The sequence below is a fragment of the Streptomyces sp. NPDC002838 genome (assembly GCF_040295365.1).
GTDB lineage: Bacteria > Actinomycetota > Actinomycetes > Streptomycetales > Streptomycetaceae > Streptomyces.
In genome coordinates, this window is sequence record NZ_JBEOVF010000017.1 from 111,027 (window position 1) to 166,950 (window position 55,924).

A 55,924-nucleotide genomic window follows, 5' to 3' on the forward strand; every position below is an offset into this window, starting at 1 on the left:
CGGTTCCGAACTTCACCCCATCGGAGTCAACGACAACCTCGCTCCCGTCTCCGCCCTGATGGTCGACGAGGCCCGCACGGACGACTCCGCCAGTGGCCCCGCGCCCCGGGTGACGGACCCGGCGGCGGACGCGGCCCGCGAGTTCGCCGCTCTCCTGAAGGACCGCGGCATCAAGACGACGTCCCCCGGCCCCTCCAAGGCGACCGGCCGCGCCCAGTCCCTCGCCACGGTCTCCTCGCCCCCGCTGTCCGCCCTCGTCGAACGCATGCTCACCAACAGCGACAACGACATCGCCGAGGCCCTCGCCCGCCAGACGGCCGTCGCCACCGGCGAACGCGCCGACTTCGACGGCGCGGGCCGGGCGATCGCCGCCCAGCTGGACAGCCTCGAAGTGCCCCTGTCGGGCACCGACTTCCAGGACGGCAGCGGCCTCGACCGGGCCGACCGACTCACCGCCGACCTGCTCACGGCACTGCTGGCCAAGGCGGGCGACCCGGCCCACCCCGAACTCCGCCCGATCCTCACCGGCCTCCCGGTGGCCGGCTTCACCGGCACCCTGACCAGCCGCTACACGGAGGGCGCGGCAGGCATCGTACGAGCGAAGACGGGGACGCTGACGGGCGTGAACACCCTGGCGGGAACGGTGGTCGACCAGGACGGCAGTCTGCTGGCCTTCGCGTTCCTGACGTCGAACACGACGGATCCGTGGGCAGCGCAGTCGGCACTGGACAAGACGGCAACGGCCCTGGCGGCCTGTGGCTGCCGTTGAACTGGCTGTGGGGCCTGGCTGTGGGACCTGGCTGTGGTCACAGCCGACAACGCCGGGTGTCGGCCCCGCAGACGTAACCCCCGCCAACCCCACGACCTGCCCCCAGGGGCAGCGCTCACGTACGGTTGACGCATGACGAGCATCGGTGGTGCTGCATCTTCCGGGATGGTCGACTGGAATCTCGCGGTGGCGACCGCGACCCGGCTCGTACGGCCGGGCCCCGACGTGAGCCGCGACGAGGCCCGGGCCGTCGTCGCGGAGTTGCGCCGGCACGCCAAGGCCTCGGAGGGACATGTCCGGGGCTTCACTCGTATGGGCACGGAGATCGTCCACGACACCCCGGTCCTCGTGGTCGACCGCCCCGGCTGGGTCCGCGCGAACGTCGCCGGGTTCCGGGAGATCCTCAAGCCGCTGCTCGACAAGATGCAGGAGCGGCGGAGCAACACCCCCGGCGGCGCGGTCCTCGGCGCGGTCGGCGGCAAGGTGACCGGTGTCGAACTGGGGATGCTGCTGTCCTTCCTGGCCTCCCGCGTCCTCGGCCAGTACGAGACCTTCGCCCCGCCCACCCGCGACCTCCCGGCGGGGGAGAACGGCGGCGGGCGGCTTCTGCTCGTCGCCCCCAACATCGTGCACGTCGAGCGCGAACTCGACGTGCACCCCCACGACTTCCGCCTGTGGGTGTGCCTGCACGAGGAGACGCACCGCACGCAGTTCACGGCGGTGCCCTGGCTGCGGGACCACCTGGAGGGCGAAATCCAGTCGTTCCTGGCAGAGACCGAGGTCGATCCCATGACCGTCCTGGAACGCATCCGGGAAGCCGCCCAGTCCCTCGCCGGGGGCCGCCCCGAGGGCGAGGAGGACGACGGCGGACGGTCCCTCGTGGAGATCGTGCAGACGCCCGCCCAGCGGGAGATCCTCGGCCGCCTCACCGCCGTGATGTCCCTCCTGGAGGGCCACGCCGACTTCGTGATGGACGGGGTGGGGCCGGACGTCGTGGCGACCGTCGCGGAGATCCGCGAGAAGTTCCAGCAGCGTCGCGCCAAGGGCGCCTCCCGACTGGACATGGCCCTGCGCAAACTGCTGGGTCTGGACGCCAAACTCAGGCAGTACCGCGACGGCGAACGCTTCGTACGGGCCGTCGTCGACCAGGTCGGCATGGACGGCTTCAACCGCGTGTGGACCTCCCCGAACACCCTCCCCACCAAGGCGGAGATCGCCAAACCGGCGGACTGGATCGCGCGGGTGCATCGCAAGGCCGAGTCGTGAACGGGGGTGCGGAGGTTGTGAAACGAATCCGGCCGACGGCAGGCGAACGCCCCTTCAATCACCCGTCCGAGGGACCGTGAGGCATGGGTAGGCGTGCAATGCTCGGGGAACGGCCCGGTTCTGTCACCATCTACACACTCTGAGTGACCGAGCTCGGGCTCACCCCCCGACAACTTCATGAAGGGAACCGGACATGGGTCCCCATCCTGCGGTCGCGGCGATACGCCTGGCGGTCCGCCGCGTCCTCCACGACATCCTCACCGAGCAGAACTCCCAGCCCACCCCGCCGTCCCCCGGGCAGACCCCGCACGAGCGCCCGTCGTCGCCGCTCGTGCTCGTGGCGTGCTCCGGCGGCGCCGACTCCATGGCCCTGGCCTCCGCACTCGCCTTCGAGGCCCCCAAGCTGGGCATCCGCGCCGGCGGTGTCACCGTCGACCACGGCCTGCAGCCCGGCTCCGACCTGCGCGCCGAGGAAGTCGTCCTGCGCCTGCGCGAACTCGGCCTCGACCCGGTCGAGTCCACCGCCGTGACCGTCGGCCGTGAAGGCGGGCCCGAGGCCGCCGCCCGCGACGCCCGGTACACCGCCCTCGACGCCGCGGCCGTCCGGCACGGCGCCATCGCCGTCCTGCTCGGCCACACCCGCGACGACCAGGCCGAAACCGTGCTGCTCGGCCTCGCCCGCGGCTCCGGCATCCGCTCCCTGTCCGGCATGGCCGCGGTCTCGGGGGCCGACGGCCGTTACCGGCGCCCCTTCCTAGGAGTCGACCGGCAGACCGCCCGCAAGGCCTGCATGGTCCAGTCCCTGCCCGTCTGGGACGACCCTCACAACGCCGACCCCGCGTACACGAGGTCGCGCCTGCGCCACGAGGGCCTGCCCGCCCTGGAGAAGGCGCTCGGCAAGGGTGTCGTAGAAGCCCTCGCCCGTACGGCCCAGCTTTCCCGCGACGACGCCGACGCCCTCGACGCCTGGGCCCGCCAGGCCGAGACCTCCGTACGCGACGCCGCCGGCCTCCTGGAGTGCGCCAAGCTCTACGCCCTGCCGCCCGCCGTACGCCGCCGCATCCTGCGCCGCGCCGCCATCGAGGCCGGCGCCCCCGCGGGCTCCCTCTTCGCCCGTCACATCGAGGAAGTCGACCGGCTGATCACCGGCTGGCGCGGTCAGGGGGCCATCAATCTCCCGGGCAAAGTCGTCGCCCAGCGGCAGGGTGGCAGACTGGTGATTCGGCAAGGCTGAATCGACACCCCCTTTCCGGGAGAGTTTCCGGGGGAGACCGGACCCCCCTTCGGGGAGGGCCGGAGCGCTCTTTCGGGGGAGCGGCGGGCCTGCCGAGGCCGTAAGTGCAGGGCCGAAAGTGCGGGACGACCGAAAGTGATGCGGGTGGACGCGAAAGACATGGGTGCCGACCTCAAGCAGGTGCTCATCACCAAGGAAGAGATCGACGCGAAGCTGGCCGAGCTGGCCGCGAAGATCGACGCGGAGTACGCGGGCAAGGACCTGCTGATCGTCGGCGTCCTCAAGGGCGCGGTGATGGTCATGGCGGACCTGGCCCGGGCGCTGTCCACCCCCGTCACCATGGACTGGATGGCCGTGTCCTCCTACGGCGCGGGCACCCAGTCCTCCGGCGTCGTGCGGATCCTCAAGGACCTCGACACCGACATCAAGGGCAAGCACGTCCTGATCGTCGAGGACATCATCGACTCCGGCCTGACCCTGTCCTGGCTGATCTCCAACCTCGGCTCCCGCGAGCCCGCCTCCCTGAAGGTGTGCACCCTGCTGCGCAAGCCCGAGGCCGCCAAGGTCGCCATCGACGTCGAGTGGGTCGGCTTCGACATCCCCAACGAGTTCGTCGTCGGTTACGGCCTCGACTACTCCGAGAAGTACCGCAACCTCCCGTTCGTCGGTACGCTCGCGCCCCACGTCTACGGCGGCTGACCCAAAAAGGGCCCAGGCGCTGTACGAAGATCGGGAACCCTTGCGGGTCCCGCGCCGTTGAAGCGTGCAGACGGGTTTGCCAGCCGTCCCGTGCGACTTGGCGCGCCAAAGCTGGGGTACCGTCAGAAGAACTGTCTTATCAAACTCACTATGGCAGGAGGGACGGGGCGGCACCGCTCCGTATGGATGGACGTGAAGCGATACTTCCGTGGGCCGGTCATGTGGATCGTGCTGGCCGTCCTTGCCGTGGTCGTGTTGATGCAGGTCGTCGGCTCGTCCGGCGGCTACAAGACGGTGGACACCGGCCAGGTCGTCCAGGCGATCAATGACAACAGGGTCGAATCGGCCAAGCTGACCACCGGCGACGAGAACACCATCAAGGTGCAGCTCAAGGACGGCCAAAAGGTCGAGGGCAGCTCGAAGATCCAGGCGAGCTACATCGGCGACCAAGGCGTGACCATCGCCAACACGCTGCAGGCCAAGTACCAGGACAAGCAGATCACCGACGGCTACACGGTTACGCCGACGAAGCAGAACGCCTTCGTCGGGATCCTGCTGTCCCTGCTCCCCTTCGTCCTCATCGTGGTCGTCTTCCTGTTCCTGATGAACCAGATGCAGGGCGGCGGCTCCCGGGTCATGAACTTCGGGAAGTCCAAGGCGAAGCTCATCACCAAGGACACCCCGAAGACGACGTTCTCGGACGTCGCAGGCTCGGACGAGGCCGTCGAGGAGCTGCACGAGATCAAGGAGTTCCTCCAGGAACCGGCGAAGTTCCAGGCCGTCGGGGCGAAGATCCCCAAGGGCGTACTCCTGTACGGCCCTCCCGGCACCGGCAAGACCCTGCTGGCGCGTGCCGTCGCGGGCGAGGCCGGCGTCCCCTTCTACTCGATCTCCGGTTCCGACTTCGTCGAGATGTTCGTCGGTGTCGGTGCCTCCCGAGTCCGTGACCTGTTCGAGCAGGCCAAGGCGAACGCCCCGGCGATCGTCTTCGTCGACGAGATCGACGCGGTCGGCCGCCATCGCGGCGCCGGCCTCGGCGGCGGTCACGACGAGCGCGAGCAGACCCTGAACCAGCTCCTCGTCGAGATGGACGGTTTCGACGTCAAGGGCGGTGTGATTCTCATCGCCGCGACGAACCGCCCGGACATCCTCGACCCGGCGCTGCTGCGTCCCGGCCGCTTCGACCGCCAGATCGCGGTCGACCGCCCGGACATGCAGGGCCGCCTGGAGATCCTCAAGGTTCACCAGAAGGGCAAGCCGGTCGCCCCGGACGTCGACCTGTCGGCGGTCGCCCGCCGTACGCCGGGCTTCACCGGCGCGGACTTGAGCAACGTCCTCAACGAGGCCGCGCTGCTCACCGCCCGCTCGGACAAGAAGCTCATCGACAACCACATGCTCGACGAGGCCATCGACCGCGTCGTGGCGGGCCCGCAGAAGCGGACCCGGATCATGTCGGACAAGGAGAAGAAGATCACCGCGTATCACGAGGGCGGTCACGCCCTGGTCGCGGCGGCCTCACCGAACTCCGATCCGGTCCACAAGATCACGATCCTGTCGAGAGGCCGGGCCCTCGGCTACACGATGGTCCTGCCGGACGAGGACAAGTACTCGACCACGCGCAACGAGATGCTCGACCAGCTCGCGTACATGCTGGGCGGCCGCGCGGCCGAGGAGCTCGTCTTCCATGACCCGACCACGGGCGCGGCGAACGACATCGAGAAGGCCACGACCACGGCCCGCGCGATGGTCACGCAGTACGGCATGACCGAGCGCCTGGGTGCCATCAAGTTCGGTGGCGACAACACCGAGCCGTTCCTCGGACGTGAGATGGCTCACCAGCGCGACTACTCGGAAGAGGTCGCCGCGCTGGTCGACGAAGAGGTCAAGAAGCTCATCGAGAACGCGCACAACGAGGCCTGGGAGATCCTGGTCGAGAACCGCGACGTCCTCGACAACCTGGTGCTTCAGCTGCTGGAGAAGGAGACGCTGGGCAAGGAGGAGATCGCCGAGATCTTCGCTCCCATCGTCAAGCGCCCGCCGCGACCTGCCTGGACCGGCTCGTCCCGTCGTACGCCGTCCACCCGTCCGCCGGTGCTCTCCCCCAAGGAGCTCGCACTGACGAACGGCGCCAACGGCGCCACGCCGGCGATCACCACCGCGAAGGCCACCGCGGCGGAGCCCGCCCCGGCGACGGAACCGGCCCCCGAGGAGCGCCCGGAGAGCTGATCTCCTGGCCTCGGAGGCCTCACCCCAGGCCCGGAATGGATGCCGCGCCCCCTGGATTAGCCTGGGGGGCGCGGCGCTTTCGTGTGCGCAGGCAACACACCAAGGAACAGAGGCACCAGATGACCGACCCCGTGACGCTGGACGGCGAGGGCTCCATCGGCGAATTCGACGAGAAGCGTGCCGAGAACGCCATCCGCGAACTGCTGATCGCGGTCGGCGAGGACCCGGACCGCGAGGGGCTCCGGGAGACGCCGGCACGGGTGGCGCGGGCGTACAAGGAGATATTCGCGGGGCTGTGGCAGCAGCCCGAGGACGTGCTGACGACGACGTTCGACCTCGGGCACGACGAGATGGTCCTCGTGAGGGACATCGAGGTGTACAGCACCTGTGAGCATCATCTGGTGCCGTTCCGGGGTGTCGCGCACGTCGGCTACATCCCGTCCACCAGCGGCAAGATCACCGGCCTGTCGAAGCTGGCCCGGCTCGTGGACGTCTACGCCCGGCGGCCGCAGGTGCAGGAACGACTTACCACGCAGATCGCGGACTCCCTGATGGACATCCTGGAGCCGCGCGGCGTGATCGTCGTCGTGGAGTGCGAGCACATGTGCATGTCGATGCGCGGCATCCGCAAGCCCGGCGCGAAGACCATAACGTCGGCGGTGCGCGGGCAGCTGCGGGACGCGGCGACGCGCAACGAGGCGATGAGCCTGATCATGGCCCGCTGACGCCGGCCGTCCGGCGCGAGATACGGCCTTACGCCGCCGGAGCCGCCCCCGCGCCGTTGTGTTCGTCGTCCTCCGGGAGCTTGCACACCCGCTCCAGGAAGATGGCCGCCGCTATGACGGCGATGCCGGCCAGGACCGAGAAGCCGGCGTAGATGGCCTGGTCGCGGCGGGCAGGGATGTCGAGGGACTCCAGGAGGAAGACGCCGGTGCCGCCGTACATGCCGGAGACCAGGGCGGCGACCAGGGCGCTGGCCTGGCCGAAGACGACCGCCCGGGCCGCCATCAGGGGGTCGACGCCCTTGGCCTCGGGGCGACGCTCGCGCTGGGCCTTGAGGCGGGCGCGGATCGACAGCGCCGTGGCCAGCAGGACCACCGCGATCAGGGCGAGGACGATGGGGGCGGCCAGGGGGACGCTGGGCAGGGTCCCGACCGAGTTCCACAGGCGGGCGCCCGCCCAGGACAGGATGCCGGCGACGATGAAGACGCCGGCCAGCACCCTGATGCGCAGCTCTCTCACGGTGTCCCTTCAGCTCCCCCGAGGATCCACGAAGTGTGGTCGTCTTGACCTTAACGGCTACTCGGGCAGCCGGAGTTCCAGGTCCTTGCGGGGCGCGATGCCGTCGCGGGTGACGGTGCCGAGGAGATCGGCGACCGCGCCGCGTCCGGGCAACTGCGCCTCGGGTTCCAGGTCGTGCCAGGGCACGAGGACGAAGGCGCGCTCGTGGGCGCGCGGGTGGGGGAGGGTGAGCTGCGGGTCGTCGGTGACGACGTCGGCGTACGCGACGATGTCGACGTCGAGGGTGCGCGCGCCCCAGCGCTCGTCCCGTACCCGGTGGAAGGCCTCCTCCACCGCGTGCGCCCGCTCCAGGAGCGAGGACGGGGGGAGGGTGGTCTTCAGCAGTACGACCGCGTTGAAGTACGACGGCTGGCTGCCGGGCTCGACGCCCCACGGCTCCGTCTCGTACACCGGGGAGACCGCCTTGATGCGGAGGCCCGGCGTGTCCTCCAGGGCGTCGATGGCTCCCTGCAGGGTCTCCAGGCGGTTGCCGAGGTTGGAACCGAGGGAGATCACGGCCCACTGCGGGTTGTGGAGCGTGGTGTCGGCGGCGTCGACCTTCTCGACGACGGAGGCGGGTACCGGCTGTACGGTCGGGTCGCTCTGACCCTCGGTGAAGAACGCGGTCATACTCGGCTCCGGGTGATGGTGACGGTCACGTCGTCGAAGGGCACCGTGATCGGCGCGTCGGGTTTGTGGACGCGGACCTCGACCTCCTGGACCCCTTCGTGCTTCAGACAGGCCTGGGCGATGCGCTCGGCGAGCGTCTCGATGAGGTTGACGGGCTCGCCCTCGACGACGGCCACGACCTCCTCCGCCACGATGCCGTAGTGCACGGTCTTCGCCAGGTCGTCGTCGGCGGCGGCCGGCCGGGTGTCCAGGCCCAGGACGAGGTCCACGATGAAGGTCTGGCCCTCCTCGCGCTCCTTGGGGAACACGCCGTGGTGCCCGCGGGCCTTCAGGCCGCGCAGCGCGACACGATCCACGCGAATCACTCCTGCAATCGTCGGTGACGGCCGGTTCGTACCGTGTGCGGGCGGCACACCGGCCTCGAACGAATCTACCTGCGGGCACTGACAGGGCCGGGCCACGGGGGCACGGGCCCGAGCCGGGGCCAGGAGGTTTCACCTTGCGTTTCCCCTGGGGAACCCGGCGGCTCACGGGCTGGTAGCCGCCCATACCCACGGGTTCGTGATTCCAACCACTTCTTGGTCCCTGCGGGCGGGTGGCCCATGGGGTCGCCTACCCACTCAGGCCGGGGACTCGTCGCCTTCCTCCTCGTCGTTTTCGGCCAGAACCGGGGAGGCGTGGTGGGACCAGAGCTTCCAGCCGGACGGTGTGCGCCGGAACACGTTCGTGGCGACCACCAGCTGGCCGACGAGCGGGCCGAGTTCCTCGCTGCCCTCGGGGGCGGGGCCGCCGCTGAGGATGTTCTCCGTGCAGGTCACCACAGCGGTGTCGCCGGTGACGGAGACGTGCACGTCGGTGAGGAAGAACTGGATGTAGTCGGTGTTCGCCATGATCAGGGCGTACGACCTGAGGACCTCGCCACGACCGGTCAGCACGGGCCAGCCGGGGTGCACGCAGGAGACCACTCCGACGTCGGCCGGGTCGTGGTACGTCTCGTCGACGCCCAGGTCGGAGGGGGTGAGCCAGAGCGAGGACACCTCCTCGAAGTCGCCCCGCTCCATCGCCTCGTAGAAGGCGGTGTTGGCGGCCTCGACCTGCTCGACGTCGGTATGGGGGGCGCTCACCGGGCTCCTTCTGCGCCGTTGCCTGCGACCCGCGCCTCTTCCACGGCGTGTGCGACCCGCACCGCGTCCGCCGTAGCGCGAACCTCGTGCACGCGCACCGCCCATGCGCCGGCGTGCGCCGCGAGCGCGGAGACGGCGGCCGTGGCGGCGTCTCGCTCGCGGGCGGGCGGCGGCGCGCCCTCGGGGCCCGCCAGCACGCGGCCGAGGAACCGCTTGCGGGAGGCCGCGACGAGCAGCGGGTGGCCGAGGCCGAGCAGGCGGTCGAGGTGGGCGAGGAGGAAGAGGTCGTGTTCGGCGTCCTTGGAGAAGCCGAGGCCGGGGTCGACAACGACACGGTCGGGGGTGATGCCGCCGTCCAGAACGGCCTGCACGCGCGCGTGCAGCTCATCGACGACTTCGGTGACGACGTCGTCGTACACGCCCTTGACGTTGCCGCCCTGCAGGAAGCCGCGCCAGTGCATGACGACGAAGGGGGCGTCGGCGGCCGCCACGACGGGGATCATCGCGGGGTCGGCGAGGCCGCCGCTGACGTCGTTGACGAGGGCGGCCCCGGCCGCGAGGGCCCGCTCGGCGACGCAGGCGCGCATCGTGTCGACGGAGACGGTGACGCCCTCGGAGGTCAGGCCGCGGACGACGGGTATGACGCGCTTGAGCTCCTCGGCCTCGTCGACCCGGGTGGCGCCGGGGCGGGTGGACTCGCCGCCGACGTCGACCAGATCGGCGCCCTCGGTGACCAGGTCGAGGCCGTGCTTGACGGCGGCCGTGGTGTCGAAGAAGCGGCCGCCGTCGGAGAAGGAATCGGGGGTGACGTTCACGACTCCCATGACCGCGCAGCGGTCCCACTCCGGAAGGCCCGCGACGCGTCCGCGTCCGCTCTGCTTGCTCATACGTTCAGCCTAGGCCCCGGGTGGGACGGCAGGACGCCGCGGCCCGAGCGGAAGCCCCCGGGACTGGAGGAGGGGGTGGGGCTTCCGCTCGGGCCAGTCAGGGTCACGCCGCGCGGACGTTGCGTTCCGCCGTTGCGTGGGCACACGCGCGTGCCGGGGTCGTGCGGGGGCGCAGGAAGCGCGGCAGCGGCAGGGCCAGGTTGACGAAGCCTTCCGCCTGCATGGCGGCGAAGCCGATGCGCGGCAGGTCGCCGGAGGCGCGGTAGACGACGAAGCGGGGCTCCCAGCGGGGCCGGAACTTCGCGTTGAACTTGTACAGGGACTCGATCTGGAACCAGCGGGAGAGGAAGACCAGCAGTCCGCGCCAGGCGCGCAACACCGGGCCGGCGCCGATCTTCTCGCCGCGTGCCAGGGCCGAGCGGAACATCGCGAAGTTGAGCGAGACGCGCGTGATGCCGAGGCGGGGGGCCGCCTGGAGGGCCGCCACGATGAGCAGTTCGTTCATGCCGGGGTCGGCCGAGCGGTCGCGGCGCATCAGGTCCAGGGAGGCGCCGTCGGTGCCCCACGGCACGAAGTGCAGGACCGCCTTGAGGTCGCCGTACGGACCCGGCTGGTCTTCCTGTTTGTGGGCGGTGGCGATGAGGCAGTCGCCGTCGGCGGGGTCGCCGATGCGGCCCAGGGCCATGGAGAAGCCACGCTCGGTGTCGGTGCCGCGCCAGTCCTCGGCGGCGCGGCGGATGCGGTCCAGTTCGGCCTCGCCGAGGTCACGGACACGTCGTACCCGGGTTTCGTAACCGGCGCGCTCGATGCGCTTGACCATCTGGCGCACATTGCGCATCGCGCGGCCGGCGAGCGAGAAATCCGCGACGTCCACCACCGCCTCGTCGCCCAGTTCGAGGGCGTCCAGGCCGGTCTCGCGGGTCCACACCTCGCCGCCGGTCTCGGAGCAGCCCATGACGGCGGGGGTCCAGGAGTGTGCCTTGGCCTCGTCCATGAAGCGCTCGATGGCGCCGGGCCAGGCCTCGACGTCGCCGATGGGGTCGCCGCTGGCGAGCATCACCCCGGAGACGACGCGGTAGGTCACCGCCGCCTTTCCGCTGGGGGAGAAGACGACGGCCTTGTCGCGGCGCAGTGCGAAGTGGCCGAGGGAGTCGCGGCCGCCGTGCTTGTCCAGGAGGGCGCGCAGACGGGCCTCGTCCTCCTCGGTGAGGCGTGCGGCGGGGTGTTCGGGGCGGAAGGCCAGGTAGATCGTGGTGATCGCGGTGAGCAGACCGAGGGCACCGAGGGAGAAGGCGACCGTCCAGGACGTGTTGCCGTGGTAGTCGACCGGGCCCTCGAAGCCGAACAGTCCGTACAGGACGTGCGCGATGCGATCGGCCAGGCTCGGGTCGCCGACCATGCGGTTCGGGTGGACGCTGACGATGACCAGCCCGAGGGTGAGCGAACCGGCGCCCATGAGGACGAAGTTGGCGAGCGCGCGCCACCGGCTGCGGGGGTCGGGCAGTGCCCTGAACTGGTCGCGGTGGTGCAACAGGGGCGCGAGGAGCGCGAGCGAGATGAGCACGCCCACCAGGGAGTGCCGGTAGGTGAACTGCGCCACCGCTCCGGCCGGGAGGAGCACCACGGCGGCGCGCCAGGCCCGGCGCTTGGCCCGCTTCAGCCCGTGGGCGAGCAGCAGCAACAGCACGCCGGCGCTGAGCGAGAGCGCGGCCGCGAACGGGCCGAGCGCGCCGGGCAGCACCTCGGCAATGGCGTGCATACGGCTGTGCCTGAAGCGTGGGAAGACGCCCGCGGCGATGTCCAGCAGGCCCACGAGGGCACAGGCTCTGCCGACGAGGACGGGGACGGCCTCGGGGCGCGGGCCACGGAGTACGCGCCGCACCCAGTGTGATCGGGCCGGAACCCCGCCCGACATTTCCTCATCTGTCCTGACAGACATCGCATCCCGTAGTTCTGCGAGAGACCTTGGATCCGGGCCCGATTCGGGCATCCGGCGACATTGCGCCCTCTAGGACGGTGTCTCGGGGGGAGAGGTTCACTCTCCTCGGCCAAGCCGTTTCAAAGACTAAGGAAAGCCCGGGGCAAGCCCTTGCGAAGGCAGTGAGGAGCCGGGCGGAAAGCGCAGGCAGGTAACCATCCATGGGTCTCACGAGCAACAAGACGCTGGTGCTGGCGGTCCTGTCCGCCGTGCTGCTGTTCGTCGGCACGGTGTGGCTGTGGCCACGGCTGGCCCGGCGGACCTGGCGGGCCGTCGGCGGACGCGTCGGCCTGCTCCTCGCCACCCAGCTGGCGCTTTTCGGGGCGGTGGGCCTGGCCGCCAACCAGGCCTTCGGCTTCTACGCCTCCTGGGCGGACCTGTTCGGGCAGGAGGACGACCAGGGCGTGGTCGTCGACCACACTCCGGACGGCGGCCCGCTTCGGGTGGTCGGCACGCGGCCGGTACCGGGAGTGGGTGGGGTACGGCCGCAGGCCGGCGGGCAGATCCAGGAGGTCGCCATGGTGGGCCGTACGACGCGCATCGCCACGCCCGCGTACGTGTACCTGCCGCCGGAGTACTTCCAGCCGGAGTACCGCACGCGCGCGTTTCCGGCGGCCGTCGTCCTCACCGGTTATCCGGGCACGGCGAAGGCGCTGGTGGAGAAACTCGAATACCCGCGTACGGCACTGCGGCTCGCCAAGGACGGCCGGATGCGGCCGATGATCCTGGTGATGCTGCGGCCGACGGTGGCGCCGCCCCGGGACACCGAGTGCGTGGACATCCCGGGCGGCCCGCAGACGGAGTCGTTCTTCGCCAAGGACCTGCCCGATGCCGTGGGCGCGCACTACAGAGTGGCCAAGAAGCCGGGCAGTTGGGGCGTCATCGGCAATTCCACGGGCGGCTACTGCGCATTGAAGCTCGCCATGCACCACCCGGACGTGTTCGCCGCCGGGGCAGGCCTGTCGCCGTACTACAAGGCGCCGATCGACGCCACCACGGGCGACCTCTTCCAGGGTGACAAGGGTCTGCGCGACCGCGCGAACCTGTGGTGGTACCTCAAGCACACGCCGGCGCCCGACACTTCGCTGCTCGTTTCCAGCAGCAAGGTCGGCGAATCCAACTACAAGGACACGCTGAAGTTCATAGAGGGGGTGAGGGACACGAAGCTGACGCGCATCTCGTCGATCATCCTGGATAGCGGCGGGCACAACTTCAACACCTGGCGGCGGGAGATTCCGGCGACGCTGCAGTGGGTCAGTGGGCGGCTGAGCGGTTGAGCGGCAGCTGAAATGATCTTGTTCTTTGCCGGTTCGGTCGAATTCGGCGACCGAACCGATTCCTGATGACGTGTGAAAGCCGTGGGATGGCCGTGTTTTTACGGGGCGGGGCACCATGAATCGCCTACGCGCGGTAAGTTTCTGGCCATGCCACGTGGACGTCACCGCCATTCCCCGCCCTTGCACAGGCTGCTGCCCCCGTCGGCGATCGCAGGCGTCTCGGTCGTCTGTGCCCTAGGCCCCTGGGTGTTCACGGAGCAGACGGTGCTCCGTGGGCTGGCCGCGGCCGCCGCGGCGACGGCGGTCGTCGGCGCGGTCGTCATGCGCCGCTGGGACACGCAGGCCGGCAAACAGGTCGCCGACCTCACGCGCGCGCGGGCGAGCGACGAGTGGCGGTTCGAGGAGCGGGTCGCCGAACTGGAGACCGACCTCGAGGAGTCGCGCGAGCTGCGCGTCAAGCTGGAGCAGCGGCTGCGGGCGAAGCGCACGGAGCTGGCGGGCCTGCGCAACGAACACGCCGCGCTGCTGCGGCGGTACGCCACGGCGGAGACCGAGCGGGCGAGCGCCCTGGAGGGCCGTCGGCTGCTGGAGATAGAGGCGTCGGGCCCGGCGGCGCGCGAGCTGCTGCCGGCGCCGGCCGCGTCCGCGGAGGGTGACGCCGCTGTGGAAGCCGCGGAGACTGCGGAGGAAGCCTCGGAAGCCGCGGCGGACGAACCGGCGGCTCCCGCGATCTTCTCGCCGGAGGGTTCGAAGCTGTTCCTGCGGGCGAAGGCGGCGCTGAAGAAGTTCGACGAGGAGAGCGAGAGTTCGCCCAGGGGCGACGGCTCCCCGGAGGACGACGGCTCGCCGAAGGGCGGCGGATCCCCCAAGGGCGACGAGGCCATGCCCGCGGACGGCGCCACGAAGGGGGAGCCGGTGAAGGCCGGTTCCGCCGCGGCCGAGGCCGCGTCCGCGGGTACGGCGCCCACGCAGGAGGACGAGGCCGAGGGGCAGCCCGTGGCGGTCGACGGGCATGAGCGCGCGGCGGCCGCCACCACCACGGCCAAGGGCGCCCAGCCCGCACAGCAGCTCTCCGGACACTTCGTCGCGCCGACCGCGGTGGCCGTCGTACCGCCGACTCCCGTGCGGCGTCCGGCCGTCGAGGGCGGCTTCGACTTCTTCGGTGCGAAGCAGGGGGCCGCGCCGGCGGCGCTGGAGGCCGTACAGAACGAGGACCTCGCCGACGTCGTGGGGCAGGAGGCGCTCGCCCTCCACAAGGCCGAGTCCGAGGCGGAGTTCAAGCCCGCGGACGAGGAGTCGAAGGGCGTCGGCCAGGTGATCGACCTGACGGCTCACGACGAGACGGAGCAGATCGACGTACAAGGGCTGCGGAGCGCGGTCTCCTGAAGGCCGAGCGGCTAGGGCCCTTCTGATGGATCTCCGCGGCGTCGCGACTCCCGGCACGCACTCTCGCCGCACCGCGCGCACCGGACGCCGCTCCTTCTCCCACGGAGATCCATCAGAAGGGCCCTAGGCCATCCACCGGTCCGGCCGCGCATCCCTGCGCCCCGTCCGCGACCGTTCCGCCTGCCCCCGCAGCAGCTCCGCCGCCTCCTGGGCGTCCCGTAGCCGCGCTGTCACCGTCTTGTTGGCCCCGGTGTCCACATGCACGTCGGCGACCCGCCAGACGCGCTCCCAGGGCCCTTGCGCGAGCCGTACGCTCTGCACCTTCGCGTGCGGTACGAGGGCCAGGCTGCGCCGCAGCAGCCCGTGCCGCGCGGCGAACACCGCGTCGGTGACGGCGAGGCCGTAGCCGCGCCACCACACCGGCACGCACCACCGGGCCCGGCGCTGCGGCCGGGACAGCGCCGACAGGGGCGGCACGGTCACACCGGGCAGCACGCGCGCGACGACCGACTCGGCGACCTCCCGCGGAGCGACCGGCACCAGCACGGAGTTGGACGACCCGGCCACGTCCAGCTCCACCCGTACCCAGCCGCGCCGCCGCCACAGCAGCGGTTCCACGATCCGTACGGTCTGCACGCGGCCCGGCGGCACCGTCTCGTGCGTGCGGTCGAGCAGCCCGTGGTCGATCCGCAGCCCGTCCGGGGACTCGCCCACCGTCCAGTCGTACTCGCCGACGAACCGCCCCACACTGCTCGCGCCCGCCGCGCCCAGCAGCGGCAGCGCGGTCGCGAGGACCGTCCACACGCTGTCGGTGGCCAGCCACAGCACGGGCGGTACGACGAGTGCGGCGGCCAGCGTGCCCCAGGTCGCGCCGGTCAGCACCAGCGAGACGGCGAGGACGCCCGGCGGCACGCGCAGCAGCTCGCGGGACGGCGCCTCCCCGACCTCGTGCGCCGTCTCGGGCGCGAAACCGGCGGCGCGCGCCAGGAGTTCCGCGCGCAGGGCGCGCGCCTCGCCCTCGCCCAGGAAGGCGAGTTCGTCCTTCTTGTCGGTGCCTATGACGTCGAGTTTGAGTTTGGCCACGCCCGCGACCCGCGCGAGCAGCGGCTGGGTGACGTCGACGGCCTGGATCCGTTCCAGCCGGATGTGCGCGGTGCGCCGGAACAGCAGGCCGGTGCGTATGCGCAGTTCGCTCTCGGTCACCGCGAAGTGGGTGAACCACCAGGTCAGAAAGCCGTAGAGAGCGGCGGCCGGGACGAGTACGGCGAGGGCGATCAGCAGCGTGGTGGTGGTCAGCCGGGTCAGCTGGCGCTGCGCCTGGTCGGGGTCGTGCACGGCCCATCCGATGACCACGGCGATCGGCGCCCACGCCCGCCTGAGCGGCGTTATGGGATGCAACCGCCGCTCGGTCACGGGCGGCTTCTCGCGTACGGCGCCGTTGACGCCCGGCGTCGTCACAGGCCCGCCGATCGGGCCTCGCCGAGCTCGGTGAGCCGGTCGCGCAGCCGTTCCGCCTCGGCCGGGTCGAGGCCCGGGATGGTCGCGTCGGTGGCCGCGGCCGCCGTGTGCAGCTGCACGCTGGCCAGCCCGAAGTGCCGTTCGACGGGCCCGGAGGTCACCTCCACCAGCTGCATCCGCCCGTACGGCACGACGGTCTCCTCCTGCCACAGCACGCCCCGGCTGATCAGCAGGTCGTCGGCCCGTTCGGCGTACCGCCAGGAAGCCCAGTTGCGGCCGAGCATCACCCAGCCCCACGCCATCAGCGCCAGCGGCAGCACGACGAAGGCCGCCCAGGCGGGCCCGGCGAGCAGCGCGAGCAGCAGCCCCAGCCCCACGGCCAGCAGCCCCAGCCACACCACCAGCAACAACCGTCGCATCCGCAGCAACCCCGGCGGCAGCCCGATCCACACCGTTTCGGCCTCCACCGGCTCGGTCCCCACCTGCCCGCCGGCCGTCGGCTCTTCCCCCGCTGTCCCCGCGTTCTCCGGGCTCCCCGTCTCCATAGGGCCAGCGTACGTAGGAGAGACTGTGTCCATGACTCCTACGACGGAGACCATGGTCGGTATCGGCGGCGCCGCGGAGAGCACCGACATGGTGCTCAACATCGGCCCGCAGCACCCGTCCACGCACGGTGTGCTGCGCCTCAGGCTTCTCCTGGACGGCGAGCGCATCACGCACGCGGAGCCGGTGATCGGCTATATGCACCGGGGCGCGGAGAAGCTGTTCGAGGCGCGCGACTACCGCCAGATCATCATGCTCGCCAACCGGCACGACTGGCTGTCGGCGTTCTCCAACGAGCTGGGCGTGGTTCTCGGCGTGGAGCGCATGCTCGGCATGGAGGTCCCCCCGCGCGCGGTGTGGACCCGCACGCTGCTCGCGGAGCTCAACCGGGTGCTGAACCACCTGATGTTCCTGGGCTCGTACCCGCTGGAGCTGGGCGGGATCACGCCGATCTTCTACGCCTTCACGGAGCGCGAGGAACTGCAGCACGTCATGGAGGAGATCTCCGGCGGGCGCATGCACTACATGTTCAACCGTGTCGGCGGACTCAAGGAGGACCTGCCCGCCGGATGGACGTCACGCGCGCGTGCCTCCGTCGCGGCCCTGCGCTCCCGCATGGACCGGTTCGACGACCTGGTGCTCGGCAACGAGATCTTCCGGGGGCGCACGCGAGGCGTGGGCGTCCTCGCGCCGGAGACCGTGCACGCGTACGGCGTGAGCGGGCCGATCGCGCGCGCCTCGGGCGTCGACTTCGACCTGCGCCGCGACGAGCCCTATCTGGCGTACGGCGAGCTGCAGGACACCCTGAAGGTGGTGACCCGGCAGGAGGGTGACTGCCTCGCCCGCTTCGAGTGCCTCCTCGAGCAGACCCACAACTCCCTCGACCTCGCCGACGCCTGCCTCGACCGCATCGCGGAGCTGCCGCCCGGCCCGATCAACCAGCGGCTGCCGAAGGTCCTCAAGGCCCCTGAGGGCCACACGTACGCGTGGACCGAGAATCCGCTCGGCATCAACGGCTACTACCTGGTCAGCAAGGGCGAGAAGACGCCGTACCGGCTGAAGCTGCGCTCCGCCTCGTACAACAACATCCAGGCCCTGGTGGAACTGCTGCCGGGCACCCTGGTGGCGGACATGGTGGCGATCCTGGGGTCACTGTTCTTCGTGGTCGGGGACATCGACAAATAGGCCCGCGCCGGGTGGCTCCGCGAGGAGTGAGTCAGGAATTCCCACCGGCTGGAGCAGCCAACCGAAGTCGCCGAGCCCGCCCACCGCGGTGAGCTCGGCGGCCTCTCCGGCGCTCGCGAGGGCGCGCACATAGGCCGCGGGGTGGGTGGAGGCGAGCTCGAGTGGGGGGCGTGCGCCCGTGATGCCCAAGGCGCGCAAGGCCTCGCGTTGGGTCAGTACGCGCCCTCCGGGGAGCGTGCACGCGTCCAGTGCGACGTGCGCGGTGATGTCGCACGACCCGTCCGGCACGGGCGCCGTCTCACGCCCCTGGCGGAAGCCGGTGAGCGTCCCGAAGGGCGGGCGCGCGTCCGCGATGTGCGCGTAGTCGACGGCGACGGCCAGCCCCCGGTCGACCGTCGCGACCGCCGACGCCCACGCCTCGTCCCTGGGCAGGCCGATCTCGGCCCGCAAGCCCTCCTCCGTCGGCAGCGGCCACCAGCGCGTGAGCCACTCCGCCTCCGCACCGGAGACCGGCTCCCCGAGCCGCTCGCGCCCGTCCCGCCGGACGAGCACCAGCCGCGGTACGCCCGCGGAGTCCACCTCGGCGACCTCCACGGGCACGTTGTCCAGCCATTCGTTGGCGAACAGCAGCCCCGTGACGCCCTTCGGTGGTTCGGCGAGCCACTCGATCCGGTGATCGAGGGTTTCCGGGCGGTCGGCGATCTCGACGGCGTACCCACGCGCGCGTGCGGCCACGTCGGCCGGCAGGGCGGCGAGCACCCCCGCGGCCAGCTCGCCGCGCCCGGCGGCCATGTCGACGAAGTCCAGCGCGGCGGGCCGCCCCAGCGCCTCGTCGACCCGGCACAGCAGCCGGGCCACGGCCCGGGCGAACAGCGGCGACGCGTGCACGGACGTACGGAAGTGCGCGGCCGGCCCCTCGGCCCCGCGATAGAAGCCGTCCGCCCCGTACAGCGCGGCCTCCGCCGCCGCCCGCCAGCCGCTCCACTCGCCCTTCGCATCCTCCGTCACGGGCTCAGGCTAAGCGCACAGAAGAACGCAGCCTCCACCTTGCGGAGTATGCGCGGGCGGTACGGATCGGCCCTCCGGTTGACCCCTGCACGCATCTCGCTTCCCTACGCTGGGTTACGTGCAGCGCCTCTACGACTTTCTCCGCAGGTACCCGACATGGGTCGACAGCTTCTGGGCCGTCTCCCTGTTCGGGATCTCGGTGATGTCCGAGGCGGTCCGTCAGGAGGCCCGGGGCACCGACTCCCCGGCGGCGATCGTCCCGGTCATTGTCCTGCTGTGCCTGGTGATCGCGCTGCGCCGGCGCATGCCGGAGAAGATGCTGCTGCTGGCCGCCGCGGTCGGCGTGGCGCAGCTCGTGCTGGACGTCCAGACGACGTCCGCCGACTTCGCCCTGCTGGTGATCGTCTACACCGTGGCCGCGACGGGCGCCCGCTGGGCCTCCCGGCTCGCGCTGGTCGGGGGACTGTGCGCGGCTCCCCTGGCGCAGCTGCGCTGGTCGAACGAGCAGACGAGCGTCGCGGGCAACATCGCGCTGATGGTCTTGCAGACGGTGCCGTTCGCCCTCGCCTGGGTGCTCGGCGACTCGATCCGCACCCGCCGCGCCTACTTCGCACAGCTGGAGGAGCGCGCCGCGCGCCTGGAGAAGGAGCGCGAGGCGCAGGCCAAGGTCGCGGTCGCCGCCGAACGCGCCCGGATCGCGCGCGAGCTGCACGACGTCGTCGCGCACAACGTGTCGGTGATGGTGGTGCAGGCCGACGGCGCCGCCTACGTCCTCGACGCGGCCCCCGACCAGGCGAAGAAGGCCCTGGAGACGATCTCCTCCACGGGCCGCCAGGCACTCGCCGAGATGCGCCGCCTGCTGGGCGTGCTGCGCACCGGCGAGCACCAGGAAGGCGGCGAGTACGTCCCGCAGCCCGACGTCGAGCAGATCGAGGACCTCGTCGAGCAGTGCCGCGGCTCCGGGCTGCCCGTCGACTTCAAGGTCGAGGGCACCCCGCGTCCCCTGCCCAGCGGCGTCGAGCTCACCGCGTACCGCATCGTGCAGGAGGCGCTGACCAACACCCGCAAGCACGGCGGGCCGAACGCGGGCGCGAGCGTGCGCCTGGTGTACTTCGACGACGGGCTCGGCCTGCTCGTCGAGGACGACGGCAAGGGTGCCCCGCACGAGCTGTACGAAGAGGGCGGCGCCGACGGCCGGGGCCACGGCCTGATCGGCATGCGTGAGCGGGTCGGCATGGTCGGCGGCACCCTGGACGCGGGCCCGCGCCCCGGCGGAGGATTCCGCATCAGTGCCCTGCTCCCGCTCAAACCAGCGCACTGACGCGCCTTCGCACGCCGAGTATTGACACCTGTAACGATTCTGCTGACGGACACGGAAGAGGCTCCGATGACGATCCGCGTGATGCTCGTCGACGACCAGGTGCTGCTGCGCACCGGGTTCCGGATGGTGCTCGCCGCCCAGCCGGACATGGAGGTCGTGGCGGAAGCGGGCGACGGCGTCGAGGCCCTCCAGGTGCTGCGCTCCACCGCCGTCGACGTCGTCCTGATGGACGTCCGCATGCCGAAGCTCGACGGCGTGGAGACCACCCGCCGCATCTGCTCGGAGCCCGACCCGCCGAAGGTGCTGATCCTGACCACCTTCGACCTCGACGAGTACGCCTTCTCCGGGCTGAAGGCGGGCGCCTCCGGCTTCATGCTCAAGGACGTGCCGCCCGGCGAGCTCCTGACCGCCATCCGCTCCGTGCACAGCGGCGACGCCGTCGTGGCGCCGTCGACCACCCGGCGCCTCCTGGACCGGTTCGCGCCGATGCTGCCCAGCGCCGGCAAGGAGCCCCGGCACACGGAGCTGGCGCGGCTCACCGACCGCGAGCGCGAGGTCATGATGCTGGTCGCCCAGGGGCTGTCCAACGGGGAGATCGCGGCCCGACTGGTGCTGTCCGAGGCGACCGTCAAGACCCACGTGGGCCGCATCCTGACCAAGCTGGGGCTGCGGGACCGGGTGCAGGTGGTCGTCCTGGCGTACGAGACGGGGCTGGTCCGGGCGGGCGGAAACGGCTGAGGGGCAGGAGCGCGACGGCTACCGGAGTATTCCTTCCAGGAAGTCGCTGCCCAGCCGGGCCACCACGGTCACGTCCAGCTGGTGCAGGACATACCGGCCGCGGCGGCGCGTGGTGATCAGGCCCGCCTTCTTCAGCACCCCCAGGTGCCGGGAGATCTCGGGGGCCGTCATGCCGTGCACCTGCGCCAGCTCGCTCGTGGTGTACGCGCTGCGGGCCAGATGGCGGCACATCCGCATCCGGACGGGGTGGGACAGCGCGGTCATGCGCAGGGCCAGCTGCTCGACCGAGGGCGGGGACGCGAGCTCGGGTGCGCCGACCGGGTAGTGCAGCGCCGGCTGCCAGCCGTACCGGTGCAGGACGCTCAGGTGCGGCCAGCCCAGGCTCGTCGGGACGAGGAGGAGGCCGCCGTCCGCCGTGGCGGAGTGCCCGCCGCCCAGCTTGTCGACCGTGATCCGCGCGGCGGCCTCGTCGAGCGTCACGGCCGGGGAGACCGCGGTCAGCGCCGCGGCCAGGCCCTTGCGCCGCAGCAGGTTTGTCTTGTGGCGGGCGTCCGCCGCGAGCTGGTGCCCCAGCCGGGACCAGGCCTCCGCGAAGAACGCCTCGTCGCAGTCCTCCACGAACTGCCGCAGCCAGGCCCGGATGCGCGGCGGGTCGGCCAGCAGCCGCTCGCTGAAGCGCACCTGCCTCGGCCCGCGGGACGCGGCCAGCTCCAGCGCCCGGCGGCGCATCTCGGCGTCGGAGAGCACGGCGGGTCCTCGTGAGCAGTACGGCAGCGCGCACGTGAACTCCAGCGCCGCGTCCACGAACTGTTCGTCCGTCAGCTTGTCCAGCAGATCCAGGTCCTCCGCGAGCGTGGCGCCCGGCAGCGTGCTGCGGCCCGGGATGCCGGCGAAGGGCATGAAGAGGTCCGAGAACGTCGTCCGCCACAGGAAGTCGGCCTCGCACATCCGGTCGGCCAGATGCGAGTCGAGCCGGGCCGTCACGCCCGTCACCCAGCCCTGCAGGCCCGGATGGTGTCCCGGCTCGGACAGCGCGTGCAGCGCCATGCCGAGCTCGGCCAGGGGTGAGGGCACGACGGCGACCCTCTCCGGCCGCAGCCCCGCGATGTCGATGTGCACGCTCATGCCCTCATGGTGCATCCCGCCACTGACAACGCTGCCGCCGATTGACGGCCGCCGTCAATCGGCGGCCGGGTTGTCATCGGCCAGCCGGGAGACGAAGTCCGCGACCGCCGCCTTCACGTCGTCGGCCGTCCACTCCAGGCCGTCGGCCTGCACGGTGACCTCCGTGACGCCCATCCCCGGCCCGCACCGAGCCCAGGGCACTCCGAAGAGCAGCGTCTTCGTCTCCTCGGCCTGTCGCACCGCGGCCTCTGCGAGAACATCCGCGTCGTACGGCAGCCAGACCTGGAACTGGTGGGTGTGCGGTTCCTCGGGGTGCACGCGCGCCCACGGCACGCCGGCCTCGGCGAAGCCCTCGCGCAGCGCGGCGGCGACCACGCGCGCGTGGGACACGTACTCCGGCAGCCGGGGCAGTTCCCGTTCCAGGCCGACGAGCGCCGACAGCACCGTGGGGAACTGCTGGAAGATCGCGCCGCCGTACCGGTGCCGCCAGGTCTTCGCCTCCTCCACCAGCGTCCGCGGCCCGGCGAGCGCGGCGCCGCCGAAGCCGTCGAGGGACTTGTAGAACGACACGTAGACGCTGTCCGCAAGGCCTGCGATCTCGTCCAGTGGGCGGCCGAAGTGGACCGTGGTCTCCCACAGGCGCGCCCCGTCGAAGTGCACCACCGCGTCGCGCTCGCGCGCCGCCTCCACGACCCCGGTCAGCTCCTCCCAGGAGGGCAGCACGAAACCGGCGTCCCTGAGGGGCAGCTCCAGCATCAGCGCCCCGAAGGGTTCCTCGAAGTCGAGTACCTCCTCGGCCGTCGGCAGCCGGGGCTCGCTCGTGACGCGGACCGGGCGCAGTCCGCCGACCTCGCTGAGCGCGCCTCGTTCGTGCACCTCGGGGTGGGCCAGCGCGTGCAGCGCCACCGTGCGGTTGCCGGTGCGCCCCGCCCAGCAGCGCAGGGCGATCTGCTGGGCCATCGTGCCGGTCGGGAAGAACGCGGCGGCCTCCGTCCCCAGCAGCGCGGCGACGCGCTCCTCCAGGGCTTCCACGATCCGGTTGCCGTACATGTCCCCGGGCTCGTCCAGGTCGTACACCTGCGGTGCCGCGTCCTGAAGCAGCGCGAGTCGTTCCCGGAGTGTGCTGCGGAAGCCCGCGCGCGCCAGGACGCGCTCCGCTCCCTGGTAGGCGGCCGTCCGCCGCTCCCGCAGCCGCTCCTGCGCCGACTGCTGCCCGCTCTCTTCCGCCGTGTCCGTCATGCCTTGGATCATGCCGTGCGGCGGTCCGCGCGGGCGCCGCATTCCGTACGACCGCCGGTGCCCGCCCTGTGTGCAGAAACCCACAGCCTGTGGACAACCGAACGCCCCTCGAACCAATCGCGTTAACATGACGAGAAATCGTCCGGTACCCAGAGCGGACTGGAACGGGAAGGCCGCCGTCGCGTGAGTACAGTCCACCAGCCAGACCCCAAGGACCGCCCCGCGCGGCTCACCGTCGGCGTCGTCGGCGCCGGCCGCGTGGGCCCCGCACTCGCCGCGTCCCTGCAACTCGCCGGGCACCGCCCGGTGGCCGCGTCCGGGGTCTCCCAGGCCTCCAGAAGGCGCGCCGCGGAGCTGCTGCCCGACGTACCGATCGTCCCGCCCGCCGAGGTCATGGAGCGCGCGGACCTGGTGCTGCTCACCGTCCCCGACGACGCCCTGCCCGGTCTCGTCGAGGGCCTCGCCGAGACCGGGGCCGTGCGGCCGGGGCAGCTGCTGGTGCACAGCTCCGGGCGGTACGGCGCGAAGGTCCTGGACCCCGCCCTGCGCGCGGGCGCGCTGCCGCTGGCCCTGCATCCGGCGATGACGTTCACCGGCACCCCGGTGGACGTCCAGCGCCTGGCCGGATGCTCCTTCGGCGTCACCGCGCCCGACGAACTGCGGCTGGCCGCCGAGGCCCTCGTCATCGAGATGGGCGGCGAACCCGAGTGGATCGCCGAGGAGAACCGCCCGCTCTACCACGCGGCGCTCGCCCTGGGCGCCAACCACCTGGTGACGCTGGTCGCCCAGTCCCTGGAACTGCTGCGCACGGCCGGTGTCGCGGCCCCCGACCGGATGCTCGGCCCGCTGCTCGGCGCCGCCCTCGACAACGCCCTGCGCTCCGGCGACGCGGCCCTCACCGGCCCCGTCGCGCGCGGGGACGCCGGCACGGTCGCCGCCCACGTCGAACAGCTGCGTGAGCATGCCCCGCAGGCCGTCGCCGGCTATCTGGCGATGGCGCGCGCGACCGCGGACCGGGCGCTCGCCCACGGACTGCTGAAGCCGGAACTCGCGGAGGACCTCCTCGGGGTACTCGCCGACGGGACCAACGGCACCGAAGGGGACGCCCCATGACCACAGCCCTGCTGCGCACCGCCGGCGAACTGTGCGCACGCGCGCGCGTGGGCCGCCGTGCCGTCGTCATGACCATGGGCGCCCTGCACGAGGGCCACGCCACCCTGATCCGCACCGCGCGCGAGATCGCCGGCCCGGACGGCGAGGTCGTGGTCACCGTCTTCGTGAACCCGCTGCAGTTCGGCAAGGGCGAGGACCTCGACCGCTACCCGCGCACCCTGGACGCCGACGTCAAGATCGCCGAACAGTCCGGCGCGGACGTCGCGTTCGCCCCGGCCGTCGAGGAGGTCTACCCGGGCGGCGAGCCCCAGGTCCGCATCAGCGCGGGTCCCATGGGGGAGCTCCTGGAGGGCGCCTCGCGCCCCGGTCACTTCGACGGCATGCTCACCGTCGTCGCCAAGCTGCTGCACCTCACCCGCCCCGACGTGGCGGTGTACGGCCAGAAGGACGCCCAGCAACTCGCCCTGATCCGCCGCATGGTGCGGGACCTGAACTTCGGCGTCGAGATCGTCGGAGTCCCGACCGTGCGCGAGGAGGACGGCCTGGCCCTGTCCAGCCGCAACCGCTACCTCTCGCCCGCCGAGCGGCGCACCGCCCTCGCGCTGTCCCAGGCGCTGTTCGCGGGCCGTGACCGGCACGCCGCACAGGAGGCGCTGCGCGCGCGGGCGCGTGAAGTGCCCGCCACGCACGCGCGTGCGGAGGCTCTCAGCGCCCTGGGGGAGTCCCGCGCGGCGGCCGACGCGCACGCCGTCGCCAAGGCGCTCCCGGGCGCCCCGTCGGCCGTCCGCGCGGCCGCCCGTCTGGTCCTCGACGAGGCCGCCCGCCTGGACCCGCCGCTCGCCCTGGACTATCTGGCCCTGGTCGACCCGTCCGACTTCACCGAGATCGAGGACGACTTCACCGGCGAGGCCGTTCTCGCCGTCGCCGCCCGGGTCGGGACGACCCGGTTGATCGACAACATCCCCCTCACCTTCGGAGCCGCCTCGTGACCAGCACAGGCATACGACTGCACGCGCCCGCGCCCGGTTGGAACATCGACGCGGACGTGGTCGTCGTCGGCTCCGGAGTCGCCGGCCTGACCGCCGCCCTGCGCTGCGAGGCCGCCGGCCTGAGGACGGTCGTCGTCACCAAGGCCCGCCTCGACGACGGCTCCACCCGCTGGGCGCAGGGCGGCATCGCCGCGGCCCTGGGCGAGGGCGACACGCCCGAACAGCACCAGGACGACACGCTGGTGGCGGGCGCGGGCCTGTGCGACGAGGAGGCCGTACGGATCCTCGTCACCGAGGGCCCCGACGCCGTGCGCCGTCTCATCGAGACCGGCGCCCACTTCGACGAGTCCTCCGAAGGCGGACTGGAACTCACGCGTGAGGGCGGCCACCACCGCCGCCGCATCGCGCACGCCGGCGGCGACGCGACGGGCGCGGAGATCTCCCGGGCGCTGGTCGAGGCCGTACGCGCGGTCAGGAGGGGCGAGCGCGAAGCGCTCTCGGGCAAGGGTGGTGGTGGGCGACGGGCGGGACTTCGTACGGTCGAGAACGCGCTGGTCCTGGACCTGCTCACGGACGCCGACGGCCGCACCGCGGGCGTCACCCTGCACGTCATGGGCGAGGGCCAGCACGACGGCGTGGGCGCGGTACACGCCCCCGCGGTCGTCCTCGCCACCGGCGGCATGGGCCAGGTCTTCTCGGCGACCACCAACCCGTCCGTGTCCACCGGCGACGGCGTGGCCCTCGCGCTCCGCGCGGGCGCTGAGGTCTCCGACCTGGAATTCGTCCAGTTCCACCCCACCGTGCTCTTCCTCGGCCCGGACGCGGAGGGCCAGCAGCCCCTGGTCTCCGAGGCGGTACGCGGCGAGGGCGCCCACCTCGTCGACGCCGACGGCGTGCGCTTCATGGTCGGGCAGCACGAACTCGCCGAACTCGCCCCCCGGGACATCGTCGCCAAGGGCATCATGCGCCGTATGCAGGAACAGGGCGCCGAGCACATGTTCCTCGACGCCCGGCACTTCGGCGCCGCCATGTGGGAGCACCGCTTCCCGACGATCCTCGCCGCCTGCCGCGCCCACGGCATCGACCCGGTCCACGAGCCCATCCCGATCGCCCCGGCCGCTCACTACGCCTCCGGCGGCGTCCGCACCGACTCCCACGGCCGGACGACCGTCCCCGGCCTGTACGCGTGCGGCGAGGTCGCCTGCACCGGCGTGCACGGCGCGAACCGGCTGGCGTCGAACTCTCTCCTGGAGGGCCTGGTCTACGCCGAGCGCATCGTCGCCGACATCGCCGGCAGCCGCGCGGAGAACGGCCTCCACGCGCGCGTGCCCGCACCGGTCGTGCACCCCGAGAAGCCCGCGCACCCCCTGCTCGAGCCCGAGGCCCGGTTCGCGATCCAGCGGATCATGACCGAGGGCGCGGGCGTCCTGCGCTCGGCCGGGTCCCTGGAGACCGCGGCGGACGCCCTCCAGCGACTGCACACCGACGCCCGTGACGCCCTCGAGGAGAACGGCAAGACGGCCGAGCCCGGCGTCGACACCTGGGAGGCCACCAACCTCCTGTGCGTGGCCCGCGTCCTGGTCGCCGCCGCGTGTCTGCGCGAGGAGACCCGCGGCTGCCACTGGCGTGAGGACCACGCCGACCGCGACGACACGACGTGGCGCCGCCACATCGTCGTACGGCTGAATCCGGACCGGACGCTGGCCCTACACACCACGGACACCCCAGACTTCCCCCCGACCCGGCAGCAGCACCGTCCCCAGGAGCAGTGACAGAAGTGAGCACCCCCGACCTCCCCCTCGCGCCGACCGGAGGCTGCGGCGACGGCTGTGCCTGTGGCGCTGCCTCCGACGTCGGAGACACCGGATCCATCGGAGACATCGGATCCATCGAAGACGACGCATACCTGGAGTGCGGGCTCGACCCCGCGCTCGCCCAGCTCCTGGCGGACGCCGGACTCGACCCCGTGGAGGTCGAGGACATCGCCAACGTCGCCATCCAGGAGGACCTCGACCACGGCGTGGACGTGACGACCGTCGCGACCATCCCCGAGGACGCCGTCGCCACCGCCGACTTCACCGCGCGTGAGGCGGGCGTCGTGGCCGGCCTGAGGATCGCCGAGGCGGTCGTCTCGATCGTCTGCACGGACGAGTTCGAGGTCGAGCGCCATGCGGAGGACGGCGACCGCGTGGAGGCCGGGCAGAAGCTCCTGTCGGTCACCACGCGCACGCGTGACCTCCTGACGGCCGAACGCAGCGCCCTGAACCTCCTGTGCCGCCTGTCGGGCATCGCGACCGCCACGCGCGCGTGGGCGGACGTACTGGAAGGCACCAAGGCCCGGGTACGGGACACCCGCAAGACGACGCCGGGACTGCGGTCCCTGGAGAAGTACGCGGTGCGGTGCGGCGGCGGCATCAACCACCGCATGTCGTTGTCCGACGCGGCCCTGGTCAAGGACAACCACGTGGTCGCCGCGGGCGGTGTCGCGCAGGCCTTCAAGGCCGTACGGGAGGCCTTCCCGGACGTGCCGATCGAGGTCGAGGTCGACACCCTGCACCAGCTGCGCGAGGTCGTCGACGCGGGCGCCGACCTGATCCTTCTGGACAACTTCACGCCGGGCGACTGCGAGGAGGCGGTGGCCATCGTCCACGGCCGTGCGGCGCTGGAGGCCTCCGGCCGCCTGACGCTGGACAACGCGCGCGCGTACGCCGACACGGGCGTCGACTACCTCGCCGTAGGGGCCCTGACCCACTCCTCGCCGATCCTGGACATCGGCCTGGACCTGCGCGAGGCGGAGTAGTCGCCATGCTCCTGACGATCGACGTGGGCAACACGCACACGGTTCTGGGCCTGTTCGACGGCGAGGACATCGTCGAGCACTGGCGGATCTCGACGGACGCGCGCCGTACGGCGGACGAGCTGGCGGTGCTGTTGCAGGGCCTCATGGGCATGCACCCGCTCCTGGGGGACGAGCTGGGTGACGGCATCGACGGCATCGCGATCTGCGCGACGGTTCCTTCGGTGCTGCACGAGCTGCGCGAGGTGACCCGGCGCTACTACGGCGACGTGCCCGCCGTCCTGGTGGAGCCGGGTGTGAAGACGGGCGTGCCGATCCTGACGGACAACCCGAAGGAGGTCGGCGCGGACCGGATCATCAACGCGGTGGCGGCGGTCGAGCTCTACGGCGGGCCCGCGATCGTCGTCGACTTCGGAACGGCGACGACGTTCGACGCGGTGTCCGCGCGCGGGGAGTACGTCGGTGGTGTCATCGCGCCCGGTATCGAGATCTCGGTCGAGGCGCTGGGTGTCAAGGGCGCTCAGTTGCGGAAGATCGAGGTGGCGCGGCCACGGAGTGTGATCGGCAAGAACACGGTCGAGGCGATGCAGGCCGGGATCATCTACGGGTTCGCGGGGCAGGTCGACGGGGTCGTGAACCGGATGGCGCGGGAGCTGGCGGAGGATCCGGAGGATGTGACGGTCATCGCCACGGGTGGGCTCGCGCCCATGGTGCTGGGGGAGTCCTCGGTGATCGACGAGCATGAGCCGTGGCTGACGTTGGTCGGGTTGCGGTTGGTGTACGAGCGGAACGTGGCGCGTATGTGACTCGGGGCGAGGCCGAGGGCAGGGTGGGTGTCGCTGAGAGATGCCGACCGGCGCTCGAAGGAATCGCACCTCCGCCCGGGTGGCTCCGTGCGCCACACCCGGCTGCCCTATGTCGAGTTTGTCTGATTAGCGCGTATCGTCGCCGCATGCCCACGCCATACGGATCCCGGGGCGGCATGGCGTTCGGCGTGGAGGAGCTGCGTGTGCTCCGCCGCGCTCTCGCCCTCGCCCTCCAGCCCACGCCCGCCTCGGCCGAGGACGTCCAGGACTGCCTCCGCCTCGCGGATTCCCTCGACGAGGCGATGCGTGAAGGTGCCCGGTTGCGTGCCTTCCTGGTGGCCGACCTCGCCCGGTACCGCGCCGCGCTGCCCGGTACCGCCGCCGGCTACCTCGCGCTCCTGGAGGAGGCGCTGAGCGCCGGATACCGCCCGGATCCCGACGACCTGGCCGCCCTGAGGGCGCTGCGCGGCAATCCCCTCGCGGCGGCCCTCCTCAACCGCTGCCAGGCGCTGGCCGAGCAGGACGTACGCGCCCGTCTGGCCCGCGGGGCGACCCGCCCGGCCACTCGAGCCACCCCGACCGTCCCCGCCTCCCGTACGCCCCTCCTGGCGCTCCCTGGGGGCCGCTGCGCCACAGCCGAGGGCCCCGCCGGGCGGAGCGCACCCCGGCAGCGCGGCACAGGAGCCCCAACCCCGGACCTCGTCAAGGATCCGGCCGGGGAGCCGTCCAGGAAACCCGCGCAGAAGCCCGCCGAGCGGCCCGAGCGGCCCGCCACCCCCAAGCCCGCACCCACCCCCAAACCGTCGCGGCCCATCCCCACCCCGGGCGAGGTCTTCCCGCGCCGCAAGCCGACCCCGCCGCCCGCCGACCCGCCGCAGCGCCGGGCCGCCGGCTGAGTGGGGCGGCCCGTTTCGCCCCACCCCGCCCCGCCCGTTCCCCGGCCCGTGGCTACCCTGGACGCATGGACTACGTCTCCGCGCTCCTGCCCCCGGCCGTCATGGCCGTGTTCTTCATCGGCTTGATCCGGGTGATCGTGAAGACCCAGGGCGGGGCCAACAAGGCCAAGGAGGACGCGGCCGTCGACGCCGTCCTCGCGCGCGCGGAGGGCGTCCGGCAGAGCTCCGTGGACGACTCCTCGCGCACCACCGACGCCTGAGCGGCGCCGGGCCACGCCGCGGCCGCGGCAGGCGACGCCTCCACCGGCGTACGACTCCCACGCTTTCCGAGTCGTGCGCCCTTTTTGTGTCGTTTGCCAGGGAAGTGCACGTCCGCCAGGCCAATGTCGAGAAGTCCCACTATTGTGCTGAGCTGTGCCTCGCCCATTGGGAGAACTCGAAGACGCGGTCATGACGCGGGTGTGGAAGTGGAACCGCCCGGTGACCGTTCGAGAAGTCCTGGAAGATCTTCAGCAGGAACGGTCCATCGCGTACACCACGGTGATGACGGTTTTGGACAATCTCCATCAGAAGGGCTGGGTGCGCCGTGAGGCGGAAGGCCGGGCCTATCGATATGAGGCGGTCTCCACACGGGCCGCCTACGCCGCCGCGCTGATGAACGACGCCTGGTCGCAGAGTGACAACCCCGCCGCCGCTCTCGTCGCGTTCTTCGGCATGATGAGCGACGAACAGCGGCGGGCCCTGCGGGACGCCGTCCGCATCGTCCAGGGACCGGAAACATCCGAACCGGCCCCGGAGACCTCGGCCGATTCCACCGCCTCCGATACCTCCACCCCTGATACCACCGCTGCCGATACCACTGAGGAGAACCCCGGCTCGGCACCGGGAGGCCCCGGGCGATAGCGTCCGCTCATGTCAGCAGAGAGCCCCTCATCGGAGAGCCCCGAAGTCACCGCAAAAGCCATCACCGTCCGGCGGGCCCGCACCAGCGATGTCCCGGCCGTGCGTCGTCTCCTTGACGAGTACGTCCGCGCCCGCATCCTGCTGGACAAAGCCACGGTGACGCTTTACGAGGACATCCAGGAGTTCTGGGTCGCCGAACACGACGACAACGGCGAGGTGGTCGGCTGCGGCGCCCTGCACGTGATGTGGGAAGACCTCGCGGAAGTCCGCACTCTCGCGGTGAAGCCCGGCCTGAAGGGCGCCGGCGTCGGCCATCAGTTGCTGGAGAAGTTGCTGCACACCGCGCGCTGGCTCGGCGTTCGCCGCGTTTTCTGTCTGACCTTCGAAGTGGACTTCTTCGGCAAGCACGGCTTCGTCGAGATCGGCGAGACGCCCGTCGACACCGATGTCTACGCGGAGCTGCTGCGCTCCTATGACGAAGGCGTCGCAGAGTTCCTCGGTCTCGAACGAGTGAAACCGAACACCTTGGGCAACAGTCGCATGCTTCTGCATCTGTGATCGCCGAGGGGAGCCGTGCGGAGCGGTATGGAGCGGTATGGAGCCGTATTCAGCCCCGCCGAGCCATGCCCGGGTTCCCTATGTCCGAAACGCGCATGTTTTCGGACCAGGGTGGGCCCCTCAGTCTCTCCCGGGGGTTTGTGTTTTTCCGGCAAAAGCGGTTTGCTTTCCGACGTACTGCAGTACTGCATATAACAGGGGACGGCGAAACGGCGGACGCCGCAGACTCCCGGCCCACAAGTTATGGATGAAAGGAAATCCGGTGGCACAGAAGGTTCAGGTCCTTCTTGTCGACGACCTCGACGGCGGCGAGGCGGACGAGACTGTTACGTTCGCGTTGGACGGCAAGACGTACGAGATCGATCTCACGACCGCCAATGCGGACAAGCTGCGTGGCCTTCTCGATCCTTACGTGAAGGGCGGTCGTCGTACTGGAGGCCGTGCTTCGGGTGGGCGTGGAAAGGCGCGCGCCGCTTCCGGTGGCAGCCAGGACACCGCGCAGATCCGCGCGTGGGCGAAGGAGAACGGTTACGAGGTCAATGACCGCGGCCGTGTTCCGGCGTCCATTCGCGAGGCATACGAGAAGGCCAACGCCTGATCCCGGCAGTTACGAGCCGGCCAAGGGCTGGGCGCATGCGCGCCGCAGCCACAAGCGGTGGCACTGGGTTGCCACCGTGTCCACCACTCGTACGAGATCGGGGGCGCCCCCACCGCCCCCCATGGCCGACAGCGTCGGCAGCGAGGCCTCGACCTCGCCTCCAGGCTCGGGGGGCCGCAGCCACACGGCGGCCCCCTGCAGGGCGCCGGCCCACGCCTCCTGAGGGGGCGGTGGCGCGTCGATGAGGCCGCCCTCGCCGATCACCGCGAGATCGAGCGGCAGCGTGCCCCACTCCAGCCAGTCCAGCACTCCGGGCAACTCCTCCGCGCTGCCCGCGGCCACCAGCAGCCGCATCCGGTCCCCCCGCAGCGCCACCGGAGAGCCCGGCCCCAGGTGGCGCAGCGCCGCGCGGCCCGCCTCGGCCGGCACATCGAGAACGTCGAAACGCAGGCCCACGACCAGCCGTACCGGAGCGCCCAAGGGGCTTCCCGGACGCGCGGGCACCGTCGGCCACCCCAGTTCGTTCTCGTACCACCGGCGGACCTGATCGCCCGGATCGAGCGGCCGACGGGGAAGCGGAATCGTGGTGACCGAAGGGAGGGTGCCAACCATGCCAAGCGCAACCGTCGAAGAGGCGCGCGAGTTACGCTGAGTGCCCTCGCGAGTGCGCACAGTGTCGAAAGAGGGGGCGTGCGGGGGTGCGGAGAGGCGCAAGGTTGTTCGCCCATAGCGGAGGGAACCGGTGCGCGCGGCATGGACTGTCGGTCCGAGCGGGTAAGACATCCCTAGTGGGAGGGGGCGACACGCAGGGAAAGGCCGTCTCACGTTCGCCATCGGCGTACTGATGGTGGGGGTAACTGCCTGGCCTGCGGGAACATCGTCTCGCACCATCGGGTTGGAGCATATGTCGGCGTTCGGGGTCAGGAGGCCAAGGACGGTGTCGGCAGTAGGAATGAGCGGTCCCCGCTTGCGGGACTAAGCTGCGGAAGGACAGGGAGGGGAAGTTCCCCCCACTGCCTGACCGCTCTGAGGAGCGATTAACGATGTTCGAGAGGTTCACCGACCGCGCGCGGCGGGTTGTCGTCCTGGCTCAGGAAGAAGCCCGGATGCTCAACCACAACTACATCGGCACCGAGCACATCCTCCTGGGCCTGATCCACGAGGGTGAGGGTGTCGCCGCCAAGGCCCTTGAGAGCCTCGGGATTTCGCTCGAGGCGGTCCGCCAGCAGGTGGAGGAGATCATCGGGCAGGGGCAGCAGGCCCCGTCCGGGCACATCCCCTTCACCCCCCGTGCCAAGAAGGTCCTGGAGCTGTCGCTCCGCGAGGCCCTTCAGCTGGGCCACAACTACATCGGCACGGAGCACATCCTGCTCGGCCTGATCCGCGAGGGCGAGGGCGTCGCCGCCCAGGTCCTGGTCAAGCTGGGCGCAGATCTCAACCGGGTGCGGCAGCAGGTCATCCAGCTGCTCTCCGGTTACCAGGGCAAGGAGACCGCCACCGCCGGCGGGCCTGCCGAGGGCACCCCCTCGACGTCCCTGGTCCTCGACCAGTTCGGCCGGAACCTCACCCAGGCCGCTCGTGAGTCCAAGCTCGACCCGGTCATCGGGCGCGAGAAGGAGATCGAGCGGGTCATGCAGGTGCTGTCCCGCCGTACGAAGAACAACCCGGTCCTGATCGGTGAGCCCGGCGTCGGCAAGACCGCCGTCGTGGAGGGCCTCGCCCAGGCCATCGTCAAGGGCGAGGTGCCCGAGACCCTCAAGGACAAGCACCTCTACACCCTGGACCTCGGCGCGCTGGTCGCCGGCTCCCGCTACCGCGGTGACTTCGAGGAGCGCCTGAAGAAGGTGCTCAAGGAGATCCGCACCCGCGGCGACATCATCCTGTTCATCGACGAGCTCCACACGCTGGTCGGTGCGGGTGCCGCCGAGGGCGCCATCGACGCGGCCTCCATCCTGAAGCCGATGCTGGCCCGCGGCGAGCTGCAGACCATCGGTGCGACCACGCTGGACGAGTACCGCAAGCACCTGGAGAAGGACGCGGCCCTCGAGCGCCGCTTCCAGCCCATCCAGGTCGCCGAGCCGTCCCTGCCGCACACGATCGAGATCCTCAAGGGCCTGCGCGACCGGTACGAGGCGCACCACCGCGTCTCCATCACGGACGAGGCGCTGGTGCAGGCCGCCACCCTGGCCGACCGGTACATCTCGGACCGCTTCCTGCCGGACAAGGCGATCGACCTGATCGACGAGGCCGGTTCCCGGATGCGCATCCGCCGGATGACCGCGCCGCCGGACCTGCGCGAGTTCGACGAGAAGATCGCCGGTGTCCGCCGCGACAAGGAGTCCGCGATCGACTCGCAGGACTTCGAGAAGGCCGCCTCTCTCCGCGACAAGGAGAAGCAGCTCCTGGCCGCCAAGGCCAAGCGGGAGAAGGAGTGGAAGGCCGGCGACATGGACGTCGTCGCCGAGGTCGACGGCGAGCTGATCGCCGAGGTCCTCGCGACCGCCACCGGCATCCCGGTCTTCAAGCTGACCGAGGAGGAGTCCAGCCGACTGCTCCGCATGGAGGACGAGCTCCACAAGCGGGTCATCGGTCAGAAGGACGCCGTCAAGGCGCTGTCGAAGGCGATCCGTCGTACGCGTGCCGGTCTGAAGGACCCGAAGCGTCCCGGTGGTTCGTTCATCTTCGCCGGCCCGTCCGGTGTCGGTAAGACCGAACTGTCCAAGGCGCTCGCCGAGTTCCTCTTCGGCGACGAGGACGCGCTGATCTCCCTCGACATGTCGGAGTTCAGCGAGAAGCACACGGTGTCGCGTCTCTTCGGTTCCCCGCCCGGATACGTGGGTTACGAAGAGGGCGGCCAGCTGACCGAGAAGGTCCGCCGCAAGCCGTTCTCCGTCGTCCTCTTCGACGAGGTCGAGAAGGCCCACCCGGACATCTTCAACTCGCTGCTGCAGATCCTGGAGGACGGTCGCCTGACCGACTCCCAGGGCCGGGTCGTGGACTTCAAGAACACGGTCATCATCATGACGACCAACCTCGGCACCCGGGACATCTCCAAGGGCTTCAACCTCGGCTTCGCCGCCGCGGGTGACACGAAGACCAACTACGAGCGCATGAAGAACAAGGTGTCGGACGAGCTCAAGCAGCACTTCCGCCCCGAGTTCCTCAACCGCGTCGACGACGTGGTCGTCTTCCCGCAGTTGACCCAGGCCGACATCCTCGCGATCGTCGATCTGATGATCGGCAAGGTGGACGAGCGCCTGAAGGACCGGGACATGGGCATCGAGCTCTCCCAGTCCGCCAAGGAGCTGCTGTCCAAGAAGGGTTACGACCCGGTGCTGGGTGCGCGTCCGCTGCGTCGCACCATCCAGCGCGAGATCGAGGACTCGCTGTCGGAGAAGATCCTCTTCGGCGAGCTGCGTCCCGGTCACATCGTGGTCGTGGACACCGAGGGCGAGGGCGAGGCCAAGACCTTCACCTTCCGGGGTGAGGAGAAGTCGGCGCTGCCGGACGTCCCGCCGATCGAGCAGGCGGCCGGTGGGGCTGGGCCGAACCTGAGCAAGGAGGCGTAAGCCTTCGGGCAACGCCAGAAAGGGGCCGGTGCTTTCGAGCACCGGCCCCTTCCGCATGCCTGCTGCGACTTACGACAACTGGCCGTCGTAGTCCGGCAGTTTGTACGTCTTCTCGGCGTGGCCGCCCGACAGGTCGGTGGCGCTGTTGCCGATGTTCGCGATGATCGTGTAGCCCTTCGACTCGATGTCGACGCGCTGGGCGGTCTTGTACTGAGCGACGTCCCTGAAGAGGTCGGTGAAGCTGCGGACGTAGAGCCCGGAGACCTTGTATCCGACGTTCTTCAGGTTGTAGTCGGTGACCGAGTAGATGATCCCCGGACGGGCCGTCACGAAGAACAGGGAGACGCCGTGTTCCTGGGCGTACTCGGCGACCTCCAGAACCGGCGCGTTGGCCGGCTGCGGGTAGCTGAAGCCGAAGTCGGTCTCCAGGGTGGTGTTGTCGATGTCGAAGACGATCGCCTGCTTCTCGCCCGGCTTCGTGTTCGCGATCCGCTGCTTCAGGTAGGGCAGGGCCTGGTCCATCACGGCCTGGCAGTCCTTCTGCCAGGTCGCGTAGTCGACGTCCTCGGCTGCGGCGGCCGTGGCGGTCGTGGAGGTGCTCGTGGTCGTCGTCGCGGCCTCGGCGGGGACGGCCAGCGCCACGAGGGCGGCTGCGGTGACGGCGGTGACGGCTGCGCGGCGCGCCCAGGGGCGTCGTCTGCTCATGTGGGGGTTCCTCTCACGTCCGTAAACGCTGAAGTTGTCGAGTGCATGCTCGTCGGAGATGGTGGCGCGAGGGGAACCGTAGGGTTACTGGACGGTAAGTGGCCAGAGATGTAGCTCACATGACGGGTATGAGCCGAAGATCAAAGCTTCCCCGGCCGGTGACATGCCGCACAGGCGATTTGTCCGTTACTAGGGGGAATAGTGGAAACGGCAAGGCGGACAAAAGAGACATTCGGCTGTGAATTCTGGGTGGATTTCGCCATTCTTGGCCAATTTCTGCCGGATGGACGGTCTGTCAAGAAGTAGAGATTTTATGGGGTAAGTACTAACTTTCGTCGTAGATCACGATTTTGGGGGTTTGTGGGGACCCGGGTTACCAAGGGATGGCCATCCGGCGAATGACCAACGCGTCGGGTGGTTTTCCCTGTCGCCGTCCCCATGAGGTTTTCGATGTTCCAGCGTGCCCTGTCCCGTTCTTCCCGTACGTCCCCGCTCCGCACTCGCGCCGCCGTGCTGGCCGCCGGCCTGGGAGCCTCGGTCGTGCTGGGGGCCGGGGTCGCGGTCGCCGCCGATACGAACGCGGCCGCAAGCACCGCAAGTGCCGTCCAGGCTCAGGCCGCCGCGCAGGCCAAGGCCGCCAAGGCCGCCGCTGACGCGAAGGCGAAGGCCGCGGCCGTGAAGAAGGCCGCCGCGAAGAAGAAGCCCTCCTGGGTCGACCCGGTGCAGAACTACAAGCTGTCCGCCAGCTTCGCCCAGGCCGGCGGTATGTGGCAGTCCACCCACAGCGGGCAGGACTTCGCCGTGGCGAGCGGCACCAAGGTCGTGGCCGCGCACGGCGGAACCGTCGTCAAGGCGGGCGGCAACGGCGCCGGTGACGGGCCCGCGTACGGCAACGCCGTCGTCATCAAGCATGGCAACGGGACCTACTCCCAGTACGCCCACCTGTCCCGGATCGACGTGAAGGCCGGCCAGATCGTCAAGACCGGCCAGCGCATAGCCCTGTCCGGCAACACCGGCAACTCCAGCGGCCCGCACCTGCACTTCGAGATCCGTACGAAGGCGAGCTACGGGTCGGCCATCGACCCGGTCGCCTTCCTGCGCTCCAAGGGCGTGACGGTCTAAGGACCTTGGCCGCCGCGGTGCGCCTGCGTCACCAGGTCGATCGCGACCTCGAGGACCGCCTTGCGCTTCTCCTCGGGGTCGCCCTCCAGGTCCTTCAGGACGAACATCCCGGCGTGCATCGTGAACAGAGCGCTGATGCAGCGGACCTGGTCGACCAGGTCCGCGTCCGGGTCGATGATGATGTCGCGCATGGAGAGCATGCGGCTCTTGAACATCTCGCCGATGCTCAGTTCCCGCACCGTCGCCTGGTTCTCCTGCATGAAGCGGAACAGGGGTGCCGCGTCGGTCAGGGCCTGGCCGTAGCGGCGTACGATCTCCTGCTTCGTCTCGAGGGTGTGCGGCTGCTGCCTGCCCCACTCGATCAGGTTCTCGATCGGTTTCGTCAGGTCCTCGAAGAGGCTGACGATGATCTCTTCCTTGGTCTTGAAGTGGTAGTAGAGCGCCGCCTTCGTGACCTCCAGGCGCTCGGCGATCTCGCGCAGGGAGGTCTTCTCGTAGCCCTGCTCGGCGAAGAGTTCGAGCGCCACGTCCTGGATGCGCTGGCGGGTGTTCCCGCGGCGCCGCTGCTTGGTGCCGTCCATGGTGCCGCCCATCCTCGTACTCCTCGCGCTTTCCGAAAAACTTACTTGACGCCCGGCTAGTTTCGCGTCTACCTTCCGAGTGTAGTCAACTAGCCGGTCGGCAAGTAAGTAGCCGCCCGGGGGCGGGGTCCAGGGGAGTGGGAACGATGGCGGACACAGCGGCGGTCGACACGGTCGACCCAGAGGCGGGAAAGCAGCCCAGGAGCGTGCGGGTCGTCCTGCTCGCGCTGATGATCACGATGATGCTCGCGATGCTCGACAACATGATCGTGGGCACCGCGATGCCGACGATCGTGGGCGAGCTGGGTGGGCTCGAGCACCTGTCGTGGGTGGTCACCGCCTACACGTTGGCGACCGCCGCCTCCACCCCGCTGTGGGGCAAGCTCGGCGACATGTACGGGCGCAAGGGCGTCTTCATGAGCTCGATCGTGCTCTTCCTGATCGGGTCCGCGCTGAGCGGCATGGCCCAGGACATGGGACAGCTGATCGGCTTCCGTGCTGTCCAGGGTCTCGGCGCCGGCGGTCTGATGGTCGGCGTCATGGCGATCATCGGCGACCTGATACCGCCCCGCGAGCGCGGCAGGTACCAGGGCATGATGGCCGGTGTCATGGCGCTCGCGATGATCGGCGGGCCGCTGGTCGGCGGCACCATCACCGACCACTGGGGCTGGCGCTGGGCCTTCTACATCAACCTGCCGCTCGGCGTGGTGGCGCTCACTGCGATCAGCGTCGTCCTGCACCTGCCGAAGAAGCGGGCGCAGGCGCGGATCGACTACCTGGGCGCCGGCCTGCTGACCGTGGGCATCACCGCCATCGTGCTCGTCACCACCTGGGGCGGCACGGAGTACGCCTGGACCTCCGCGCGGATCATGGAGCTCATCGGGATCGGTGTCGCCGCGCTCATCGGGTTCCTGTTCTGGCAGACGAAGGCCGCCGAGCCGGTCGTGCCGCTGCACATCTTCCGCAGCCGCAACTTCACGCTGATGTCGATCATCGGCTTCATCACCGGGTTCGTGATGTTCGGCGCGACCCTCTTCCTGCCGCTGTACCAGCAGTCGGTGCAGGGTGCCTCCGCGACCAACTCCGGGCTGCTGCTCCTGCCGATGCTCGGGGCGATGCTCGTCACCTCGATGATCGCGGGGCGGGTGACCACGAACACCGGCAAGTACAAGGTCTTCCCGGTCGTCGGCAGCGTGCTGATGGTCGTCGGGCTGTACCTGCTGTCGCTGATGGACGCGGACACCTCGCGCCTCACGTCCGGTGTGTACATGGCCGTCGTCGGTCTCGGTATGGGCTGCCTGATGCAGATCACCATGCTGGTCGCGCAGAACAGCGTGGAGATGAAGGACATGGGCGTGGCGTCCTCGTCCACCACCCTCTTCCGTACGCTCGGTTCCTCCTTCGGCGTCGCGATCATGGGCGCGCTGTTCAACCACCGCGTCCAGGACGTCATGACCGAGCGGGCCGGTGCGCTGGGCTCGAAGGTGACCGAGCAGTCCGCGCAGCTGGACGCGGCGAGTCTGGCGAAGCTTCCGGTCGCGGCTCGCGAGGCGTACCAGCACGCGGTGTCGGCCGGCACGCACTCGGCGTTCCTGCTGGGGGCCGCCGTGGCGGTGGTCGCGCTGGCGGCGGCGGTGTTCGTGAAGGAGGTCCCGCTGAAGGGCGCGGGGCCGCAGAAGGCGGGCGAGGAATCGGCGGACGGTACGGGCGTGTCGGCGCCGGTGGCTGAGGCGGTCTGACGCTCGACCTGTGCGAAGGCCTCCGGCGGTTCGTGCCGGGGGTCTTCTTCATGCCGGGGGTCTTCTTCATGGGGGTGCGTGTGGCTGGGGGCTGCCCCCAGGCCCGGCGGGGCCCCGGTGGGGCTCCGCCCCCTGCACTCCCGCTGGAGCTAAGGCCCCTGTACCCCGCCGGGCTCCGCCGGCCGGACTCCTTCGGCCTGAACGGACTCGTTCTCGAACGCCGGACGGGCGGAATGCAGCCGACCCTCGATTGTCGGTGCCCCGTGCCACCATCGCCGTATGGACAAGATGCGGCAGTTGCGGTTGGCAAAGGACGCCATGGACCGTGACTGGGCCGACTCGGAGCTCGACCTGGACGCGGTGGCCGCACACGCGGGGTACTCGCGCTACCACTTCATTCGGGCCTTCAAAGAGGTGTACGGCGAGACCCCCGGCCAGTACCTGACGCACCGCCGCATCGAGCGCGCCGAGGACCTGCTGCGTACCGCGAACCTGTCGGTGACGGAGATCTGCAACCTCGTCGGCTTCAGCAGCTTGGGCACGTTCTCGACCCGGTTCAAGGCGCTGACAGGGCTGACGCCCAGCGAATACCGGGCGAAGCACGTGGGGCGCGGGACCGCCCTCATACCGGGGTGCTACGTCATGCACTGGGCCGGAGGCTTCAGACCGGCGCCCGCCGCTCCCGCCCCAGCGCAGCGCAATTCTGGAGAAGCGGACTGACGGCGCCGCTGCCTACGGTGACATGGCAAGCGCGAACGGCAGCCGACAGGAGCACGCCATGATCAAGGGTCTCGCCATCTCCACCGTCTGGGTCCTGGACCAGGACCGGGCCAAGAGGTTCTACACCGAGAAGCTCGGCCTCGAAGTCCGTACGGACATGACGATGGGCGAGGGCGGCATGCGCTGGCTCACCGTCGGTTCCCCGAACCAGCCCGACGTCGAGCTCACGCTGATGGTGCCGAACGGGCCGGGGATGGACCCCGAGTCCGCCGAGATGATCAAGAAGCTGGTGGCCAAGGGGGCGCTCGGCGCGGGGGTGCTGACCACCGACGACATCCACGGCGACTACAAGAAGCTCAAGGACCGAGGCGTGGAGTTCCTGCAGGAGCCGCAGGAGCGTCCGTACGGCACGGAGGCGCTGTTCCGCGACGACTCCGGAAACTGGTTCTCCTTCACCCAGCCGCGCGAGGGCGGCGTCGACACGTCGCAGGACTGGGCGTGCTGAACGCCCGGGCGCTCGCTTCCTACTACGGCAGCATCGGATAGCTCCCCGTGTTCGTCGGCGCGTGCTCCGGCAGCCACAGCACGGCGACCGCACCCTCCGCGGGTACGTCCTCCGGTGCGCCGGCCGGCCGTACGTTGCGGAAGGTCAGCCGGGCGCCCAGTACCCGGGCCTGCCCGGCCGCGATGGTCAGGCCCAGGCCGTGGCCGCGGCCGGCCCGGTCGGTGCTGCCCGTGCGGAAGCGGCTCGGGCCCTCGGCGAGCAGGTTCTCGGGGAAACCGGGCCCGTGGTCGCGAACCCGGATGACCCGGCCCTCGACGGTGACCTGGATCGGCGGCTTGCCGTGCCGGGCGGCGTTGGCGAGCAGGTTGAACAGCACGCGCTCCAGTCGGCGCGGGTCGGTCGTGACCTCCGACTCGTGCACCACCCGTACCTCGATGTCCGGGTCCTTCGCAGCCACCCGCCGGCTGACGAACTCACCCAGCATGATGTCCTGCAGCTCGGCCCGCTCGGAGGCGCCGTCGAGGCGGGCCACCTCCAACACGTCCTCGACGAGCGTGCGCATGGCCTTCGCCCGGTCCAGCACCAGTTCCGTCGGGCGGCCCGGCGGCAGCAGCTCGGCCGCCGTCAGCAGCCCGGTCACCGGGGTACGCAGCTCGTGCGCGATGTCGGCGGTGACCCGGCGTTCCGCCTCCAGGCGCTGCTGCAACGCGTCCGCCATCGCGTCCACCGCCCGCGCCAGGTCGTCGGTCTCGTCCCGTACCACCCCGCCGATGGCGTCCCGCACCCGTACGTCCGGCTCGCCCTTGGCGACCTGGTTCGCCGCGGCCGCCGCCTTGCGCAGCCGGCGTGAGAGCTGGCCGCCGATGAGCACCCCGAGCGCGCTACCGCCGAGGACGACCGCGATGGACCCGATCACCAGGGCCTGGTCGAGGTCGTTGAGGATGTCCGTGCTGCGGTCGGTGAACCCCGTGTGCAGGGACAGTACTTTCCCGCCCTTGACCGGTACGGCGGCCCATATGTCCGGTACGCCGTTCGGCCGGTCGGAGACGTAGGTCGCCCGGCGCCCCTGCTCGACCTTCGCGCGCAGTTCCGCCGGCAGCTGAGGGTCGTCGATCTTGATGTTGGGGAAGTTCGGCCGCTCGGCGAGCTCGTAGTTGCGCTGCGCGATCTGGACCCGCTCGTCGGCGAGGTCTCGCGCGTTGTCCAGCATCGAGACCCGGGCCGCGTTGTGCACGACGAGACTGAGCGCGATCGCCACGAGCGCGCCGACCAGCGCGATGGCGGCGCTGAGCTTCCATCTCAGCCCCGTACGCAGGCCCGGACTCTCGGTGGTCGGGCGTCGAAGATTCCCCCTCATACCCCTGATACCCCTGCTCAGGCCTTGAGCTTGTAGCCGAAGCCGCGGACCGTCTCGATCCGGTCCTGGCCGATCTTCGTACGCAACCGCTGCACATGGACGTCGACGACGCGCGTGTCCCCGCCCCAGCCGTAGTCCCACACGCGCTCCAGCAGCTTGTCCCGCGACAGGACCGTGCCCGGCGCGGAGGAGAACTCCAGGAGCAGCCGCATCTCGGTCGGCGTCAGCGCCACCGGCTGTCCGGCCCGGCGCACCTCCATGCCCTCGGTGTCGATCTCCAGTTCGCCGAAGGTCAGCAGGCCGCCGTCGGCTCCCGGGGCGGCGGACTCGTCCGTACGGTCGCCGCCGCTCGCGTGCCCGAAGCGCCGCAGCACCGCGCGGATCCGGGCGACCAGGACCGCGCCGTCGAACGGCTTGGTCACGTAATCGTCGGCGCCCGCCTCCAGGCCCAGCACGACGTCGATCGAGTCGGCGCGCGCCGACAGCATGATCACCGGCACGGTCGACTCGTCCCGGATACGCCGGCACAGGCTGACGCCGTCGAGGCCGGGGACCATGACGTCCAGCAGGGCGATGTCGGGGCGGTTCGCGCGGAACGCCTCCAGGCCCGACAGCCCGTCGGGCATGGCGGTGACCGCGAAGCCGTCCCGCTCCAGGGCGAGCTGGGTGGCCTCGCGGATGACGTCGTCGTCCTCGACGAACAGGACGTGGGTCTGGTCTGCCATCCCGCTGCTCTCAGTCCTCGTGTCGTTGCTCGATGGTCGTTGTTCGGTGATCGTTGCCGGGCGATCGGAAACTCGTGATCGGACTCGGTGTTCTACCCGGTGATCGGATCGGACGGCCCGATCGGTTCACACCGCCGTGGACCGGCGGGTCAGTTGTCCGGCACCGGCGTGGGGTCGCCCCCGACGGCGTGGCTGTATTCGGTTCGCTTGCTGTACTTCTTCGTGAACCGGTCGGAGGTCCACAGGTACGTGCTCACGACCTCGCCGGACGGACTCGACACCGGGTCACCCTTCTCGTACACCTGTTTGGTCACCACCAGGTATCCGCGGTCGATCTCCGCATAGGCCGGAGGCTCCTCGACCTTGAAGACATTCTGGTACGACCCGTCCTCCTCGCGATACACGTACGAGCCGATGCCGACCGCGTCTCCGCAGGTCAGCACATTGACGACGAGGTCGTCGGCGGATCCTCCGGTCAGGTCGCCGTACGACACGTCGACGGGGTACTGGTCGGCGACGCACGGCTTCAGCTCGCGCTTGACCTCCGCGGAGACCTGCGGGTCGTCCTTGACGATCCTGACCGCGTCGGCGGTGTCGAGGGTCTTGCTGGGGGCGGGCGAGGGTGCGGGCGAGGCTGCCCCGCCCGCGACCGAGTTGGAGCGGGCCGGCCCCTCGTCCCGGGCGCCGGTGCCGCCCGTGCCGCAGGCGGAGACGAAAAGGGTGAGGGCGGCGAGCACGGCCACCGCCGTGATCACCGCCTGAAAGGTCCCTCGGGCCGGTGTCGGCCCGGGCCCGGGGGGTTCGCTTCCGTCGGATCCGTCGGAATCCCCACCTGTGTGCCCGGTGCCACCGGCCTCACTGCCTAGGCCGCGCAACGCTCCCGCTCCTCACGCTCCAGCGCGCGTGCGTCCAGATCGCGGGCTTCCAGCTCCTCGCGGAGCCGGGCGAGCGCCCGGTGCAGCGTGCTCTTGACCGTTCCGGCCGACATGCCGAGGGCGGCGGCCGTCTCCTCCGTGGACATCTGCTCCCAGTGTCGCAGCACCACGACACTGCGCTGCTTGGGAGCCAGCACCGCCATGATGTCCATCAGCAGGGCGCGGTCCGCGTGCTGCTCGGTGGCGTCGTCGACCGAGGCGTCCGGCAGCTGCTCGGTCGGCACCTCCTCCAGCTTCCGCGCCCGCCACCACTCGGTCCGGGTGTTGATCATCACGCGGCGCAGATAGGCGTCAGCGAGCCGCTTGTCCGCTATGCCGTCCCAGCGGCCGTACGTCCGCACCAGCGCCGTCTGCAGCAGGTCCTGCGCGTCGACCGGGTCCGGTACCAGCCGTCGGGCGCTGCGCAAAAGCGCGTCCTGCCGGGTGCGGACGTACTCCTCGAACTCGAGCACCTCGCCCTGCGCCATGTCGACCGCCTCCTGCTCCCCGTTGCCGATCGGCCTGTTCGCCGTCGGTCTCTCCGTCGTCGGCCCGGTCTGCCGGGCACGGGAATGAAGTTACGGAGGCGTTGTCACGAGGCTGTCCGAAGCAGCGCGCGGCTAGCACTCGGCTGTCCGTCGGTTGTGTAACAGAAGGAGGAAAGGGGCAAATGGGTGCTCCGAATCACTCCGGTATGGGGTGATTCGGCATGTGATCAGGTCGGCAGCTAGGTCAACGGCAGTCGATACAAACCACCCGGCAACGGCTCCACCAGACCGTCCGCCACGAGCCCGTCCAGGGCCCGCGCGCGCTGTACCGGCTCGTGCCACACCTGGTCCAGGGCGGCCTGCGGGACGGGCCGGTGGGCCTCGCGCAGGACGGCGAGCAGCTTGCCGCGCACCTGACGATCGGTGCCGGCGTACGTCTGGCCGCGGCGCGGCGGCCCCTCGTGCTCCGGCTTGCCCGCGAGCCGCCAGGCGCACTGCGCGGCGATCGGACAGCGGTGGCACGTCTCGTTCTTGGCCGTGCACACCAGCGCGCCCAGCTCCATGGACGCGGCGGCCCAGCGGGCGGCGGTCCGCTCGTCCTCGGGCAACAGCGCGCGGGCCAGCTTGCGCTCGGCGGCGGTGGTGGCGTTCGGCGGGTACTGCACGCCGGTGACGGCCCGCGCGAAGACCCGGCGGACGTTGGTGTCCAGCACCGCGTGCCGCTGCCCGTAGGCGAAGGAGGCGACGGCAGCGGCCGTGTACTCGCCGATGCCCGGCAGCGCGAGCAGTTGGGCGTGCTCGGTCGGGACGTCGCCGCCGTGCCGTTCCGCTATGGCGACGGCGGCGCCGTGCAGCCTGAGGGCGCGGCGCGGGTAACCGAGCCGGCCCCAGGCGCGGACGGCCTCGCCGGGGGCCTCCCGGGCCAGGTCGGCCGGGCGTGGCCAGCGGGCCAGCCAGTGCTCGTAGACGGGCAGGACGCGGTTGACCGGCGTCTGCTGCAGCATGAACTCACTGACCATCACCCCCCACGGTCCGGCCTCCGGCCGCCGCCAGGGCAGGTCACGGGCGTGTTCGTCGAACCAGGAGATGACAGGGGAGTGCAGCGGCTCGCCGGGGGCGTCGCCGAGAGGGCTGTCGATGCTGTGCGAGGGCTTCGTGGGCGCAGTCATGGCCTTCCGATCCTGCCATGCGTGGGCGGGAACTCGGGTGTACCGCCACGGAGCCACAGCACCTGACGATCGACAGAGGTGCCACATCCACGACCGCTTGTAGCGTCGGACGGATGGAAGGTCCTCGGTTCTGGAGCGTCTGCCTCCTGTGGGTGTCCCTCGCGCTGCCCGCACTCACGGCGGACGGCCTCGGGCTGAACGAGCCGCGCCCCGCGTGGCAGCAGGCGGCCGGCCTGGGCGTGCTCGCCGCGGCGGTCGCGCTCGCCCGGCGGCGTCCCCTGGTCGCCTTCGGGCTGACGGCCGTACTGAGTCTGCTCACCGCCCCCGCCCTGTTCACCGTCTCCTACGGCCCCGCCCTCGGCGTCCTCGCCCTGCTGCTCGGACTGCGGGCGGCTCGGGTGCGTCCCGCGGCGCTGGTCTTCGTCGCCGTCGGCTGCGCCGGCACCGTGAAGATCGCGCTCGTCGGCGTCGACCCCGCACCGGAATGGGTGGTCCTGACCGGCACGCTGCTCTTCGGCTGTGTCTTCCCCTGGCTCGGCGGCCGCTACTGGCGGCAGAGCCGGGAGCTGGCGGCGGCGGGCTGGACGCGGGCCGCCCGCCTGGAGGACGAGCGGCGCGGCGCCGAGGAGCGGGCGCGCCTGCGTGAACGCGCCCGGATCGCCCAGGACATGCACGACTCCCTGGGCCACGAACTGAGCCTGATCGCCCTGCGCGCGGGCGCCCTCCAGGTGGCCGCCGATCTCCCCGGCCGGCACCGCGCCGCCGCGGCGGACCTGCGCGCGGCCGCCGCCGACGCCACGGACCGGCTGCACCGCATCATCGGTGTCCTGCGGGAGGACGACGAGCCGGTGCCGCTGACCCCGGCGGGCGAGAGCGTCGAAGAACTCGTCGCGCGCGCCGCCGAGTCGGGGCTGCCGGTGCGCTGGGAGCCGGCCGGATCCAGTACGGCGGTACGGCCGGGCGGGGTCGCCGAGCGGATCCTGCACCGGGTGGTGCGCGAGGCCCTGACCAACGCGGCCCGGCACGCGCCGGGCGCACCGGTGACCGTCGCGGCGGCGGAGGAGGCGGGCGGCACGACCGTCACCATCACCAACGGGCGGCCCACGCAGAAGAGTTCCCCGTCCTCCGGCGGCTCCGGACTGCTCGGCCTGCGCGTCGCCGTCACCGCGGCCGGCGGCGACTTCGCGGCGGGCCCGCACGGAGACGGGTTCCGGGTCCGCGCGTACGTCCCCGAACAGCCGACGCCGAGGGCACCCCGCACCGCCGTCCCCTCGGCGCCCTTCACGCGCGCCCGCCGCCGTGTGGTCGTCGCCATCGCGGCCGCCGCCTGCGCGGGCGTCGTCCTGGTCGGCGGGGCCTTCGGCTGGTACGCGTACACGGAGACGCACTCGGTCCTTCAGCCCGCCGCGTACGCGAAGCTGCGCCTGGGCACCACGGCCGACGAGATCGCACCCGTGCTCCCGGACCGCGCGGTCCGCGACGCCCCCGTTGAACGGGCACCGGCACAACCCGGGGACACCGACTGCCGCTACTACCGGGTAAGCGGCGAACTCCTCGTCTCCGTCGACCACTTCAGACTGTGCTTCGACGCCGAAGGGCGGCTCGTCGCCAAGGATGTGATCCCCAGAGTCGGCCTGTCCGGCGAGGGACGCGAAGAGTATGAGGAGTTCGCACGGTGATCCGGGTACTGCTGGCCGACGACGAGGCGATGGTCCGCGCGGGAGTGCGGGCCATCCTGGGGAGCAGCGGCGAGACGGAGGTCGTCGCCGAGGCGGGCGACGGGCACGAGGCGGTCGATCTGGCCCGGGCCCACCGCCCGGACGTGGCCCTGCTCGACATCCGTATGCCGCGCCTGGACGGGCTCGCCGCGGCGGAGGAGATCGTACGGGCGGTTCCCGGTACGGCGGTCGCGATGCTCACCACCTTCTCCGAACAGGCTTACGTGGTCCGCGCGCTCGGCGGCGGCGCCACCGGCTTCCTGCTCAAGTCCGGGGACCCGTACGAACTGATCGCGGGTGTACGGGCGGTCGCGGGCGGCGGCGCCTTTCTGTCTCCGAAGGTCGCTCGGTACGTCATCGACGGCCTCGGTGGCAGTGACGGCCGCCTGGGACGCGAAGCCGCCGCACGCGCGCGCGTGCAGAAGCTGAGCCCGCGCGAGCGGGAGGTTCTGGGCCTTGTCGGCGCCGGACTGTCCAACCCGGAGATCGCCGCCAGACTGCACCTCGTCGAGGGCACGGTGAAGGCGTACGTGAGCGCGGTCCTGGACCGGCTGGGGGTGCGCAACCGGGTGCAGGCGGCGATCGTGGCGTACGAGGCGGGGCTGGTGGAGCCATGAGGCTCAGCCGCGCCGGTGCGTGGCATACGACGGCACGGGCGCCGGGCCCGGCCCCGTCAACCACCGTACGGCGGGCGCCGACGAGGCGCGCATCGCCTCGGCCACCCGGGTCGCCGGGCCCGTGCACAGCCGTATGACGGCGAAGGCGACGACCGCTCCCAGGGCGAGCCCCGCGGCCACGTCGTGCGGGTAGTGGACGCCGACGAAGACCCGGGAGAAGGCCATGAGCAGGGCCAGCGGGGCCGTCAGCCGGATGAGCGCGCGCCGGGCCAGGGCCAGGGCGACGGCCGCGGCGCCCGCGATCGTGGCGTGGTTGCTGGGGAAGGACCAGTCGCCGGGCGGCGGGCAGGCGGCGATCGAGGGGGCCGCTCCGGCGACCGCCCGGCACGGACGTTCCTCCGTGAAACCGGACTTGAGCACCTCACTGCACACGTACGCCACAGCCGTGGCCAGAGGTGCAAGGGCCGCGATCGCGAATACGTGGGTGGTTTCGCGCCGGGCCCGCCACCAAGTCGCCGCGCACAGGGCGGCGAAGAGCAGGATTCCGGCCTCCGTCCATATTTCGACGGTGTGTTGTACCCACGTAGGGGTGCCGCGGGCGGCGTCGGTGATGTCGCGGTAGAGCTCGGTGTCCTCGAAGTCCATGGTTACGGACCGTAGGCGGCGGGGCGATACCGTCACAGCTTGCGATCGTCGTGTGCCTCCCCTGACGAAAGACAGGGGTGGGACCGCCGGTTCCGGGATGATGATCCGGAAAAGTTGTGATCGGTGGCGGCGGGTGGGGCCTGCGAAGTGGCCGATCTCTCGTACAGTTTGCGCCGTGGGATCTCTGCGCAATCCGGTCGGGCCGCTTCCCTCCTCCATCTACTGGCGACGGAGGGTCGTACTGGTGTCTGTGGTCGCCCTGTTGGCGCTGCTGGTCACCTGGATCGTCACCTCGGGCGGCGGAGGCGACAAGAACGACGCGGGCGGGTCCGACGGCAAGAATCCCTCCCCTACGACGATCACACCGGGACCGTCCGGCTCCGGACCGGCGATCAGCCAAGCGCCGGGCGGACGCGACGAGTCGAGCGGCGGGAGCTCCGGCGGATCGGGGTCCGGGTCCGGCGGCGGTGGTACGGGCCCCGGGTCGGGGGACGGCTCCGGTGGCTCCGGCTCCGGCGGCACGGACGGCGGCGGTTCCGCCGGAGGCGGCACGGAGGGCGGCGCGGGCGGAGGCGTCGGTACGGGCGACACGCTCCCGGCGAGCTCACCGCTGCCCAACTGCACCGCGAGCATCGTGCAGTTGACCGTAGGCAGCCTGCACAACAGGTACTCGCCCGGCCAGACGCCCACGCTGGAGCTGACCGCGAAGAACTCCTCCGCCAACGACTGCAAGGTCGATCTCGGGCCGAAGAACGCGGTGTTGACGATCACTCGGGCCGGTGCCGACGACGACTACTGGTCCTCCGCGGACTGCCCCAAGGTCTCCGACAGCCTGGTGTTCCGGGTGCCTGCCGGCAGCAGCATCACGTACAGCGTGCCGTGGGACCGCAAGCCGAGCGCTCCCCAGTGCGCGACGCCTCCGGCGGGGTCGGCCGGGGCGGGGACGTATCTGGTGGAGGCGAAGACACCCGGGTTCGGGACGGCGCAGGCGTCGTTCGTGCTGGACAGCGACTAGCCGTTGGCAAGGTGCTGTTGCTTGGCTGGGCACCCGGCGTTGGTGCCCACAGCCAGGCCGCACAGGCCGCAGACGCAGACCTAGACGTACCGCTCGAGGATGGAGCTCTCCGCCAGTCGAGACAGCCCCTCCCGCACGCTCCGCGCCCGGGCCTCCCCGACCCCGTCCACCGTCTGCAGGTCGTCCACGCTGGCGGCGAGCAGCTTCTGCAGACCGCCGAAGTGTTCCACCAGCCGGTCGATGATCGCTCCCGGCAGCCTCGGTACTTTCGCCAGCAGCCGGAAGCCGCGCGGCGACACCGCCGAGTCCAGCGTCTCCGGCGAGCCGGTGTAGCCCAACGCCCGTGCCACCGTCGGCAGTTCGAGGAGCTCCGCGTGGGTGAGGGCGTCGAGCTCGGACAAAGCTTCCTCGACCGTGCGGGAGCGCTTGGCCGTGGGCTCGGGGACGTAGTCCCGGACGACCAGCTCGCGCTCGGGCTCCACGCCCGCGATCAACTCGTCGAGCTGGAGGGCCAGAAGACGCCCGTCGGTGCCGAGCTCCACCACGTACTCGGCGATCTCCGTGGCGATACGGCGCACCATCTCCAGGCGCTGGGCCACGGCCGACACGTCCCGGACGGTCACCAGGTCCTCGATCTCCAGCGCGGACAGTGTGCCCGCGACCTCGTCGAGGCGGAGCTTGTACCGCTCCAGGGTCGCCAGGGCCTGGTTGGCGCGGGACAGGATCGCGGCGGAGTCCTCCAGGACGCGGCGGTGGCCGTCGACGTACAGCGCGATCAGGCGCATGGACTGGGAGACGGAGACGACGGGGAAGCCGACCTGCTTGCTGACCCGGTCCGCCGTGCGGTGCCGCGTGCCCGTCTCCTCCGTCGGGATCGTCGGGTCGGGGAGCAGCTGGACACCCGCCCGGAGGATCTTCGACAGGTCGGAGGACAGCACGATGCCGCCGTCCAGCTTGCACAGCTCTCGCAGGCGCGTCGCGGTGAACTCGACATCCAGGACGAATCCGCCCGTACACATCGTTTCGACCGTCTTGTCGGAGCCGAGCACGATGAGGCCGCCGGTGTTGCCGCGCAGGACTCGCTCAAGGCCGTCGCGCAGGGGAGTGCCGGGTGCCACGGCGCTCAGTGAGGCGCGCATCAGGCCATCGGCACCGGAACTCCCACCGGACTTTCCGGGAGCTGCTGCCCGGTCGTTGGCTGCCACTGCACTCCTCCGGTCGCAGGTTCTGGGTCGCTCCCGTCTCGCACACGTGGTTCGTACGGACGGGCGAGACCAGGGCAAAGTCTACCGGCGGTCCTCCTCGTCCCGTGGGGCCTCTCTACGACGCGAGCGCGGAAGGACCCTCAGGGCGTCCCCTATGTCCGCGACTTCCAGAACCTTCATGCCTGCCGGGATCTTGCCCGGATCGCCCGGTACCAGGGCGTGAGTGAAGCCCAGACGGTGGGCTTCGGCGAGCCGGCGCTGCACGCCCGTGACCCGTCTCACCTCGCCCGCGAGGCCCACTTCGCCGATCGCGACGAGGTTCTTGGGCAGAGGTGTGTCGCTCGCCGCACTCGCCAGGGCGAGGGCGACGGCCAGATCCGCGGCCGGCTCCGACAACTTCACACCGCCGACCGTCGCGGAGTAGATGTCCCTTTTACCCAGGGCGCTGATCCGTCCGCGCTGCTCCAGGACCGCCAGCATCATCGAGACGCGGGAGGTCTCCAGGCCGGACGTGGTCCGCCGGGGGCTGGGGATCTGGGAGTCGACGGTGAGCGCCTGGACCTCGGCCACCAGGGGGCGGCGGCCTTCCAGGGTGACGGTCAGACAGGTGCCGGGCACCGGCTCGGCACGCCGGGTCAGGAACAGGCCGCTCGGGTCGGTGAGGCCGGTGATGCCCTCGTCGTGCAGTTCGAAGCAGCCGACCTCGTCCGTGGTGCCGTAGCGGTTCTTGACGCCCCGCACGAGCCTGAGGCGTGCGTGCCGGTCGCCCTCGAAGTGCAGGACGACGTCCACGAGGTGCTCCAGCAGGCGCGGGCCCGCGATGGCGCCGTCCTTGGTGACATGGCCCACAAGGAGGGTGGACATCCCACGCTCCTTGGAGGCCCGGATCAGCGCCCCCGCCACCTCGCGCACCTGTGCCATGCCGCCGGGGGCGCCGTCGATCTCCGGGGAGGCCACCGTCTGCACGGAGTCGAGGATCAGCAGGGACGGCTTCACCGCGTCCAAGTGGCCGAGCACGGTCGCCAGATCCGTCTCGGCGGCGAGATACAGGTGGTCGTCGATGGCCTTGATCCGGTCTGCGCGCAGCCGGACCTGGCTCGCCGACTCCTCGCCGGTCACATAGAGCGTGCGGTGTTCGTCACTCGCCGCCTTGGCAGCCACGTCCAGGAGCAGGGTGGACTTGCCGACGCCGGGCTCGCCCGCGACGAGGACCACCGCACCGGGCACCAGCCCCCCGCCGAGCACCCGGTCCAGCTCGGGCACGCCGGTGGAGCGGGCGGTGGCCTGACGGCCGTCGACTTGGCCGATGGGCAGGGCGGAGCTGGTGACGCGCCCCGGCGTCGTCGTACGGACAGCGGGCGCGCCGTACTCCTCGACCGTCCCCCATGCCTGGCACTCGGGGCAGCGGCCGAGCCACTTCGCCGTCTGCCAGCCGCATTCGGTGCAGCGGTAGGACGGTCGGTCCTTGGCGGTCTTCGTACGGGCAGCCATGCGGAAACCGTAACCGCGACCACCGACAACGCGGGCCACGACCCGGTCACGACCCGGCCACCCCGCAGGACCCGGCGGCCCCACGGACCCCGTTCACCCCGTGCGAATCAGCCCCACCCGACTCGAACGAGCCGCGGAATCCGGCGTTCCTGTCCCCTTATGAGGGATCGTTTCACCCGTACGGAGTAAATGCGTGCGACGAGGGAGAAGGGCTGGTCCGGAGCCGCCTACCGTCCACGGATGATGAGCAGCAGTCCGGAGACCTCGACCCGCTCCACCGGCGCACACAGGGCGCACCGGGAGGGCCGTGACCGCGCGGCGGCGCGCACCCTGGCGCAGCGCACGCCCGCGCGCTACGAGCCGTACCTGGACGGCCTGTTCACCTACTGCCTGTCCGTGCTGTGCGACCACGACGCGGCCGCCGCCGCCCTGTGCGACGCCCTCGCCCTCGCCGAGAAGCGCCGCGGCCCGGACGCGGCAGGGGACCGCAGGGCGTGGCTGTACGCGCTGGCCCGCTGGGCGTGCCTGCGCAAGCTGGCCGAGGCCAAGCAGAAACGTCAGGCCACGCACGCGGCGGGCCGCGGCAGCGCCGACCGGCGCCAGGCCGCGCAGCCCGCCACGCCGCCGGACTCCGAGGAGGTCCAGGAGCAGCGCCGGGGCGAACTGGCCCTGCTCGCCTGGCCGGAGGCCGCAGGCACCACCCCGGAACAGCGCGAGGCGCTCGAGCTCGCCGTGCGCCACCACCTCGCCGTCCACGAGGTGGCCGCCGTCCTCGGGATGGACCTCGCCGCCGCCCGCGAACTGCTCGCCTCCGCCGCCTGCGAGGTCGAGCGCACCCGCGCGGCCCTCGCCGTCGTCGAGACCGGCAGCTGCCCGAGTGTGGCCCGCCTCACCGGCGACAACCAGCTCGTGCTCAGCGCGACCCTGCGCCGCGAGCTCGTCCGGCACGTCGACGACTGTCCGCGCTGCCGCCGTACCGCCGAACGCGCGGTCCCCGGCCGCTGGCCCGGCGCCGCCGTCACCCCCGCCGAGCTGCCCGTTCTCGACGCGCCCCGCGCCGCCCTGCACGTCGCCATGGCACACGGCCCGCGCGCGCGAGGCACCGCGCCCCGCTTCGACCGGCGCGGCTTCCCGGTGGACCCCAAGGACCGCGCCGCCCGAAGAGACCGCCTACGCGCGCGTGCCGTCACCACGACCGTCGTCGCCACCGTCGTGGCCGCCCCCGTGCTCGCCCTGTGGGCCGCCTACCGGGGCACACCGACCGGCGAGGGCACCGACGGTCACTCCGCCAGCGCCGGCGAGGTGACCGGCCCCGGCATGCTCGACGGCGAAGCGGTGGACGGCGGGTATTACGAGAACGCCGGCAACGCCAGCCTCCGCCCCGGCGGCCGCTTCACCAAAGGCGGCAAATCCGATGTCTCCGTGGAGGTCGTCAGTGTCACCGGCGCCGGCCGGAAGGGCGCCGGGCACCTGGAGGTGGCGGCCGGCAACAGGGGCGACACCACGCTCGTCACCCTCACCGCGACCGGCTCCGCGCCGGTGCGCTGGTCCGCGAGCACGGCGGTCTCCTGGCTCTACTTCAGCCAGTCGTCGGGAACGCTCCTGCCGGGCGAGTCGTTGACGATCAAGGTGTACGTCGACCCTCTGCGCGAGCCGTCCGGGCCCTGGACCGCACAGGTGGCGATCGCACCGGCCGGCGCCGTCGTCACCATCGAGGGCTACGGCACCGCACCCAGCCCCTCCGATCCCGGCCCCGGGCACGGCCACCACCCCGGTCCCGGCAGCCCCAGCACCCCGCCCCCGTCCGACCCGGACCCGACGACCCCGCCGCCGACGAACCCCACGAACCCCACCCCGAGCGACCCGCCCCCGTCTCCCGACCCGGAGCCCACACCCACCGACCCCTCGCCCACCGACCCCTCGCCCACCGATCCCACGCCGGCCGACTCGGGCGGCTCGACACCGCCGCCCACCGAGGCCGACGACCCGAGCCCGTCGAGCACGTAGGAACTCGTAGAACGCGGGTCAGTCCACGGGATCCGCCGGATGCGGTGCCAGCAGCGGCAGCTGCGAGGCCAGCCGCTCCTCGCACAGCTCGACCAGGCGGTCGTACCCCGCCTTGCCCATCAGCTCGATCAGCTCCGGCCGGTAGGAGACGTACACCGGATCGCCCGCGCCGTGCGCCGAGGTCGCCGACGTGCACCACCAGTGCAGGTCGTGTCCGCCCGGGCCCCAGCCCCGGCGGTCGTACTCACCGATCGACACCTGGAGCACGCGCGTGTCGTCGGGCCGGTCGATCCACTCGTACGTGCGCCGCACCGGCAGCTGCCAGCAGACGTCCGGCTTGGTCTCCAGCGGCTCGCGGCCCTCCTTCAGGGCGAGGATGTGCAGCGAGCAGCCCGCGCCACCCGCGAACCCGGGCCGGTTCTGGAAGATGCACGAGCCCTGATAGGGGCGGGTCTGCCGGTCGCCGTCCTCGTCCTGTGAGATCCAGCCGCTCCGCAGGCCCTCGTCGTGGTGCTGCCAGATGTCCGGAGTGAGCCTGGCCACATGCTCGGCGACCCGCTTCTCGTCGTCCTCGTCGGAGAAGTGAGCGCCCAGGGTGCAGCAGCCGTCGTCCGCGCGGCCCGCCTGGATGCCCTGGCAGCCGCTGCCGAAGATGCAGTTCCAACGCGAGGTCAGCCAGGTCAGATCGCATCGGAAGACCTGCTCGTCGTCCGCCGGATCAGGGAATTCCACCCACGCGCGCGCGAAGTCGAGCCCCTTCTCGTCGGCCTCCCCGGCCCGCTTCGACTTCTTCGGTGCTTTCGCCTGCGAAGAACCCTCGACCGTTTTGGTCTTCTTGGGCGTCTTGGCCGCCTTTTCGTCCTTCGCCTTTTTCGTCTTTGGCACCCGTCCAGGGTAAGTCGCCCGAGGCCGGACCAGGCACAGTGTCAGGGGCAGGTCAAGAACCAGCTCCGGGGGCCGCTGACGGCGCAGGTGGCAGTAGCGTTCCGTCCATGAGACTCGGTGTCCTCGACGTGGGATCGAACACGGTGCATCTGCTGGTGGTGGATGCGCACCCGGGCGCGCGCCCGCTGCCCGCGCACTCGCACAAGGCGGAGCTGCGCCTGGCCCAACTTCTCGACGACGACGGGGCGATCGGCCCCGACGGGGTCGAGAAACTGATCACGGTCGTCCAGGAGGCGCTCCAGGCCGCCGAGGACAAGGGCGTCGAGGACCTGCTGCCGTTCGCGACCTCCGCCGTACGGGAGGCCACCAACGCCGACGACGTCCTCGCGCGCGTGCAGGCCGAAACCGGCGTCGAACTCCAGGTCCTCACCGGCGCGGAGGAGGCCCGGCTCACCTTCCTCGCCGCCCGCCGCTGGTTCGGCTGGTCCGCGGGCAAGCTGCTCGTCCTCGACATCGGCGGCGGCTCCCTGGAGATCGCCTACGGCATCGACGAGGAACCCGACGCGGCGGTGTCGCTGCCGCTCGGCGCGGGCCGCCTGACCGCGTCCTGGCTGCCCGGCGACCCACCGGCCCCGGAGGACATAAGGGCACTACGACGGCACGTCCGGGCCCAGATCGCCCGTACGGTCGGCGAGTTCAGCCGCTTCGGCGCC

The 55,924-nt window shown here is 71.0% G+C and carries 54 protein-coding genes (2 of these 54 only partly in view); 31 read left to right on the forward strand and 23 right to left on the reverse strand.

Going from position 1 to position 55,924, the window contains the following annotated elements; genetic code table 11:
• The 6 genes from dacB to folE all read left to right on the forward strand — a co-directional run.
• On the forward strand, window positions 1-769 hold the end of the coding sequence (dacB, locus tag ABT063_RS22505) for a D-alanyl-D-alanine carboxypeptidase/D-alanyl-D-alanine endopeptidase (RefSeq protein ID WP_351059154.1). It extends 818 nt beyond the left edge of the window; only the last 769 of its 1,587 coding nucleotides appear in the window; its start codon lies off the left edge, out of view; the stop codon is at window positions 767-769.
• Between the two features lie 132 nt (window positions 770-901).
• Window positions 902-2,035, forward strand: coding sequence for an Rv3626c family coenzyme F420 biosynthesis-associated protein (locus tag ABT063_RS22510; protein WP_351059155.1), 1,134 nt, complete (start codon window positions 902-904; stop codon window positions 2,033-2,035).
• Between the two features lie 193 nt (window positions 2,036-2,228).
• Window positions 2,229-3,269 (forward strand): tRNA lysidine(34) synthetase TilS, encoded by a 1,041-nt coding sequence (tilS, locus tag ABT063_RS22515; protein WP_351059156.1) that lies wholly within the window; start codon window positions 2,229-2,231, stop codon window positions 3,267-3,269.
• Window positions 3,270-3,407: 138 nt separating this feature from the next.
• The gene (hpt, locus tag ABT063_RS22520; protein ID WP_351059157.1) at window positions 3,408-3,968 is read left to right on the forward strand and encodes a hypoxanthine phosphoribosyltransferase; all 561 of its coding nucleotides are present in this window, start codon (window positions 3,408-3,410) and stop codon (window positions 3,966-3,968) included.
• Between the two features lie 186 nt (window positions 3,969-4,154).
• A complete protein-coding gene (gene ftsH / locus ABT063_RS22525) occupies window positions 4,155-6,194 on the forward strand; it encodes an ATP-dependent zinc metalloprotease FtsH (RefSeq protein WP_351059158.1) in 2,040 nt (679 codons plus the stop codon).
• 119 nt (window positions 6,195-6,313) lie between these two features.
• Window positions 6,314-6,919, forward strand: a complete 606-nt coding sequence (gene folE / locus ABT063_RS22530; protein ID WP_351059159.1) for a GTP cyclohydrolase I FolE — start codon at window positions 6,314-6,316, stop codon at window positions 6,917-6,919.
• Window positions 6,920-6,947: 28 nt separating this feature from the next.
• Here folE and ABT063_RS22535 read toward each other — a convergent pair whose 3' ends face one another.
• The 6 genes from ABT063_RS22535 to ABT063_RS22560 form a co-directional block, all read right to left on the reverse strand.
• Entirely contained in the window at window positions 6,948-7,436 is a 489-nt protein-coding gene (locus ABT063_RS22535; protein ID WP_351059160.1) for a DUF3180 domain-containing protein, read from the reverse strand.
• A 57-nt stretch (window positions 7,437-7,493) separates the two neighbouring features.
• A complete protein-coding gene (gene folK, locus ABT063_RS22540) occupies window positions 7,494-8,105 on the reverse strand; it encodes a 2-amino-4-hydroxy-6-hydroxymethyldihydropteridine diphosphokinase (RefSeq protein WP_351059161.1) in 612 nt (203 codons plus the stop codon).
• Window positions 8,102-8,461, reverse strand: coding sequence for a dihydroneopterin aldolase (folB, locus tag ABT063_RS22545; protein ID WP_166001081.1), 360 nt, complete (start codon window positions 8,459-8,461; stop codon window positions 8,102-8,104). The genes folK and folB overlap by 4 nt, the downstream gene beginning before the upstream one ends.
• Before the next feature lie 264 nt (window positions 8,462-8,725).
• Window positions 8,726-9,229 (reverse strand): nuclear transport factor 2 family protein, encoded by a 504-nt coding sequence (locus ABT063_RS22550; RefSeq protein ID WP_351059162.1) that lies wholly within the window; start codon window positions 9,227-9,229, stop codon window positions 8,726-8,728.
• The gene (folP, locus tag ABT063_RS22555; protein WP_351059163.1) at window positions 9,226-10,116 is read right to left on the reverse strand and encodes a dihydropteroate synthase; all 891 of its coding nucleotides are present in this window, start codon (window positions 10,114-10,116) and stop codon (window positions 9,226-9,228) included. The genes ABT063_RS22550 and folP overlap by 4 nt, the downstream gene beginning before the upstream one ends.
• Window positions 10,117-10,219: 103 nt before the next feature.
• Window positions 10,220-12,031, reverse strand: a complete 1,812-nt coding sequence (locus ABT063_RS22560; RefSeq protein WP_351059164.1) for a phosphatidylglycerol lysyltransferase domain-containing protein — start codon at window positions 12,029-12,031, stop codon at window positions 10,220-10,222.
• Between the two features lie 224 nt (window positions 12,032-12,255).
• Between ABT063_RS22560 and ABT063_RS22565 the strand changes: the two genes are divergently transcribed.
• The gene (locus ABT063_RS22565; protein ID WP_351059165.1) at window positions 12,256-13,371 is read left to right on the forward strand and encodes an alpha/beta hydrolase; all 1,116 of its coding nucleotides are present in this window, start codon (window positions 12,256-12,258) and stop codon (window positions 13,369-13,371) included.
• Between the two features lie 147 nt (window positions 13,372-13,518).
• Window positions 13,519-14,757 (forward strand): hypothetical protein, encoded by a 1,239-nt coding sequence (locus tag ABT063_RS22570; RefSeq protein ID WP_351059166.1) that lies wholly within the window; start codon window positions 13,519-13,521, stop codon window positions 14,755-14,757.
• A 123-nt stretch (window positions 14,758-14,880) separates the two neighbouring features.
• On the opposite strand, the gene ABT063_RS22575 is transcribed toward ABT063_RS22570, so the two are convergent.
• Window positions 14,881-16,215 (reverse strand): PH domain-containing protein, encoded by a 1,335-nt coding sequence (locus ABT063_RS22575; protein WP_351059167.1) that lies wholly within the window; start codon window positions 16,213-16,215, stop codon window positions 14,881-14,883.
• Window positions 16,212-16,760: a PH domain-containing protein gene (locus ABT063_RS22580; RefSeq protein WP_351059168.1), complete on the reverse strand. Its 549-nt coding sequence runs from the start codon at window positions 16,758-16,760 to the stop codon at window positions 16,212-16,214. Before ABT063_RS22580 ends, ABT063_RS22575 begins: the two co-directional genes overlap by 4 nt.
• Window positions 16,761-16,791: 31 nt before the next feature.
• On the opposite strand from ABT063_RS22580, the gene ABT063_RS22585 reads away from it, so the two are divergent.
• Window positions 16,792-17,943 (forward strand): NADH-quinone oxidoreductase subunit D, encoded by a 1,152-nt coding sequence (locus ABT063_RS22585; protein ID WP_351059169.1) that lies wholly within the window; start codon window positions 16,792-16,794, stop codon window positions 17,941-17,943.
• On the opposite strand, the gene ABT063_RS22590 is transcribed toward ABT063_RS22585, so the two are convergent.
• Window positions 17,908-18,951, reverse strand: a complete 1,044-nt coding sequence (locus ABT063_RS22590) for an SAM-dependent methyltransferase (RefSeq protein ID WP_351059170.1) — start codon at window positions 18,949-18,951, stop codon at window positions 17,908-17,910. The two genes, ABT063_RS22585 and ABT063_RS22590, sit on opposite strands and share 36 nt — an antisense overlap.
• 118 nt (window positions 18,952-19,069) lie before the next feature.
• Between ABT063_RS22590 and ABT063_RS22595 the strand changes: the two genes are divergently transcribed.
• Window positions 19,070-20,272 carry a sensor histidine kinase gene (locus ABT063_RS22595; protein ID WP_351059171.1) on the forward strand — a complete coding sequence of 401 codons (1,203 nt, stop codon included), beginning with the start codon at window positions 19,070-19,072 and terminating at the stop codon, window positions 20,270-20,272.
• 66 nt (window positions 20,273-20,338) lie between these two features.
• Window positions 20,339-21,010, forward strand: a complete 672-nt coding sequence (locus tag ABT063_RS22600; RefSeq protein WP_351059172.1) for a response regulator — start codon at window positions 20,339-20,341, stop codon at window positions 21,008-21,010.
• Window positions 21,011-21,028: 18 nt separating this feature from the next.
• Here the strand turns inward: ABT063_RS22600 and ABT063_RS22605 are convergent, their stop codons facing one another.
• Together ABT063_RS22605 and ABT063_RS22610 are read right to left on the reverse strand one after the other, a co-directional pair.
• The gene (locus ABT063_RS22605; protein ID WP_351059174.1) at window positions 21,029-22,135 is read right to left on the reverse strand and encodes a DUF5937 family protein; all 1,107 of its coding nucleotides are present in this window, start codon (window positions 22,133-22,135) and stop codon (window positions 21,029-21,031) included.
• A gap of 54 nt (window positions 22,136-22,189) precedes the next feature.
• A complete protein-coding gene (locus ABT063_RS22610; RefSeq protein WP_351059175.1) occupies window positions 22,190-23,374 on the reverse strand; it encodes a threonine aldolase family protein in 1,185 nt (394 codons plus the stop codon).
• Between the two features lie 183 nt (window positions 23,375-23,557).
• Here ABT063_RS22610 and ABT063_RS22615 point away from each other — a divergent pair, with 183 nt between their 5' ends.
• The 10 genes from ABT063_RS22615 to ABT063_RS22660 all read left to right on the forward strand — a co-directional run bounded on the left by ABT063_RS22615 (window position 23,558) and on the right by ABT063_RS22660 (window position 32,034).
• Complete coding sequence (locus tag ABT063_RS22615; protein WP_351059176.1) at window positions 23,558-24,487, forward strand: Rossmann-like and DUF2520 domain-containing protein; 930 nt, start codon at window positions 23,558-23,560, stop codon at window positions 24,485-24,487.
• Entirely contained in the window at window positions 24,484-25,476 is a 993-nt protein-coding gene (gene panC / locus ABT063_RS22620; protein ID WP_351059177.1) for a pantoate--beta-alanine ligase, read from the forward strand. Before ABT063_RS22615 ends, panC begins: the two co-directional genes overlap by 4 nt.
• Window positions 25,473-27,248, forward strand: a complete 1,776-nt coding sequence (locus ABT063_RS22625; protein ID WP_351059178.1) for an L-aspartate oxidase — start codon at window positions 25,473-25,475, stop codon at window positions 27,246-27,248. Before panC ends, ABT063_RS22625 begins: the two co-directional genes overlap by 4 nt.
• Window positions 27,249-27,253: 5 nt before the next feature.
• The gene (gene nadC, locus ABT063_RS22630; RefSeq protein WP_351059179.1) at window positions 27,254-28,276 is read left to right on the forward strand and encodes a carboxylating nicotinate-nucleotide diphosphorylase; all 1,023 of its coding nucleotides are present in this window, start codon (window positions 27,254-27,256) and stop codon (window positions 28,274-28,276) included.
• Window positions 28,277-28,281: 5 nt separating this feature from the next.
• Complete coding sequence (locus ABT063_RS22635) at window positions 28,282-29,079, forward strand: type III pantothenate kinase (protein WP_351059180.1); 798 nt, start codon at window positions 28,282-28,284, stop codon at window positions 29,077-29,079.
• A gap of 176 nt (window positions 29,080-29,255) precedes the next feature.
• On the forward strand, window positions 29,256-29,975 hold the full coding sequence (locus ABT063_RS22640; protein WP_351059228.1) for a hypothetical protein: 720 nt from the start codon (window positions 29,256-29,258) through the stop codon (window positions 29,973-29,975).
• Window positions 29,976-30,040: 65 nt separating this feature from the next.
• On the forward strand, window positions 30,041-30,235 hold the full coding sequence (locus ABT063_RS22645; protein WP_351059181.1) for a hypothetical protein: 195 nt from the start codon (window positions 30,041-30,043) through the stop codon (window positions 30,233-30,235).
• 190 nt (window positions 30,236-30,425) lie between these two features.
• Complete coding sequence (locus ABT063_RS22650; RefSeq protein ID WP_502990868.1) at window positions 30,426-30,878, forward strand: BlaI/MecI/CopY family transcriptional regulator; 453 nt, start codon at window positions 30,426-30,428, stop codon at window positions 30,876-30,878.
• A 9-nt stretch (window positions 30,879-30,887) separates the two neighbouring features.
• Window positions 30,888-31,436: an amino-acid N-acetyltransferase gene (locus ABT063_RS22655; RefSeq protein WP_351059183.1), complete on the forward strand. Its 549-nt coding sequence runs from the start codon at window positions 30,888-30,890 to the stop codon at window positions 31,434-31,436.
• A 262-nt stretch (window positions 31,437-31,698) separates the two neighbouring features.
• The gene (locus tag ABT063_RS22660; protein WP_030959275.1) at window positions 31,699-32,034 is read left to right on the forward strand and encodes a histone-like nucleoid-structuring protein Lsr2; all 336 of its coding nucleotides are present in this window, start codon (window positions 31,699-31,701) and stop codon (window positions 32,032-32,034) included.
• A gap of 9 nt (window positions 32,035-32,043) precedes the next feature.
• Here the strand turns inward: ABT063_RS22660 and ABT063_RS22665 are convergent, their stop codons facing one another.
• Window positions 32,044-32,646 (reverse strand): SCO3374 family protein, encoded by a 603-nt coding sequence (locus ABT063_RS22665; protein WP_351059184.1) that lies wholly within the window; start codon window positions 32,644-32,646, stop codon window positions 32,044-32,046.
• A 431-nt stretch (window positions 32,647-33,077) separates the two neighbouring features.
• Between ABT063_RS22665 and ABT063_RS22670 the strand changes: the two genes are divergently transcribed.
• Window positions 33,078-35,603: an ATP-dependent Clp protease ATP-binding subunit gene (locus tag ABT063_RS22670; protein ID WP_351059185.1), complete on the forward strand. Its 2,526-nt coding sequence runs from the start codon at window positions 33,078-33,080 to the stop codon at window positions 35,601-35,603.
• Between the two features lie 69 nt (window positions 35,604-35,672).
• On the opposite strand, the gene ABT063_RS22675 is transcribed toward ABT063_RS22670, so the two are convergent.
• Window positions 35,673-36,308: an HAD family acid phosphatase gene (locus tag ABT063_RS22675; RefSeq protein ID WP_351059186.1), complete on the reverse strand. Its 636-nt coding sequence runs from the start codon at window positions 36,306-36,308 to the stop codon at window positions 35,673-35,675.
• Window positions 36,309-36,758: 450 nt separating this feature from the next.
• Between ABT063_RS22675 and ABT063_RS22680 the strand changes: the two genes are divergently transcribed.
• The gene (locus tag ABT063_RS22680) at window positions 36,759-37,430 is read left to right on the forward strand and encodes a M23 family metallopeptidase (RefSeq protein ID WP_351059187.1); all 672 of its coding nucleotides are present in this window, start codon (window positions 36,759-36,761) and stop codon (window positions 37,428-37,430) included.
• Here ABT063_RS22680 and ABT063_RS22685 read toward each other — a convergent pair.
• Window positions 37,427-38,023, reverse strand: coding sequence for a TetR/AcrR family transcriptional regulator (locus ABT063_RS22685; protein WP_351059188.1), 597 nt, complete (start codon window positions 38,021-38,023; stop codon window positions 37,427-37,429). The genes ABT063_RS22680 and ABT063_RS22685 overlap by 4 nt on opposite strands.
• Window positions 38,024-38,157: 134 nt before the next feature.
• On the opposite strand from ABT063_RS22685, the gene ABT063_RS22690 reads away from it, so the two are divergent.
• From ABT063_RS22690 to ABT063_RS22700, 3 genes are all read left to right on the forward strand, one after another.
• Window positions 38,158-39,750 (forward strand): MDR family MFS transporter, encoded by a 1,593-nt coding sequence (locus ABT063_RS22690; protein WP_351059189.1) that lies wholly within the window; start codon window positions 38,158-38,160, stop codon window positions 39,748-39,750.
• A gap of 279 nt (window positions 39,751-40,029) precedes the next feature.
• Window positions 40,030-40,470 (forward strand): helix-turn-helix transcriptional regulator, encoded by a 441-nt coding sequence (locus tag ABT063_RS22695; RefSeq protein ID WP_502990865.1) that lies wholly within the window; start codon window positions 40,030-40,032, stop codon window positions 40,468-40,470.
• Between the two features lie 58 nt (window positions 40,471-40,528).
• Window positions 40,529-40,975, forward strand: coding sequence for a VOC family protein (locus ABT063_RS22700; RefSeq protein WP_351059190.1), 447 nt, complete (start codon window positions 40,529-40,531; stop codon window positions 40,973-40,975).
• A 22-nt stretch (window positions 40,976-40,997) separates the two neighbouring features.
• Here the strand turns inward: ABT063_RS22700 and cseC are convergent, their stop codons facing one another.
• The 5 genes from cseC to ABT063_RS22725 all read right to left on the reverse strand — a co-directional run bounded on the left by cseC (window position 40,998) and on the right by ABT063_RS22725 (window position 45,628).
• Complete coding sequence (cseC, locus tag ABT063_RS22705) at window positions 40,998-42,332, reverse strand: two-component system sensor histidine kinase CseC (RefSeq protein ID WP_351059191.1); 1,335 nt, start codon at window positions 42,330-42,332, stop codon at window positions 40,998-41,000.
• 17 nt (window positions 42,333-42,349) lie between these two features.
• Complete coding sequence (gene cseB / locus ABT063_RS22710) at window positions 42,350-43,057, reverse strand: two-component system response regulator CseB (RefSeq protein WP_351059192.1); 708 nt, start codon at window positions 43,055-43,057, stop codon at window positions 42,350-42,352.
• A gap of 149 nt (window positions 43,058-43,206) precedes the next feature.
• Complete coding sequence (locus tag ABT063_RS22715) at window positions 43,207-43,812, reverse strand: hypothetical protein (RefSeq protein WP_351059193.1); 606 nt, start codon at window positions 43,810-43,812, stop codon at window positions 43,207-43,209.
• A gap of 107 nt (window positions 43,813-43,919) precedes the next feature.
• On the reverse strand, window positions 43,920-44,459 hold the full coding sequence (locus ABT063_RS22720; RefSeq protein WP_351059194.1) for a SigE family RNA polymerase sigma factor: 540 nt from the start codon (window positions 44,457-44,459) through the stop codon (window positions 43,920-43,922).
• 239 nt (window positions 44,460-44,698) lie between these two features.
• Window positions 44,699-45,628 carry an HhH-GPD family protein gene (locus ABT063_RS22725; protein ID WP_351059195.1) on the reverse strand — a complete coding sequence of 310 codons (930 nt, stop codon included), beginning with the start codon at window positions 45,626-45,628 and terminating at the stop codon, window positions 44,699-44,701.
• A 113-nt stretch (window positions 45,629-45,741) separates the two neighbouring features.
• Between ABT063_RS22725 and ABT063_RS22730 the strand changes: the two genes are divergently transcribed.
• Together ABT063_RS22730 and ABT063_RS22735 are read left to right on the forward strand one after the other, a co-directional pair.
• Window positions 45,742-47,307, forward strand: coding sequence for a sensor histidine kinase (locus ABT063_RS22730; RefSeq protein ID WP_351059196.1), 1,566 nt, complete (start codon window positions 45,742-45,744; stop codon window positions 47,305-47,307).
• Window positions 47,304-47,963, forward strand: a complete 660-nt coding sequence (locus ABT063_RS22735; RefSeq protein ID WP_351059197.1) for a response regulator transcription factor — start codon at window positions 47,304-47,306, stop codon at window positions 47,961-47,963. The genes ABT063_RS22730 and ABT063_RS22735 overlap by 4 nt, the downstream gene beginning before the upstream one ends.
• A gap of 3 nt (window positions 47,964-47,966) precedes the next feature.
• On the opposite strand, the gene ABT063_RS22740 is transcribed toward ABT063_RS22735, so the two are convergent.
• A complete protein-coding gene (locus ABT063_RS22740) occupies window positions 47,967-48,608 on the reverse strand; it encodes a phosphatase PAP2 family protein (RefSeq protein ID WP_351059198.1) in 642 nt (213 codons plus the stop codon).
• 175 nt (window positions 48,609-48,783) lie between these two features.
• Here ABT063_RS22740 and ABT063_RS22745 point away from each other — a divergent pair, with 175 nt between their 5' ends.
• Window positions 48,784-49,623 (forward strand): hypothetical protein, encoded by an 840-nt coding sequence (locus ABT063_RS22745; RefSeq protein WP_351059199.1) that lies wholly within the window; start codon window positions 48,784-48,786, stop codon window positions 49,621-49,623.
• 80 nt (window positions 49,624-49,703) lie between these two features.
• Here the strand turns inward: ABT063_RS22745 and disA are convergent, their stop codons facing one another.
• Both disA and radA read right to left on the reverse strand, forming a co-directional pair.
• The gene (gene disA / locus ABT063_RS22750; RefSeq protein WP_124440171.1) at window positions 49,704-50,828 is read right to left on the reverse strand and encodes a DNA integrity scanning diadenylate cyclase DisA; all 1,125 of its coding nucleotides are present in this window, start codon (window positions 50,826-50,828) and stop codon (window positions 49,704-49,706) included.
• Between the two features lie 81 nt (window positions 50,829-50,909).
• A complete protein-coding gene (radA, locus tag ABT063_RS22755) occupies window positions 50,910-52,319 on the reverse strand; it encodes a DNA repair protein RadA (RefSeq protein ID WP_351059200.1) in 1,410 nt (469 codons plus the stop codon).
• A gap of 240 nt (window positions 52,320-52,559) precedes the next feature.
• Here radA and ABT063_RS22760 point away from each other — a divergent pair, with 240 nt between their 5' ends.
• Window positions 52,560-54,326 carry a BACON domain-containing protein gene (locus ABT063_RS22760; RefSeq protein WP_351059201.1) on the forward strand — a complete coding sequence of 589 codons (1,767 nt, stop codon included), beginning with the start codon at window positions 52,560-52,562 and terminating at the stop codon, window positions 54,324-54,326.
• Between the two features lie 18 nt (window positions 54,327-54,344).
• On the opposite strand, the gene ABT063_RS22765 is transcribed toward ABT063_RS22760, so the two are convergent.
• Window positions 54,345-55,211, reverse strand: a complete 867-nt coding sequence (locus tag ABT063_RS22765; protein WP_351059202.1) for a DUF3109 family protein — start codon at window positions 55,209-55,211, stop codon at window positions 54,345-54,347.
• 107 nt (window positions 55,212-55,318) lie between these two features.
• Here ABT063_RS22765 and ABT063_RS22770 point away from each other — a divergent pair, with 107 nt between their 5' ends.
• On the forward strand, window positions 55,319-55,924 hold the 5' portion of the coding sequence (locus ABT063_RS22770; RefSeq protein ID WP_351059203.1) for a Ppx/GppA family phosphatase. Its footprint extends 327 nt past the window's final position; only the first 606 of its 933 coding nucleotides appear in the window; its start codon is at window positions 55,319-55,321; the stop codon falls past the right edge of the window.

What these genes read in the sequence shown, in the direction of transcription:
- panC (WP_351059177.1), top strand. Translation starts at nt 24,484, where the DNA reads ATGACCACAGCCCTGCTGCGCACCGCCGGCGAACTGTGCGCACGCGCG.
- ABT063_RS22675 (WP_351059186.1), bottom strand. Translation starts at nt 36,308, where the DNA reads ATGAGCAGACGACGCCCCTGGGCGCGCCGCGCAGCCGTCACCGCCGTC.
- ABT063_RS22600 (WP_351059172.1), top strand. Translation starts at nt 20,339, where the DNA reads ATGACGATCCGCGTGATGCTCGTCGACGACCAGGTGCTGCTGCGCACC.
- ABT063_RS22510 (WP_351059155.1), top strand. Translation starts at nt 902, where the DNA reads ATGACGAGCATCGGTGGTGCTGCATCTTCCGGGATGGTCGACTGGAAT.
- ABT063_RS22650 (WP_502990868.1), top strand. Translation starts at nt 30,426, where the DNA reads ATGACGCGGGTGTGGAAGTGGAACCGCCCGGTGACCGTTCGAGAAGTC.
- ABT063_RS22580 (WP_351059168.1), bottom strand. Translation starts at nt 16,760, where the DNA reads ATGGAGACGGGGAGCCCGGAGAACGCGGGGACAGCGGGGGAAGAGCCG.
- ABT063_RS22700 (WP_351059190.1), top strand. Translation starts at nt 40,529, where the DNA reads ATGATCAAGGGTCTCGCCATCTCCACCGTCTGGGTCCTGGACCAGGAC.
- ABT063_RS22560 (WP_351059164.1), bottom strand. Translation starts at nt 12,031, where the DNA reads ATGTCGGGCGGGGTTCCGGCCCGATCACACTGGGTGCGGCGCGTACTC.
- ABT063_RS22730 (WP_351059196.1), top strand. Translation starts at nt 45,742, where the DNA reads ATGGAAGGTCCTCGGTTCTGGAGCGTCTGCCTCCTGTGGGTGTCCCTC.
- ABT063_RS22635 (WP_351059180.1), top strand. Translation starts at nt 28,282, where the DNA reads ATGCTCCTGACGATCGACGTGGGCAACACGCACACGGTTCTGGGCCTG.
- ABT063_RS22585 (WP_351059169.1), top strand. Translation starts at nt 16,792, where the DNA reads ATGACTCCTACGACGGAGACCATGGTCGGTATCGGCGGCGCCGCGGAG.
- ABT063_RS22605 (WP_351059174.1), bottom strand. Translation starts at nt 22,135, where the DNA reads ATGAGCGTGCACATCGACATCGCGGGGCTGCGGCCGGAGAGGGTCGCC.
- ABT063_RS22690 (WP_351059189.1), top strand. Translation starts at nt 38,158, where the DNA reads ATGGCGGACACAGCGGCGGTCGACACGGTCGACCCAGAGGCGGGAAAG.
- folE (WP_351059159.1), top strand. Translation starts at nt 6,314, where the DNA reads ATGACCGACCCCGTGACGCTGGACGGCGAGGGCTCCATCGGCGAATTC.
- ABT063_RS22670 (WP_351059185.1), top strand. Translation starts at nt 33,078, where the DNA reads ATGTTCGAGAGGTTCACCGACCGCGCGCGGCGGGTTGTCGTCCTGGCT.
- ABT063_RS22740 (WP_351059198.1), bottom strand. Translation starts at nt 48,608, where the DNA reads ATGGACTTCGAGGACACCGAGCTCTACCGCGACATCACCGACGCCGCC.
- ABT063_RS22565 (WP_351059165.1), top strand. Translation starts at nt 12,256, where the DNA reads ATGGGTCTCACGAGCAACAAGACGCTGGTGCTGGCGGTCCTGTCCGCC.
- ABT063_RS22655 (WP_351059183.1), top strand. Translation starts at nt 30,888, where the DNA reads ATGTCAGCAGAGAGCCCCTCATCGGAGAGCCCCGAAGTCACCGCAAAA.
- ABT063_RS22680 (WP_351059187.1), top strand. Translation starts at nt 36,759, where the DNA reads ATGTTCCAGCGTGCCCTGTCCCGTTCTTCCCGTACGTCCCCGCTCCGC.
- folP (WP_351059163.1), bottom strand. Translation starts at nt 10,116, where the DNA reads ATGAGCAAGCAGAGCGGACGCGGACGCGTCGCGGGCCTTCCGGAGTGG.
- ABT063_RS22570 (WP_351059166.1), top strand. Translation starts at nt 13,519, where the DNA reads ATGCCACGTGGACGTCACCGCCATTCCCCGCCCTTGCACAGGCTGCTG.
- cseC (WP_351059191.1), bottom strand. Translation starts at nt 42,332, where the DNA reads ATGAGGGGGAATCTTCGACGCCCGACCACCGAGAGTCCGGGCCTGCGT.
- ABT063_RS22665 (WP_351059184.1), bottom strand. Translation starts at nt 32,646, where the DNA reads ATGGTTGGCACCCTCCCTTCGGTCACCACGATTCCGCTTCCCCGTCGG.
- ftsH (WP_351059158.1), top strand. Translation starts at nt 4,155, where the DNA reads ATGGACGTGAAGCGATACTTCCGTGGGCCGGTCATGTGGATCGTGCTG.
- cseB (WP_351059192.1), bottom strand. Translation starts at nt 43,057, where the DNA reads ATGGCAGACCAGACCCACGTCCTGTTCGTCGAGGACGACGACGTCATC.
- tilS (WP_351059156.1), top strand. Translation starts at nt 2,229, where the DNA reads ATGGGTCCCCATCCTGCGGTCGCGGCGATACGCCTGGCGGTCCGCCGC.
- ABT063_RS22725 (WP_351059195.1), bottom strand. Translation starts at nt 45,628, where the DNA reads ATGACTGCGCCCACGAAGCCCTCGCACAGCATCGACAGCCCTCTCGGC.
- ABT063_RS22695 (WP_502990865.1), top strand. Translation starts at nt 40,030, where the DNA reads ATGGACAAGATGCGGCAGTTGCGGTTGGCAAAGGACGCCATGGACCGT.
- ABT063_RS22640 (WP_351059228.1), top strand. Translation starts at nt 29,256, where the DNA reads ATGGCGTTCGGCGTGGAGGAGCTGCGTGTGCTCCGCCGCGCTCTCGCC.
- ABT063_RS22720 (WP_351059194.1), bottom strand. Translation starts at nt 44,459, where the DNA reads ATGGCGCAGGGCGAGGTGCTCGAGTTCGAGGAGTACGTCCGCACCCGG.
- hpt (WP_351059157.1), top strand. Translation starts at nt 3,408, where the DNA reads ATGCGGGTGGACGCGAAAGACATGGGTGCCGACCTCAAGCAGGTGCTC.
- folK (WP_351059161.1), bottom strand. Translation starts at nt 8,105, where the DNA reads ATGACCGCGTTCTTCACCGAGGGTCAGAGCGACCCGACCGTACAGCCG.
- ABT063_RS22760 (WP_351059201.1), top strand. Translation starts at nt 52,560, where the DNA reads ATGATGAGCAGCAGTCCGGAGACCTCGACCCGCTCCACCGGCGCACAC.
- ABT063_RS22610 (WP_351059175.1), bottom strand. Translation starts at nt 23,374, where the DNA reads ATGACGGACACGGCGGAAGAGAGCGGGCAGCAGTCGGCGCAGGAGCGG.
- ABT063_RS22645 (WP_351059181.1), top strand. Translation starts at nt 30,041, where the DNA reads ATGGACTACGTCTCCGCGCTCCTGCCCCCGGCCGTCATGGCCGTGTTC.
- ABT063_RS22685 (WP_351059188.1), bottom strand. Translation starts at nt 38,023, where the DNA reads ATGGGCGGCACCATGGACGGCACCAAGCAGCGGCGCCGCGGGAACACC.
- radA (WP_351059200.1), bottom strand. Translation starts at nt 52,319, where the DNA reads ATGGCTGCCCGTACGAAGACCGCCAAGGACCGACCGTCCTACCGCTGC.